This is a genomic window from Conexibacter arvalis, from assembly GCF_014199525.1.
GTDB classification, from domain to species: Bacteria; Actinomycetota; Thermoleophilia; order Solirubrobacterales; family Solirubrobacteraceae; genus Conexibacter; species Conexibacter arvalis.
Genome location: NZ_JACHNU010000007.1, coordinates 112,833 through 168,769 on the forward strand (window position 1 = coordinate 112,833; position 55,937 = coordinate 168,769).

52 protein-coding genes, 1 other RNA gene and 1 riboswitch (2 of these 54 cut by a window edge) are annotated in these 55,937 nt (G+C 73.9%); of the genes, 34 read left to right on the top strand and 19 right to left on the bottom strand.

Annotated features, from left to right (window positions below; translation table 11 throughout):
- The 6 genes from BDZ31_RS20045 to nadA all read left to right on the top strand — a co-directional run.
- Positions 1-175, top strand: partial view of a hypothetical protein gene (locus BDZ31_RS20045; protein WP_183344474.1) — the 3' portion only. Its footprint begins 455 nt before the window's first position; only the last 175 of its 630 coding nucleotides appear in the window; its start codon lies off the left edge, out of view; the stop codon is at positions 173-175.
- A 30-nt stretch (positions 176-205) separates the two neighbouring features.
- Positions 206-1,861, top strand: a complete 1,656-nt coding sequence (locus tag BDZ31_RS20050) for a sigma-70 family RNA polymerase sigma factor (protein WP_183344476.1) — start codon at positions 206-208, stop codon at positions 1,859-1,861.
- Positions 1,862-1,965: 104 nt separating this feature from the next.
- Positions 1,966-3,084 carry a peptide chain release factor 2 gene (gene prfB, locus BDZ31_RS20055; RefSeq protein ID WP_183344478.1) on the top strand — a complete coding sequence of 373 codons (1,119 nt, stop codon included), beginning with the start codon at positions 1,966-1,968 and terminating at the stop codon, positions 3,082-3,084.
- A 5-nt stretch (positions 3,085-3,089) separates the two neighbouring features.
- A complete protein-coding gene (locus BDZ31_RS20060) occupies positions 3,090-4,592 on the top strand; it encodes an aminotransferase class I/II-fold pyridoxal phosphate-dependent enzyme (RefSeq protein WP_183344481.1) in 1,503 nt (500 codons plus the stop codon).
- Complete coding sequence (gene nadC, locus BDZ31_RS20065; RefSeq protein WP_183344482.1) at positions 4,558-5,457, top strand: carboxylating nicotinate-nucleotide diphosphorylase; 900 nt, start codon at positions 4,558-4,560, stop codon at positions 5,455-5,457. The genes BDZ31_RS20060 and nadC overlap by 35 nt, the downstream gene beginning before the upstream one ends.
- 62 nt (positions 5,458-5,519) lie before the next feature.
- Complete coding sequence (nadA, locus tag BDZ31_RS20070; RefSeq protein WP_343075651.1) at positions 5,520-6,491, top strand: quinolinate synthase NadA; 972 nt, start codon at positions 5,520-5,522, stop codon at positions 6,489-6,491.
- A 71-nt stretch (positions 6,492-6,562) separates the two neighbouring features.
- Here nadA and BDZ31_RS20075 read toward each other — a convergent pair whose 3' ends face one another.
- The gene (locus tag BDZ31_RS20075; protein WP_183344484.1) at positions 6,563-7,027 is read right to left on the bottom strand and encodes a MarR family transcriptional regulator; all 465 of its coding nucleotides are present in this window, start codon (positions 7,025-7,027) and stop codon (positions 6,563-6,565) included.
- 104 nt (positions 7,028-7,131) lie between these two features.
- Here BDZ31_RS20075 and BDZ31_RS20080 point away from each other — a divergent pair, with 104 nt between their 5' ends.
- The 3 genes from BDZ31_RS20080 to BDZ31_RS20090 all read left to right on the top strand — a co-directional run bounded on the left by BDZ31_RS20080 (position 7,132) and on the right by BDZ31_RS20090 (position 12,871).
- Entirely contained in the window at positions 7,132-7,665 is a 534-nt protein-coding gene (locus BDZ31_RS20080; protein WP_183344485.1) for a nuclear transport factor 2 family protein, read from the top strand.
- 113 nt (positions 7,666-7,778) lie between these two features.
- Positions 7,779-10,112, top strand: a complete 2,334-nt coding sequence (locus BDZ31_RS20085) for a TolB-like translocation protein (RefSeq protein WP_183344486.1) — start codon at positions 7,779-7,781, stop codon at positions 10,110-10,112.
- Entirely contained in the window at positions 10,109-12,871 is a 2,763-nt protein-coding gene (locus BDZ31_RS20090) for a hypothetical protein (RefSeq protein WP_183344487.1), read from the top strand. Before BDZ31_RS20085 ends, BDZ31_RS20090 begins: the two co-directional genes overlap by 4 nt.
- Positions 12,872-12,881: 10 nt before the next feature.
- On the opposite strand, the gene BDZ31_RS20095 is transcribed toward BDZ31_RS20090, so the two are convergent.
- From BDZ31_RS20095 to BDZ31_RS20105, 3 genes are all read right to left on the bottom strand, one after another.
- A complete protein-coding gene (locus BDZ31_RS20095; protein ID WP_343075644.1) occupies positions 12,882-13,259 on the bottom strand; it encodes a hypothetical protein in 378 nt (125 codons plus the stop codon).
- Positions 13,260-13,301: 42 nt separating this feature from the next.
- Positions 13,302-14,198, bottom strand: coding sequence for a PD40 domain-containing protein (locus BDZ31_RS20100; RefSeq protein WP_183344488.1), 897 nt, complete (start codon positions 14,196-14,198; stop codon positions 13,302-13,304).
- Positions 14,199-14,289: 91 nt separating this feature from the next.
- A complete protein-coding gene (locus tag BDZ31_RS20105; protein WP_183344490.1) occupies positions 14,290-15,543 on the bottom strand; it encodes a M16 family metallopeptidase in 1,254 nt (417 codons plus the stop codon).
- A 123-nt stretch (positions 15,544-15,666) separates the two neighbouring features.
- Here BDZ31_RS20105 and ftsE point away from each other — a divergent pair, with 123 nt between their 5' ends.
- Positions 15,667-16,647, top strand: coding sequence for a cell division ATP-binding protein FtsE (ftsE, locus tag BDZ31_RS20110; protein ID WP_281381772.1), 981 nt, complete (start codon positions 15,667-15,669; stop codon positions 16,645-16,647).
- Positions 16,644-17,537 (top strand): permease-like cell division protein FtsX, encoded by an 894-nt coding sequence (gene ftsX, locus BDZ31_RS20115; protein WP_183344492.1) that lies wholly within the window; start codon positions 16,644-16,646, stop codon positions 17,535-17,537. The genes ftsE and ftsX overlap by 4 nt, the downstream gene beginning before the upstream one ends.
- Positions 17,538-17,634: 97 nt before the next feature.
- Here the strand turns inward: ftsX and BDZ31_RS20120 are convergent, their stop codons facing one another.
- Positions 17,635-18,465 carry a class I SAM-dependent methyltransferase gene (locus tag BDZ31_RS20120; RefSeq protein ID WP_183344494.1) on the bottom strand — a complete coding sequence of 277 codons (831 nt, stop codon included), beginning with the start codon at positions 18,463-18,465 and terminating at the stop codon, positions 17,635-17,637.
- A 58-nt stretch (positions 18,466-18,523) separates the two neighbouring features.
- Here BDZ31_RS20120 and BDZ31_RS20125 point away from each other — a divergent pair, with 58 nt between their 5' ends.
- Genes BDZ31_RS20125 through smpB form a run of 3 tightly spaced genes read left to right on the top strand, consistent with a single transcriptional unit; the run spans position 18,524 to position 22,177 of the window.
- Positions 18,524-19,726: a S41 family peptidase gene (locus BDZ31_RS20125; protein ID WP_183344496.1), complete on the top strand. Its 1,203-nt coding sequence runs from the start codon at positions 18,524-18,526 to the stop codon at positions 19,724-19,726.
- Complete coding sequence (locus tag BDZ31_RS20130) at positions 19,723-21,657, top strand: RNB domain-containing ribonuclease (RefSeq protein ID WP_183344498.1); 1,935 nt, start codon at positions 19,723-19,725, stop codon at positions 21,655-21,657. Before BDZ31_RS20125 ends, BDZ31_RS20130 begins: the two co-directional genes overlap by 4 nt.
- 34 nt (positions 21,658-21,691) lie before the next feature.
- Entirely contained in the window at positions 21,692-22,177 is a 486-nt protein-coding gene (gene smpB, locus BDZ31_RS20135) for an SsrA-binding protein SmpB (protein WP_183344500.1), read from the top strand.
- 36 nt (positions 22,178-22,213) lie between these two features.
- Here the strand turns inward: smpB and BDZ31_RS20140 are convergent, their stop codons facing one another.
- Both BDZ31_RS20140 and BDZ31_RS20145 read right to left on the bottom strand, forming a co-directional pair.
- Positions 22,214-22,642, bottom strand: coding sequence for a MarR family winged helix-turn-helix transcriptional regulator (locus tag BDZ31_RS20140; RefSeq protein WP_183344502.1), 429 nt, complete (start codon positions 22,640-22,642; stop codon positions 22,214-22,216).
- A 224-nt stretch (positions 22,643-22,866) separates the two neighbouring features.
- Entirely contained in the window at positions 22,867-23,820 is a 954-nt protein-coding gene (locus BDZ31_RS20145; RefSeq protein WP_183344504.1) for a site-2 protease family protein, read from the bottom strand.
- An 84-nt stretch (positions 23,821-23,904) separates the two neighbouring features.
- Between BDZ31_RS20145 and ssrA the strand changes: the two genes are divergently transcribed.
- Positions 23,905-24,271, top strand: a transfer-messenger RNA (tmRNA) gene (ssrA, locus tag BDZ31_RS20150).
- Positions 24,272-24,380: 109 nt separating this feature from the next.
- Here ssrA and BDZ31_RS20155 read toward each other — a convergent pair.
- The gene (locus BDZ31_RS20155) at positions 24,381-25,577 is read right to left on the bottom strand and encodes a M20 family metallopeptidase (RefSeq protein ID WP_183344506.1); all 1,197 of its coding nucleotides are present in this window, start codon (positions 25,575-25,577) and stop codon (positions 24,381-24,383) included.
- A 63-nt stretch (positions 25,578-25,640) separates the two neighbouring features.
- Here BDZ31_RS20155 and BDZ31_RS20160 point away from each other — a divergent pair, with 63 nt between their 5' ends.
- The 7 genes from BDZ31_RS20160 to BDZ31_RS20190 all read left to right on the top strand — a co-directional run bounded on the left by BDZ31_RS20160 (position 25,641) and on the right by BDZ31_RS20190 (position 33,548).
- A complete protein-coding gene (locus tag BDZ31_RS20160; protein ID WP_183344508.1) occupies positions 25,641-26,549 on the top strand; it encodes a MurR/RpiR family transcriptional regulator in 909 nt (302 codons plus the stop codon).
- Entirely contained in the window at positions 26,536-27,393 is an 858-nt protein-coding gene (locus BDZ31_RS20165) for an alpha/beta fold hydrolase (protein WP_183344510.1), read from the top strand. The genes BDZ31_RS20160 and BDZ31_RS20165 overlap by 14 nt, the downstream gene beginning before the upstream one ends.
- Positions 27,390-28,280: an NAD(P)-binding domain-containing protein gene (locus BDZ31_RS20170; RefSeq protein ID WP_221243209.1), complete on the top strand. Its 891-nt coding sequence runs from the start codon at positions 27,390-27,392 to the stop codon at positions 28,278-28,280. The genes BDZ31_RS20165 and BDZ31_RS20170 overlap by 4 nt, the downstream gene beginning before the upstream one ends.
- Complete coding sequence (locus BDZ31_RS20175) at positions 28,277-29,761, top strand: aldehyde dehydrogenase family protein (protein WP_183344512.1); 1,485 nt, start codon at positions 28,277-28,279, stop codon at positions 29,759-29,761. The genes BDZ31_RS20170 and BDZ31_RS20175 overlap by 4 nt, the downstream gene beginning before the upstream one ends.
- Before the next feature lie 137 nt (positions 29,762-29,898).
- Positions 29,899-30,975 carry a sugar ABC transporter substrate-binding protein gene (locus BDZ31_RS20180; RefSeq protein ID WP_183344514.1) on the top strand — a complete coding sequence of 359 codons (1,077 nt, stop codon included), beginning with the start codon at positions 29,899-29,901 and terminating at the stop codon, positions 30,973-30,975.
- A 12-nt stretch (positions 30,976-30,987) separates the two neighbouring features.
- Positions 30,988-32,496 (top strand): ATP-binding cassette domain-containing protein, encoded by a 1,509-nt coding sequence (locus BDZ31_RS20185; RefSeq protein ID WP_183344516.1) that lies wholly within the window; start codon positions 30,988-30,990, stop codon positions 32,494-32,496.
- Complete coding sequence (locus tag BDZ31_RS20190; RefSeq protein ID WP_183344517.1) at positions 32,493-33,548, top strand: ABC transporter permease; 1,056 nt, start codon at positions 32,493-32,495, stop codon at positions 33,546-33,548. Before BDZ31_RS20185 ends, BDZ31_RS20190 begins: the two co-directional genes overlap by 4 nt.
- Positions 33,549-33,557: 9 nt before the next feature.
- Here BDZ31_RS20190 and BDZ31_RS20195 read toward each other — a convergent pair whose 3' ends face one another.
- From BDZ31_RS20195 to BDZ31_RS24590, 4 genes are all read right to left on the bottom strand, one after another.
- Positions 33,558-34,622, bottom strand: coding sequence for a phosphotransferase family protein (locus BDZ31_RS20195; protein ID WP_425492747.1), 1,065 nt, complete (start codon positions 34,620-34,622; stop codon positions 33,558-33,560).
- A gap of 79 nt (positions 34,623-34,701) precedes the next feature.
- Complete coding sequence (locus tag BDZ31_RS20200; RefSeq protein ID WP_183344519.1) at positions 34,702-35,925, bottom strand: acyl-CoA dehydrogenase family protein; 1,224 nt, start codon at positions 35,923-35,925, stop codon at positions 34,702-34,704.
- A gap of 70 nt (positions 35,926-35,995) precedes the next feature.
- The gene (locus BDZ31_RS20205; protein ID WP_183344520.1) at positions 35,996-36,796 is read right to left on the bottom strand and encodes an SDR family NAD(P)-dependent oxidoreductase; all 801 of its coding nucleotides are present in this window, start codon (positions 36,794-36,796) and stop codon (positions 35,996-35,998) included.
- Positions 36,793-37,422, bottom strand: coding sequence for a TetR/AcrR family transcriptional regulator (locus tag BDZ31_RS24590; RefSeq protein ID WP_221243210.1), 630 nt, complete (start codon positions 37,420-37,422; stop codon positions 36,793-36,795). Before BDZ31_RS24590 ends, BDZ31_RS20205 begins: the two co-directional genes overlap by 4 nt.
- 35 nt (positions 37,423-37,457) lie before the next feature.
- On the opposite strand from BDZ31_RS24590, the gene BDZ31_RS20215 reads away from it, so the two are divergent.
- Positions 37,458-38,714 carry an NADH:flavin oxidoreductase/NADH oxidase family protein gene (locus tag BDZ31_RS20215; RefSeq protein WP_183344725.1) on the top strand — a complete coding sequence of 419 codons (1,257 nt, stop codon included), beginning with the start codon at positions 37,458-37,460 and terminating at the stop codon, positions 38,712-38,714.
- A gap of 398 nt (positions 38,715-39,112) precedes the next feature.
- Here BDZ31_RS20215 and BDZ31_RS20220 read toward each other — a convergent pair whose 3' ends face one another.
- Positions 39,113-39,598: a hypothetical protein gene (locus BDZ31_RS20220; RefSeq protein WP_183344521.1), complete on the bottom strand. Its 486-nt coding sequence runs from the start codon at positions 39,596-39,598 to the stop codon at positions 39,113-39,115.
- Positions 39,599-39,823: 225 nt separating this feature from the next.
- On the opposite strand from BDZ31_RS20220, the gene BDZ31_RS20225 reads away from it, so the two are divergent.
- The 3 genes from BDZ31_RS20225 to BDZ31_RS20235 all read left to right on the top strand — a co-directional run bounded on the left by BDZ31_RS20225 (position 39,824) and on the right by BDZ31_RS20235 (position 42,564).
- On the top strand, positions 39,824-41,029 hold the full coding sequence (locus tag BDZ31_RS20225; RefSeq protein WP_183344522.1) for a hypothetical protein: 1,206 nt from the start codon (positions 39,824-39,826) through the stop codon (positions 41,027-41,029).
- A 70-nt stretch (positions 41,030-41,099) separates the two neighbouring features.
- The gene (locus tag BDZ31_RS20230) at positions 41,100-41,315 is read left to right on the top strand and encodes a flagellar biosynthesis anti-sigma factor FlgM (RefSeq protein ID WP_183344524.1); all 216 of its coding nucleotides are present in this window, start codon (positions 41,100-41,102) and stop codon (positions 41,313-41,315) included.
- A gap of 163 nt (positions 41,316-41,478) precedes the next feature.
- Positions 41,479-42,564, top strand: coding sequence for a hypothetical protein (locus tag BDZ31_RS20235; protein WP_183344526.1), 1,086 nt, complete (start codon positions 41,479-41,481; stop codon positions 42,562-42,564).
- A gap of 63 nt (positions 42,565-42,627) precedes the next feature.
- Here the strand turns inward: BDZ31_RS20235 and BDZ31_RS20240 are convergent, their stop codons facing one another.
- Positions 42,628-44,451, bottom strand: coding sequence for a M3 family oligoendopeptidase (locus tag BDZ31_RS20240; protein ID WP_183344528.1), 1,824 nt, complete (start codon positions 44,449-44,451; stop codon positions 42,628-42,630).
- 89 nt (positions 44,452-44,540) lie between these two features.
- Positions 44,541-44,728, top strand: a riboswitch (cyclic di-AMP (ydaO/yuaA leader).
- Positions 44,729-44,739: 11 nt separating this feature from the next.
- Here BDZ31_RS20240 and BDZ31_RS20245 point away from each other — a divergent pair.
- Positions 44,740-45,423, top strand: a complete 684-nt coding sequence (locus BDZ31_RS20245) for a transglycosylase family protein (protein ID WP_183344530.1) — start codon at positions 44,740-44,742, stop codon at positions 45,421-45,423.
- Between the two features lie 10 nt (positions 45,424-45,433).
- Here the strand turns inward: BDZ31_RS20245 and BDZ31_RS20250 are convergent, their stop codons facing one another.
- Together BDZ31_RS20250 and BDZ31_RS20255 are read right to left on the bottom strand one after the other, a co-directional pair.
- Positions 45,434-46,150 (bottom strand): helix-turn-helix domain-containing protein, encoded by a 717-nt coding sequence (locus tag BDZ31_RS20250; protein ID WP_183344532.1) that lies wholly within the window; start codon positions 46,148-46,150, stop codon positions 45,434-45,436.
- Between the two features lie 83 nt (positions 46,151-46,233).
- Positions 46,234-47,133: an ATP-binding protein gene (locus tag BDZ31_RS20255; RefSeq protein WP_183344534.1), complete on the bottom strand. Its 900-nt coding sequence runs from the start codon at positions 47,131-47,133 to the stop codon at positions 46,234-46,236.
- A gap of 173 nt (positions 47,134-47,306) precedes the next feature.
- Between BDZ31_RS20255 and BDZ31_RS20260 the strand changes: the two genes are divergently transcribed.
- Complete coding sequence (locus BDZ31_RS20260; RefSeq protein WP_183344536.1) at positions 47,307-47,996, top strand: GNAT family N-acetyltransferase; 690 nt, start codon at positions 47,307-47,309, stop codon at positions 47,994-47,996.
- On the opposite strand, the gene BDZ31_RS20265 is transcribed toward BDZ31_RS20260, so the two are convergent.
- The 3 genes from BDZ31_RS20265 to BDZ31_RS20275 form a co-directional block, all read right to left on the bottom strand.
- Positions 47,915-48,541: a DUF4389 domain-containing protein gene (locus BDZ31_RS20265; protein ID WP_183344538.1), complete on the bottom strand. Its 627-nt coding sequence runs from the start codon at positions 48,539-48,541 to the stop codon at positions 47,915-47,917. The genes BDZ31_RS20260 and BDZ31_RS20265 overlap by 82 nt on opposite strands.
- A gap of 117 nt (positions 48,542-48,658) precedes the next feature.
- Positions 48,659-49,420, bottom strand: a complete 762-nt coding sequence (locus BDZ31_RS20270; protein WP_183344540.1) for an ABC transporter permease — start codon at positions 49,418-49,420, stop codon at positions 48,659-48,661.
- On the bottom strand, positions 49,420-50,277 hold the full coding sequence (locus tag BDZ31_RS20275) for an ATP-binding cassette domain-containing protein (protein WP_183344542.1): 858 nt from the start codon (positions 50,275-50,277) through the stop codon (positions 49,420-49,422). Before BDZ31_RS20275 ends, BDZ31_RS20270 begins: the two co-directional genes overlap by 1 nt.
- A 77-nt stretch (positions 50,278-50,354) precedes the next feature.
- Here BDZ31_RS20275 and BDZ31_RS20280 point away from each other — a divergent pair, with 77 nt between their 5' ends.
- The 6 genes from BDZ31_RS20280 to BDZ31_RS20305 form a co-directional block, all read left to right on the top strand.
- On the top strand, positions 50,355-51,248 hold the full coding sequence (locus tag BDZ31_RS20280) for a Ppx/GppA phosphatase family protein (protein WP_183344544.1): 894 nt from the start codon (positions 50,355-50,357) through the stop codon (positions 51,246-51,248).
- A gap of 157 nt (positions 51,249-51,405) precedes the next feature.
- Positions 51,406-52,692: a hypothetical protein gene (locus BDZ31_RS20285; RefSeq protein WP_183344546.1), complete on the top strand. Its 1,287-nt coding sequence runs from the start codon at positions 51,406-51,408 to the stop codon at positions 52,690-52,692.
- 47 nt (positions 52,693-52,739) lie between these two features.
- Positions 52,740-53,603, top strand: coding sequence for an HD domain-containing protein (locus BDZ31_RS20290; protein ID WP_183344547.1), 864 nt, complete (start codon positions 52,740-52,742; stop codon positions 53,601-53,603).
- A 110-nt stretch (positions 53,604-53,713) separates the two neighbouring features.
- Positions 53,714-54,748, top strand: a complete 1,035-nt coding sequence (locus tag BDZ31_RS20295) for an amidohydrolase family protein (RefSeq protein WP_183344549.1) — start codon at positions 53,714-53,716, stop codon at positions 54,746-54,748.
- Positions 54,745-55,440: an iron-sulfur cluster assembly protein gene (locus BDZ31_RS20300; RefSeq protein WP_183344551.1), complete on the top strand. Its 696-nt coding sequence runs from the start codon at positions 54,745-54,747 to the stop codon at positions 55,438-55,440. Before BDZ31_RS20295 ends, BDZ31_RS20300 begins: the two co-directional genes overlap by 4 nt.
- Positions 55,437-55,937, top strand: partial view of an alcohol dehydrogenase catalytic domain-containing protein gene (locus BDZ31_RS20305; protein ID WP_183344553.1) — the beginning only. It continues 540 nt past the right edge of the window; the window shows 501 of its 1,041 coding nt (coding positions 1-501); the start codon lies at positions 55,437-55,439; its stop codon lies off the right edge, out of view. Before BDZ31_RS20300 ends, BDZ31_RS20305 begins: the two co-directional genes overlap by 4 nt.

Sequence of the window (55,937 nt, forward strand, 5' to 3'; positions counted from 1 at the left end):
CCCGCATCGCCGCGGACCGGTCGGCGACCGTGACGGCGACGACGGCGGCCGCGGGCCGCACGGCGGCGATCGCGGCCGCGGACGCGGCGGCGAGGAGCGCGGCGCCGACCGTGGCCGGGGGCGCGGTGGTGACGGCGAGCGCGGCGGCCGCGGCCGTGGCGGCGACGACGACTGATCTCCACTCCGGCGGGCGGGAGTCGAGGCGGTGAAGCCGCGGCTCTCCGACGCGCTGCTGAGGACGCAGACCGACGAGCGGCTCGTCGCGCTGACGCGCGCCGGTCATGAGCGGGCGTTCGCGGCGATCGTCGATCGCTACCGCAGGCCGCTCGTCGCCTTCGCGCGCCGGATCGCGCCCGACAGCCGTGCCGAGGACGTCGTCCAGCAGGCGCTGACCAGCGCCTGGGCGGCGCTCGCCGCCGGCGCGGAGGTGTCGCACCTGCGCGGCTGGCTGCATCAGATCGTCCGCCACGAGGCGATCCGCGTCGCCAAGCAGGAGGGATTGGCCTACGCCGACCCGCTGGAGGAGGCCGCGATGCGTCGCCGCGCCGCGACGGGCTCCGCCGCGCTCGCGGGCCGGGACGCCGCGGCGGCCTCGGAGGAGCGCGAGCGGCTGCGCGCGGCGCTCTCCGGCATCGCGGAGCTGCCCGCGCATCAGCGCGACGCGCTCGTGCAGACGACGCTCGCCGGGCGCAGCCGCCGCGAGGTCGCCGCCGCGCTCGGCTTGAGCGAGGGGGCGGTCCGCCAGCTCGTCCACCGCGCCCGCACCGCGCTGCGAACGGCCGCGACGGCGCTCACGCCGCTGCCGCTCGCTTCGTGGGCTGCCGGTCTCGGCGGCGCGGCCGGCCCCGGAATCGCCGGGCTCGGCGGCGCCGCCGGTCCAGGGCTCGCCGACCTCGCCGTCGGTGCCGGCGGCGCTACGCTCGCAGGGACCGTGCTGAAGGCCGGTGCCGTCGTCGTCGCCGGCGGCGCGATCGCCGCCGGCGTGACCGCCGGCAGAGGGCGCCCCGACGATCCGGTGCCGGCGCCGGTGCGTCAGAGCGGGCTCGCCGGACCAGGGGCGAAGAGCGGCGGAGGAGGACCAGGAGCGGAGACCGGCCGCGGTGGAGCGCCCGCCGTGCCTGTCAGGGGGATCGCGCTCGGCGACCACGCGCGACGCGGCGGGCAGGAGCGCGACGGCCGTCGGCGCGACGACGCCGACCGACGCGGCCGCGGCGACGGCGACCGCCGGGACCGTCGCTCCGGAGACGGTCGCCCGCGCGGCGGAACCGGCCAGCGCGACGACGAGGGCCGCGGCGGTCGCGTCGAGGACCGTGGCGCCCATGGGCGCGGACGCGGCGGTGGGCGCGGCGGCACGGCACGCGGCGGGGAGCGCGGCAGCGAGGGACGCGGCGGGCAGGACGACGGCCGCGGCGATCCAGGGCGCGGCCGCGGCGCCGAAGGGGTCGGCAGGGCTGCTGATGGAAGCGGCGGTCGCGGGCGCGGCGGCGACGCCGCTGGCGGGCGCGGCCAGGGCCGCCGCGACGACTCCGGCGGCGGCGTCTCCAGCGCGAGCGGCCGCGCACAGGGGCGGGCCGGCGACGACGGCGCCGGCGGCTCCCCGGGCGCCGGCTCGCCGGGCGGCGCGGGCGGCAGCAGCTCGCACGGCCAGAGCGGAGACTCGTCCGGCGCGGGCGGCGGCGGCAGCTCGCACGGGCAACGCGGAGACTCGTCCGGCGCGGGCGGCAGCGGCGGCTCGCACGGCCAGAGCGGCGACTCGTCCGGCGCGGGCGGCAGTTCGGGCTCGTCGGGCCCGGTTGGCTCCTCGCGCGGCTCGGGCTCCTCCGGGCGTGGAGAAGGATCGGGGCGGCCGTCCGGCGACTGAGCGTGCCCGACGCGCGGACCGGTGCCTTCGGGCGGACGCGCGATGACGGCGCGGAGCCCGCCCGCGCCGCGCGGCCGGACCCCACTCGGCTAGCCTGGAGGGGTATGGCTGCCACGCCCCCCGCCGCATCCTCAGAGCCGATCCCGCAGCGTCTGGCGGCGATCCGCAGACAGCTGTCGCTGCTCGACGACTACATCGACCCGAAGAGCCTCGAGGCGCGGGTCGGCGAGCTCGAGCAGGAGATGGGCGAGCCCGGTTTCTGGGACAACCAGGAGAAGGCCGCGAAGACGAGCGCCGAGCACGCGCGCGCGGCGCGCAAGCTCGAGGCGTACACGACGCTGTCGACCGACGTCGAGGATCTCGAGCCGCTCGCCGAGATGGCGCAGGAGGATCCCGACCTCGAGCAGGAGCTGGCCGAGCAGATCGCCAGCGTCGAGCAGCGGCTCGCGCAGCTGGAGGAGGAGCGCCTCTTCTCCGGCAGATACGACGCCGGCGACGCGCTCGTCACCGTCAACGCCGGCGCCGGCGGCACCGACGCCCAGGACTGGGCGGAGATGGTGCTGCGGATGGAGATGCGCTGGGCCGAGAAGCGCGGCTTCGACGTCGAGCTGCTGGAGGCGAGCCCGGGGGAGGAGGCCGGCATCAAGTCGGCGACCTTCCTCGTCAGAGGCGAGAACGCCTACGGCCTCTACGGCGCCGAGAAGGGCGTCCACCGGCTCGTCCGCCTGAGTCCCTTCGACAGCCAGAACCGCCGCCAGACCTCGTTCGCGGGGCTCGAGGTCGCGCCGGTCGTCGAGGACGCCGCCGAGGTCGCGATCGACGACGACGACCTCCAGGTCGACACCTACCGCGCCTCCGGCGCCGGCGGCCAGCACGTCAACAAGACCGACTCGGCCGTCCGCATCACGCACAAGCCGACCGGCATCGTCGTGCAGTGCCAGAACGAGCGCTCGCAGTCGTCCAACCGCGCGACCGCGCTGGCGATGCTCCGCTCCAAGCTCGTCGAGCTGGAGGAGAGAAGACGCCAGGAGGAGATCGCGCGCGAGAAGGGCGAGGCGCAGGACGTCAACTTCGGCTCGCAGATCCGCTCCTACGTCCTGCACCCGTACTCGATGGTCAAGGACCACCGCACCGAGTTCGAGGTCGGCGACACCGGCCGCGTGCTCGACGGCGACCTCGACGGCTTCGTCCGCGCCTACCTGCTCCAGGCGGCGGCCAAGTAAGCGCGATGGCGCGGCCGGCTCCTGACGGACGTCAGCCGACCGCGCCATACCTCGACGCGCTCGTCGCGCACGGCTTCCGCGGCTCGACCCGCTTCCACGTCCCCGGCCACAAGGGCGGTGAGGGCGCCGATCCCGGCCTGCTGCACGCGATCGGCGAGAACGCGCTGCTGCTCGACCTGCCCCAGGACACCGAGGGGATCGACATCGGGCCCTCGCCGACGCCGTACGAGCTGGCCGAGCGGCTCGCCGCCGAGGCCCACGGCGCCCGCCGCACGTGGTTCCTCACCAACGGCGCGACGCAGGGCAATCACGCGCTCTGCCTCGCGCTGGCGCCGCTCGGCGCGCCGGTCGTGCTGCAGCGCAACGCGCACGCGTCGATGGTCGACGGGCTGGTCCTCTCGGGCGGGGTCCCCAGCTTCGTCGCACCCGAGTACGACGCCGAGCTGGGGATGGCCCACGGCGTCACGCCGGAGGCGCTCGCCGCGGCGCTGACGCGGACGCCCGGGGCGACGGCCGCCTTCATCGTCTCGCCGACGTACTACGGCCTTGCCGCCGACGTCGAGGGCTGCGCGAAGATCGCCCACGAGGCCGGCGCCGCGCTCGTCGTCGACCAGGCGTGGGGGCCGCACTTCGGCTTCCACCAGGAGCTGCCGGCCTCGGCGCTCGCGCTCGGCGCCGACGCCGTCATCACCTCGACCCACAAGATCGTCGGCAGCCTCACCCAGTCGGCGATGCTCCACCTCGCCCACGACGGCCGCGTCGAGGAGGCGCGGATGGCGCGGGCGGTGCGGCTGGTGCGCTCGACCAGCCCGAACGCGCTGCTGATCGCCTCGCTCGACGGCGCCCGCCGGCAGCTCGCCGTCCACGGCGAGGCGCTGCTGTCGCGGACGCTGCGCGCCGCCGAGCGCGCCCGCGCGGCGATCGACGCGACGCCCGGCTGCGCGGTCGTCGGCGACGGGCTGGTCGGCACGCCCGGCGTCGCCGGCTGGGACCCGCTGCGGATCGTGATCGACGTGCGCGGCAGCGGCCGCAGCGGCTACGAGGTCGCCGGGGCGCTGAGGGCCGCCTACGACGTCCACGTCGAGCTGGCGACCCACGCGACGCTCGTGCTCGTGCTCGGGCTCGACCAGCCGCCCGACGCGCTCGAGCGGTTCGCCCACGACTTCGCCGAGACGATCGCCCGCATCGCGCGTCCCGGCGGGGAGGCCGCGGCGCTGACGCGCCCGCCGGCGGCGCTCCAGCACGAGCTGGCGGCCTCTCCGCGCGAAGCCTTCCTCGGCGACTCGGAGGCGATCGCGGTCGACGACGCGATCGGGCGCGTCTCGTGCGAGGCGATCGCCGGATACCCTCCCGGCATCCCCGCCCTGCTGCCCGGCGAGCGCGTCACCGCCGAGGTCGTCGCCTATCTGCGCGAGCTCGTCACGGCCGGCGCGCGGCTGCACGGCGCCAGCGACCCCGCCTTCGAGACGATCCATGTCCTCCGAATCCACCCCGATCCAGCCGGCTGATCGCAAGGACCGCGACCGCCGCGCCCCCGCACTCGACCCCGCGCTGCTCGACGAGCTGGTGGCGCGCGCGCTGGCGGAGGACGTCGGCGACGGCGACGCGACCGCGGCCGTCACCGTCGACCCCGGCGCCCGCGCGCGGGCGCGGGTCCGCCAGAAGGCGCCGGGCGTCGTCTACGGCTTCGCGCTCGCCGAGCGTGCACTGCGCGCCTGCGATCCGGACGTGCGGATCGAGCGCAAGGTGGAGGAGGGGATCTGGCGCGAGGAGGGGCCGGTGCTGGAGGCGGAGGGCACCGCCCGCGCGCTGCTGACAGCCGAGCGCACGGCGCTCAACTTCCTCGGTCGACTGTCGGGCGTGGCGACGCTGACGGCCCGCTGCGTGCGGGCGTTGGAGGGGACCGGCGCGCGCGTGCTCGACACGCGCAAGACGACGCCGGGGCTGCGGATGGTCGAGAAGGCGGCCGTCCACGCCGGCGGCGGCGTCAACCACCGCATCGGCCTGTTCGACGAGATCCTCATCAAGGAGAACCACGCCGCCGCGGCCGGCGGCGTGGGGGAGGCGGTGCGGCGGGCGCGCGCGGCGCGGCCCGACCTGCCGATCGAGGTCGAGGTGACCGACCTCGCCGAGCTCGAGGAGGCGCTGGCCGCCGGGGCGCGGCGCGTGATGCTCGACAACATGGACCTCGCGACGATGCGCGAGGCGGTCGCGCGCACGGCCGGGCGCGCCTCGCTGGAGGCGAGCGGCGGCGTGACGCTCGACGGTTTGAGAGCGATCGGAGCGACCGGCGTAGACTTCATCTCAGTTGGGGCGTTGACGCACTCGGCCCCGGCACTCGATCTGTCCCTCCTCTTGGAGACCGTCACATGAGCCTCCCCATGGTGCAATCACCAAGTGCGAACAGCGGCGCCCAGGCCCCCGTCGCGCCGTTGATGCTGGAGAACATCCCCGCCTTGCAGGCAGAGGTGCGCGCGCTCGCCGACGAGCGCGGCGCCAAGATCCTCGCCCACAACTACCAGCTGCCGGAGATCCAGGACATCGCCGACTACGTCGGCGACTCGCTGGGCCTGTCGCAGTGGGCGGCCAGAACCGACGCCGAGACGATCGTCTTCTGCGGCGTCCACTTCATGGCCGAGACGGCGTCGATCCTCTCGCCCGAGAAGACCGTGCTGATCCCCGACGTCGACGCCGGCTGCTCGCTCGCCGACTCGATCACGGCCGACCAGCTGCGGGCGTGGAAGGCCAAGCATCCCGGCGCGATCGTCGTGATGTACGTCAACACGACCGCCGAGGTGAAGGCGGAGACCGACTACTGCGTGACCTCCTCCAACGCGGTCAGAGTGGTCGAGCACATCCTCGCGGAGCACGGCCCGGAGACGGAGATCCTCTTCGGCCCCGACATGTTCCTCGGCGCCTACGTCGAGAAGCGGATCGGCCGCAGGCTGCACGTCTGGGACGGCGAGTGCCATGTCCACGCCGGGATCCGACCGGACGACATCTCCGCGGTCCGCGCCGCCAACCCCGGCGCCGACTTCCTGATCCACCCCGAGTGCGGCTGCTCGACGAGCGTGATGGAGTATGTCGTCTCCGGGGACGTCGACGCCGCCGGCGTCCACATGCTGTCGACCGGCGGGATGCTCAGATACGCCGAGCAGCACCGGGGCTCCGACAAGCCGGTGATCGTCGCGACCGAGACGGGGATGCTGCACCCGCTGCGCGAGGCGGCGCCCGACCTCGACTTCATCGCGGCCAACGAGCGCGCCTCGTGCCGCTACATGAAGATGATCACGCTGCCGAAGCTGCGCGACGCGCTGCGCGAGAACCGCACCGAGGTGAAGGTGCCCGAGGCGATCGCCGAGCGCGCCCGCATCCCGATCGAGCGGATGGTCGCGATCAACGCGTAGGCCGAGTCGCGGCGGGCGGCGCCCGCGTGCGCCGCCCGTCAGCGTGCCGGCCGCAGGCGCCGGCCGGCACGTCAGCCGCGCGCCCGCCGCTCGTCGCGCCGCGCGACGACGCGCTCCAGCAGGCGCGTCAGCTCCTTCCGCTCCGTCGCGGTCAGCGGCGACAGCAGCTCCTCCTGCGCAGCGGCGATCCCGTCGTCCAGCTGCGCCAGGGTGCGCTCGCCGTCGGCGGTGATCGTGACGACGTTGCGGCGGCGGTCGCCGGCGTCTCGCCGACGCGCGACCGACCCGTCGCCCTCCAGCGCCGCGACGACGGCTGCCATGTCCTTGCGGTCGATCCCCAGCCTGCGGCCGAGCGCGGCCTGGCTCGCAGGGCCCGACTCCCGCAGCGCCAGCAGCACCGAGTAGTGATGCCGTCTGGCGCCGGCCCGCGCGAACGCGTCGGCGGTCAGCTCGTGGGCGGCCTGCGCGGCGCGGTTGAGCTGCCAGCTCGGCAGCGCCCTCAGCCGCTGCGGCGGGTCGTAGTCGCGCTCGTCCACGGGGCGGAGCGTAGCGAATTCGTTGGCGACTCCAACGCTCAAGTGCTATGTTGGTTGAACCAACGTTGGGTGTGCCAACAAATCACGGGAATGGAGCGTGTGCGATGACCACGACGGCGAACCGCGACGAGACCGGACCGGTCGAGGGGGCCGCTGCGGACCGGGTGGCTGCCAAGCTGGCGCTGCTGCGTGACCACGTCGAGATCGACCAGCTGATCTCGAAGTTGGGGCGATGGCTGGACGGAGGCGAGTTCGAACCGCCGCGCGACGTGATGGCGGAGGAGATCGCGATCGCGACCGAGGGCGGCGCGACGGCCGGCATCGAGCCGGTCGCAGCCCAGGCCGCGCGCAATCACGGCGCGTACCGCACCCAGCACGTGATCACCGACCGGCTGATCGCGATCGACGGCAGTCGCGCGACCGTGACCGCCAACTCGATCGTCCGATTCGACCCGGTCGCGGCGGACGCGGCCGCGCCATTCACGCTCGGCGGCCGCTACCGCTTCGAGGCCGTTCGCGGCGAGGCGGGGTGGCGGCTGACGCGGATCGAGATCGCGGCGCACTGGCGGGACCCGGCCGACGCGCTGGAGCGGGCGGCGGCCGCACGACAGTTGCGCGAAAGAAACACTGTTGTCTAAAGTGCCATCTGCGCCACTTGGTCGCAGGCAGCGAGGCGCGTGACGACTCCCCCGGACTGCTCGGCCGTCGCCGGTCGAGCGGCTGGTCGCTGCCTTGATGAGAGAGAGGTCGGATGCACTGTTCCTTCAGGCCCCGAAGGAGGGTCACGCCCGCGCTCGCGGCGGCGGCGGCGCTCGTCGGCGTCGTCGCGCACGCGGCGCCGGCCGTCGCCGTGCCGCCGCCGGCGCCCTGCCCCAACGACGCGGTCCGCGAGCAGCAGGGATCGACGCGGTTGCCCGACTGCCGCGCCTACGAGCAGGTCTCGCCGGTCGACAAGAACGGCGGCACGATCGCGGCCGGGCTGACGGCCCGCGCCCAACCTGGCGCGGTCGCCTTCTGGTCGACCGGCGCCTTCGCCGGAGCTGCGAGCAACATGTCGGCGAACTACCGCGCGATCCGCGGCGAGGACGGCTGGGTCACGAGCCCGCTCAACCCGCCGACTCCGGGTCGCAACCCGGTCCTGATGGACCAGCCGTACCTCGTCGCGCTGTCGGGCGACTTCTCGCGCGCGCTGATCGCGACCCGCTACCCGGTCGGCCCCGACGACCAGGGGACCGGCGCCGGGGCGAACGCCGGCTACGGCGACGTGCTGCGCACCACCGGCGACGGCCGCTTCGAATGGCTGACCCAACCGCCGACGCTGCCCGACACCGCGAACAAGGACGCCGACTTCGGCGCCGCGACCGACGACCTCGGCGTCGTCGCCTTCAACAGCTTCAAGCACCTGACCGTCCCGTTCCCGAAGCCCGACGACGCGACCCAGCAGGTCTACGTGCGCGCCGGCGACACGACGCGCCTCGTCAGCGTCGCACCGGACGGGACGCTCGGGCCCGACGACCAGCCGCTGCCGGCGGGCAGCCCGCTGCCCGGCGGCGCGACCGTCGGCAGCGGCGCCAACACGTCGACCTCGGGTTCGACCGTCGGCGGCGGCAGCCGCAACGAGCTCTCCGACGACGGCTCGACGGTCTGGTTCACGTCGTACAGAACGACCTCCAACCCGCAGCTGTACGTGCGCGTCGACGCGCTCGGCCCCGACGCCGAGACGCGGCGGGTCTCGCGCTCCCGCGTGACCGGCGCCGCGGCCGGCGACGGCTGCACCGCGACGGTGACCTTCCTCGCCGCGACGGCCGACGGCTCGCGCGCGTGGTTCGCCTGCCCGACGAGACTGACCGACGACGCGGCCTCCGACGGCGGCGTCTACGTCTACGACCGCGACGGCGACGAGCTGCGCTTCATCGCGTCGACCGCCGGCGCCGGCCTGTTGCCGTCGCCGATCGTCGCCGACGACGCCGTCGACCACCTGTGGTTCAGCTCGCGTACGAAGCTGACCGACGACGCCGTCGCCGGCGGGGTCAACGTCTATGTGCTGACCGGCGACGACGTCCGGCACGTCGCGACCGTCAGAGACGCGACGCTGCAGCCGCAGATGCTCGCGCTCTCGCCCGACGGGACGCGCCTCGCCTTCGAGTCGCGCGGCGCCCTCGACCCGCGGGCCGGCAGCCATCCGCAGGTCTACAGCCTCGACTTCGGCGCCCCGGAGGACGGCGTCGTCTGCGTCTCCTGCCGTCCCGACGGCAGCGACTCGGAGGCGCTCGCCGACCTCCACAACGCCGGGCTGTCGGCGTTCGTCCCGCCGAACCGGGTCCCGCCGTCGGGCGCGATCGACGACGACGGCCGCGTCTTCTTCACCAGCGCCGACAAGCTCCTCCCCGAGGACGAGAACGGCACCGCCGACGTCTACCAGTACCGCGACGGCGAGCTCACGCTGATCTCGTCCGGCAAGGACCCCGGCGGAGCCGTCTTCGCCGGCGCCTCCGCCGACGGCACCGACGTCTTCCTGATCACCGGCGAGCGGCTGGCGCCGCAGGACACCGACAACGGGGTCGCCGACATCTACACCGCGCGCGTCGGCGGCGGCTTCCTCGCGCCGACGCAGCCGCCGGTCTGCGGCGAGGACTGCCAGGGCCCGCCGCCGCCCGGATTCCTCGCGCCCGAGCCCGAGAGCGGACGCTTCACCGGGCCCGGCGATCTCGACGACCCGGTGCCGCCGCGGGCGCCGACCTTCGCGGTCGGTGCGATCGGCAAGCGGCAGCGCGCCGCGTGGGCGAGACGGGGTCGCACGACGCTGGTCGTGCGCGCCTCCCACGCCGGCAGGGTGCGGGCGACGGTCGGCGGCCGGATCGGCCGCCGCACGGTCCGCGTCGCGGCGGCCTCGCGGCAGCTCGCGAGAGGCGGCCGCGTGAGGCTGACGCTGCGCCTCTCCAAGCGCGCCCGCGCCCACCTGGCGCGCCACCGGGCGCTGCGCGTGACCGTGACCGTGCGGCACTCGCGCGTCAGGGGCGCGAAGCGCACGACCGTGACGTTGCGCAAGCCCGCTCCGAAGACGACGAAGGGAGGCCAGCGGTGAAGCCGTTCCTGACACTCCTGCTCGCGGCGCTGGCCGCATGCGCGCTGGCGAGCCCCGCGAGCGCGAAGTTCGGGATCGCCCCGGGCTTCTCGGCGACGATGCACGATGCGAGCGGCGACGACGTGACGCAGGCGGGCGCGCACCCGAACGCGACGGTTCACTTCATGCTGAGAACCGCGCTCGACGCGGACGGCAAGACCGTCCCGGACGAGTCGCTCAAGGACGTCACGGTCGAGCTGCCGCGCGGCGTCATCGGCAACCCGATGGCGACCCCGCGCTGCCGCCACCAGGAGTTCAAGGCGATGAGATGCGGGCCGGAGTCGATCGTCGGGGTCGAGACGCTGCACTTCGCACCGATCCCGGGGGTCCCGAGACCGATCGACGCGGCGGTGCCGGTCTACAACCTCGTGCCGCCGGAGGGCGTCGCCGCGCGCTTCGCCTTCCAGGTCACGTCGGTCGTCGTGATGATCGACGCGCGGGTGCGCAGCGACGGCGACTACCACCTCGTCACCGACCTGCGCGACATCTCGACGGCCCTGCAGGTCTACGGCTCGACGCTCACGCTGTGGGGCGTGCCGGCCGACATGAACGGCCCCGGGCCGTTGCGCTTCTACGGCGGCTCGCTCACCTACGGCGGCCCCGGGAGCGGTCCGCGCAGAGCGTTCCTGAGCAACCCGACCGAGTGCGGGGCGCCGCCGGTCACGCGGATCCGCGTGAGATCGTGGCAGAACCCGCTGCGCAGCACCGGCGCGCTGTTCGAGGCGGCCGACGGCGTCGACGGCTGCGAGCGGCTGTCGTTCTCCCCGTCGCTCGACCTGCGGCCCGAGAGCCCGCGCGCGGGCGTCGGCTCGCCCTACGGCGTGACGATCGAGGTGCCGCAGTCCGACGACCCCGACGGCCTGGCGACGCCGGCCGTCCGCGACGTGTCGGTGACGCTGCCCAAGGGCGTCGCGGTCTCGCCCTCCTCGGCGCATGGCCTGGTCGGCTGCACCGACGCGCAGGCGGCTCTCGGCAGCCTCGCGCAGCCCGCATGCCCGGCCGCGTCGAAGATCGGCACGGTCTCGATCGAGACGCCGCTGCTGGAGGGGCCGCTGACCGGCGCGATCCACCTCGGGCAGCCGAAGTCGATGGACGCGCAGACCGGCGAGATGCTGCGGACGCTGCTGATCGCCAGCGGCTACGGGGTGACCGTGAAGCTGGAAGGCAAGATCACGCCCGACCCGGTCACCGGTCGGCTGAGAGCGGTCTTCGCCGACAACCCGCAGCTGCCGTTCTCGAAGCTGCGGCTGCGCTTCCAGGGCGGTGACCGCGCGCCGCTGACCAACCCGCAGACGTGCGGGACCCACACCACGAGCGCGACGATCACGTCGTGGGGCGGCCAGAGCGTCACCTCCGACAGCTCGTTCGAGATCACGCAGGACGCGAACGGCGATCCCTGCGCGCCGCTCGGGTTCGCCCCGTCGTTCAGCGCCGGGACGGCCAGCGCGCAGGCGGGCGCCTTCACGCCCTTCACGCTCACGTTCGGCCGCGACGACGCCCAGCAGGATCTCGGCGACCTGACGGTGCAGCTGCCGCCGGGTTTCACCGGCATGCTGGCGAGCGCCGAGCTGTGCGCCGAGGCGCAGGCCGCCGCCGGCACCTGCGGCGAGGCGTCGCGGATCGGCAGCGCGAGCGTGACCGCCGGAGCGGGCGCGAGCCCCTACCAGCTGTCGGGCCGCGTCTACATCACCGGGCCGTACAGGGGCGCGCCGTTCGGGATGTCGATCGTCGTGCCGGCACAGGCGGGCCCGTTCGACCTCGGGACCGTCGTCGTCCGCGCCGCGATCGCGGTCGACCGCACGACGGCGGCGCTGCGCGTCACCTCCGACCCGATGCCGACGATCCTGCAGGGCATCCCGCTGCGGGTGCGGACGGTCTCGATCGCGATCGACCGGCCCGGCTTCATGCTCAACCCGACGTCGTGCTCGGAGAAGCGCGTCGAGGCGACGATCCGCTCGGCGCAGGGCGCGGCGGCGAGCGTCGGCTCGCGCTTCCAGGTCGGCGGCTGCCGCGCGCTTCCCTTCAAGCCGAAGCTCGGGCTGCGGATCGGTGCGAGAGGCCGCACGCGCGGCGGGATCACGACGCCGTTCGCCGCGCGGCTGACGACGCGCCCCGGCGACGGCAACCTGAGAGCGGTCACGGTGAAGCTGCCGCGGACGCTCAACGCGCGGCTGAACGTCGTCAACGACGCCTGCACGCTCGAGCAGTTCCGTGCGGGCGAGTGCACGAAGCGGGTCGGCACGGGGACGGCGGTGACGCCCCTGCTGAGAGCGCCGCTGAGCGGACCGGCCTACTTCGTCAGAAACCCGGAGCGCAGAATCCCCGACCTGATGGTCGCGCTGCGCGGCGAGGTCGAGATCGACCTCACGGGCAGGGTGACGATCCCGCGCGACCTGACGATCAAGACGGCGTTCGACACGATCCCCGACGTCCCGATCACGTCGTTCGCGCTGAGACTGGTCGCCGGCAGACGCGGCCCGCTGTCGACGATCCCGAACATGTGCACGGTCAGATCGAGACGGGCCTCGCTCGCGACGGTCGACTACCGCGCGCAGAGCGGCAGGTTGATCCGCCGCAGACAGCGGATCGCGGTCGACGGCTGCCCCAAGGCGACGGCGAAGGGCAAGCGGGACGCCAAGGCGAAGGGCAAGCGGGACGCCAACGCGAAGGGCAGGCGGGACGCCAAGGCGAAGGGCAGGCGCGACGCCAAGGGCCGGTAGCCCGCGCGGCTCAGTCGCCCGGCGCCTGGCCGGCGGCGAACAGGTCGATGCCGCGCTCGGCGGCGTCGCGGACGGGGCGCAGCGCCTCGCGCTTGCGCTCGAACTCGGCCGGCGTGTACGCGTGCACGTCGGCCGCCGCGCCCATCTCGGAGGCGTCCCACAGCGAGCCCGCCTGGTACACGCGCTCCAGCCACGGCACGCCGTCGAAGAAGCTGGAGATCAGCACGACGACCCACTCCGGGCCGCGCTCGCGCTGCGGCAGCGCGCCGTGCGCGTCGTCGACGCGGGCGCCGCCGATCAGCGCGTGCTCGACCGGCCAGCGGTCGCTGACGCGCTGCACGTAGCGGCGCAGCTCGGGCAGGTTGAGGCCGGGATCCTCCGCTTCCACGCTGACGATTGTGGCGCTTCGTGCGGCGCGAGCGCAATCTCCTCAGCGCAACGGCTGCCAGTCGACGCCGCGCGCCGCGTAGTTGTACGTCGCTCCGACGGCGTCCTGGACGATCAGGCGAGCCCCGCTTCCGTCGCGGTTCGCGATCTCGATCCCGGCCTCGGAGCGCTCGACCAGCAGCCGCCGGCCGTCGGGCGACCAGCGCACCTGCTCGACGCCGCGCAGCGCCCGCAGCGCTCGCAGCCCGCCGCCGTCCGCGTTCATCACGTTGACCGTCCCCCGACGCAGGAACGCGATCCTGCTGCCATGCGGCGACCACGCCGGCCGCAGCCCGCCTCGGCGCGTCAGCTGCCGCAGGCCGCGACCGTCGGGACGGACGGTCCAGACCTGTCCGCCGCGGACGAAGGCGATCGCGCCTCGTTCCGACCAGCTCGGGGAGGCGGCGTTCGCCGCGAGCCGGCGCGCACGGTGGCCGTAGACGTCGCTCGTCCACAGCTCGCGCGCGCCGTCTGCGCCCCGCGCGGTCGAGACGGCGAGCCGCGAGCCGCCGGGGGAGAAGACCGGCTCGCCGTCGTCCTCGCCGCGCGGCGGCAGCAGCCGCAGCGCGCCGCCGTCGCCGTCGAGCAGCGCGAGCGCTCGGCCGGCGTCGAAGACGATCCGCGTCCCGTCCGGCGACCACGAGGGATCGGCGTACTGCGACGGGGCGCAGTCGCCGGCGTCGGGCAGCCCGGGCGATCTGACGCACTGGCGCAGCGTCCGCGCCGCGCCGCCGCCCGGCTTGAGCGCGCGGATCCCGTCGCTGTATCTGAACGGGCCCAGCTCCGGCTCGTCGAGCGTCGTCCAGCCGTAGGCGATCAGGCCGTTCCGCCCGGGAAAGGCGCCGGCCGCCGGGGCTGTCGCAAGCAGCACGAGGAGGACGATCGCGACGGTCCTGCCCATGCTGCTGAGACGGCGGGCGCGGCGGGAAGTCGCGCTCCGGCGGCCGACCGGGCGCAGCGGCGGTCGCGGCGGCCCGGCGGAGCCCTCCGGGTCAGGCGAAGTCGGCGGCGGAGTGGGGGCCGACGACCGCGATCGCCAGCTCGTCGGCGATCTCGCGCGCGACCTGCGCGACCTCGTCGTAGGTGACGGCGTCGAGCGCCGCGATCGCCGCGTCGGGGTCGACCGGCTCGCCGAAGACGATCGTCTGGGTCGCGCCGTAGCGGGCGACCGCGTTGGTGTTCTCGAACGCCAGCACCCGCGCGCCGGCGGCGTAGGAGCGGGCGCGCGCCACCTCCTCCTGCGTCGGCCCCTCGTCCCGCAGCTCGGTGACGATCTCGCGCATCCGCGCGTAGGCCTCGACCGCCTTGCCCGACTCGAGGCCGGCGGAGAGCTGGAGGATCGGCACGTCGGCGAAGGCGTGCGACAGCGCGTAGACCGAGTAGGCGAGCCCGCGCTGCTCGCGGATCTCGTCGAACAGGCGCGAGCCCATCGAGCCGCCGAGCAGCGTCGAGTAGATCGCCAGCGCCGCGCGCGCTCTGCGGTCGCCGACGTCGATCTTCGGCCGGTAGCTCATCCGCAGGTGCGACTGGTTGGAGTCGCGCTCCTCGACCAGCGTGCGCGGCGCGAACGGCTGGACCGGCTCGTAGCTGCCGTTGGCCGCGATCGTCGGGAAGCGGTCGAACAGCCGCTCCAGCGTCCCGTCGTCGGGCAGGTGGGCGAGATTGCCGACGAGGAAGGCGCCGCCGCGGGCACCGGCCCACTGGCGCTCGCGGAAGGCAACGATCGCCTCGCGCGTGAAGGTGTCGCGCAGGTGCTCCGCGGGGCCGAGCACCGGCCGGCCGAGCGGGTGGTCGCCGAAGGCCGCTCTGTCGATCAGGTGCTCGGCGACCGTCGACGGCTGGTCGTTGGCGCGCGCGATCTCCTGGATCACGACGCCGCGCTCGCGGTCGAGCTCCTCGGCGTCGAGCCGCGGCCGGCCGACGAAGTCGGTCAGCAGGTCGATCGCCTCCAGCGCCGTCTCGGCGCGCGTCGTGATGTGGAAGGCGACGAGGTCGTGGGAGGTGTAGGCGTTGAGCTGCGCGCCGAGGTTCTCGGCCGTCTCGTTGACGTCTCTGTAGGTGACGTACTTCTCGCCGCCCTTGAAGACGAGATGCTCGAGGAAGTGCGCCATCCCGTTCTCCTCCGGGCGCTCGGTGCGCGCGCCCGCGTCGAACGCGACGAGGACCGTGACGGCGCGCGTGCCGTCGAGCTGGACGCGGTGGATCGGGAGCCCGTTGGGGGCCGTCGAGGAGGAGATCGCGGTCATGTGTCGACGATAGCGGGGCGCCGCGGTCGCGCCGCGCGCGTGGCGTTTTCCCTGCAAATCCCGTTGCAGGCGGCGCGCCAGGTTGACGGGTTCGGGGCCGCGCCCGCTACCCTCGAACGACTCATGGCCCTCCCTGCCCGCAAGAACAGCGCCCGCCGTCGCGCGACGGCAGCGCACCCGCCCAAGCACGCCGAGGCCGCCGCGAGCACGCCCGCGCCGTCGCGGCGCAGCACGCCGGTGATCGACTTCAAGGCGGTCGAGAAGCGCTACGACGTCGGCGCGATCGGCCTCGACCAGGCTTCCTTCTCGGTCCAGCGCGGCGAGTTCGTCTTCCTCGTCGGCTCGACCGGCTCGGGCAAGTCGACGATCATGCGCCTGCTGATCAAGGAGCTGGAGCCGACCGGCGGCTCGATAGCGGTCGCCGGCCGCGACCTGGAGGAGATCACCCGCCGGCGCGTGCCGTACTACCGCCGCAACATCGGCGTCGTCTTCCAGGACTTCAAGCTGCTGCCCAACCGCACCGTCTACGACAACGTCGCCTACGCGCTGCAGGTGACGGGCGGCTCGCGCAAGGACATCCGCGCCAAGGTGCCGGACATCCTGCGCCTCACCGGCCTCTCGACGAAGCTGCACAACTACCCCGACCAGCTCTCCGGCGGCGAGCAGCAGCGCGTCGCGATCGCGCGGGCGTTCGTCAACCACCCGCCGCTGCTGCTGGCCGACGAGCCGACCGGCAACCTCGACCCCGAGACGTCGATCGGCATCATGCAGCTGCTCTACCGCATCAACAAGACCGGCACGACCGTGCTCGTCGCCACCCACGACCATCAGATGGTCAACAAGATGCGCCGCCGCGTGATCGAGCTCTCGAGAGGGCGGATCGTGCGCGACGAGGCGACCGGCCTCTACGCCCGCGACGAGTCGACGCGCGAGTTCGCCGCGCGCCTGCGCAACGATCCGCCGCAGACGCCCGACGTCGTCGGCACCCCCGACGCGATCAGAGCGGCCGCCGCGCGCGAGCGCCGGATCGACGGCGACGGCGCCGTCGGCGGCGAGCGCCGACCGGTGCAGGCGGCGACGACCACGACGCCCGCAGACGCATGAAGCTCGGGTTCTTCACACGTGAGGCCCTGCGCTCGCTGGGCCGCAACGCCGCGCCGAGCTTCGCCGCGCTGGCGACGATCCTGCTGACGATGCTCGTCGTCGGCGTCTTCATCCCGATCGTCCAGGCGACGACCGGCGCCGCCAACGACGTGCGCAAGCGCGTGCTCGTCGACGTCTACCTGAGAAGAGACGCGTCGCAGAGAGACATCCAGCGCGTCAGAGCGATGCTCGTCGACACGCCGAACGTCAAGCGCGTCGAGTACATCTCCAAGCAGCAGGCGTACGAGAAGCAGAAGCAGAAGGACCCGGAGGCGTTCGCGCTGCTCGGCTCCAATCCGCTGCCCGACACCTTCCGCATCACGCCGGAGAACCCCGACGCCGTGCTGTCGATCAAGTCGGAGCTGGCGCCGGCCGCCGCCGGCGGCGCGCGCACCCCGATCGACCGCTCGATCGACGAGGTCCGCGACCGCCGCGAGGACACGACGAAGATCCTCCAGGTGACGAGATTCGTGAAGCTGATGGCCGGCACGCTCGCCGCGCTGCTGATCGCCGCCTCGGTCTTCCTGATCGCGAACACGATCCGCCTCTCGCTCTACGCCCGCCGGCGGGAGGTCGAGGTGATGAAGCTGGTCGGCGCGACCGACTGGTTCATCCGCTGGCCGTTCGTGATCGAGGGCGTGATCGTCGGGGCGCTCGGGACGCTGCTCGCGATCCTGCTGCTCGCGGTCGGCAAGATCGCGATCATCGACCCGCTCGCGAACGACTTCGCGCTGATTGCCGCGCCGGAGACGATCGGATTCGGCCTGCTCGTCGCGATCATGATGGGCGCCGGGATCGCGATCTCCGCGATCGGCTCGGGCCTCTCGCTGCGCCGCTTCCTGAAGGTCTAGGGAGCGGTCGCCACGGCGGGCGCCGCGTGGGGCGCCCGCCGTATTCCCGCGCCGCGGGCGGCGCCGGCGTCGCCGCGGCCGACGCGCCGCCGCCGCGCTACGCCCGCCCGACCGCCAGCAGGTGGGCGCTGGCGCCGAGCACGCTCGGCTCGCGCTCGACGCGGCGGACCGCCTCCAGCAGCCGCTCGCGGCGCTCGGGGTCGTCGAGCCACCAGCCCTCGTCGCGCACGAACGACGCCGGGCCCTCGATCGCGATCACGCCGTCGACCTCGAAGCCGGCGACGGCGACCTCGTCCCACAGCTCGTCGGGATGGTGGAAGTGGGCGGTCGTGAACCATTCGGCCCGGCCGTCGAGGTTGCGGTGCTCGCCGGTCGCGACCGTGTGCGCGCACATCCCGGCGAAGACCGGGTCGGCGAGCGCCCGCGCGTGGATCCCGTCGAGCGTCGAGGCGAAGCGCGAGACCGCCGCCGCCAGCAGCACCCCGCGCGGTCTCAGGACGCGGCGGGCCTCCGCCAGCGCCGCCGCGCGACCGTCGCCGTCGAGGTGGTAGAGCGGCCCGAGCAGCAGGACGGCGTCGGCGGAGCCGTCCTCCCACGGAAGCGCCCGCGCGTCGCCGGCCCGCGCGCTCGCCAGGCCGTCGTCGCCGTCGGCCTCCTGCGCCGCGGAGGCCGCGCGCGCCTGCTCGACGTGCAGCGGGACGGCGTCCAGCAGATGGACCTCGTAGCCGTCGCGTGCGAGCGGCAGCGCGTGGACGCCGGCGCCCCCGCCGACGTCGAGCACGACGGCCGGCGGCGCGGGCAGCAGCCGCTGCAGCAGCTCGCGGGTGCGCACGCCTTCGATGCGGCTGACCGTCTCCAGCCGGGCGTGCTCCAGGCCGAGCTCGTAGTGGGTGAGGATCTCGGGGTCCAGCTGGTGGGCGTCGCTCATTCAGCCAACGCTAGCGATCCCCTTATCGCCCGCATATGACGATCGATACGCTCCACCTGTGCATCGACGCGCCCCTCGCATCCAACTCCTGCTCGGCGGGGCGCTGATCGCGCTCGTCGCCCTCGCGATCGGGATCTTCCTCGGCGGCCACGCCAACCTCCTGCCCGACCCGGTCCGCAGCGCCCTGGTGCGCGACGACGAGGGCCAGCTGGTCCAGCGCGCGATCGACACGATCGAGGACAACTACTACCGCCCGATCGAGCGCGGCCAGCTCGTCGACCAGTCGATCGAGGGCGCGGTCGACAGCCTCGACGACCAGTTCTCCCACTACTTCGATCCGGCGACCTACAGAAGGTTCCAGCAGTCGACGAACCCGCGCTTCAGCGGCATCGGCGTGACCGTCCAGCCGCACGAGAGAGGGCTCGTGATCGCGCACGTGATCCCCGACACGCCGGCGGCGAAGGCGGGGCTGCGCCCCGGCGACAAGATCGTCGCCGTCGGCAGGAACACGCTCGCCGGTCATCCGTCGAGCTACGCGATCGGCCTCATCAAGGGCGAGCCCGGCACGGACGTGACGATCACGACCGAGCGCGACGGCGTGCGCAGATCCCAGACGATCGAGCGAGCCGAGATCGTCGAGCCGGTCGTCGAGGCGAGATTGGTCTCCACCAGAGCGGGAAAGTACGGCCACGTCGTGTTCACGAGCTTCACCTCCGATTCGAGCGAGCAGGTGCGCGGGGCGGTCGACCGCATGCTCGACAGAGGCGCGAGAGGGATCGTGCTCGACCTGCGCGGCAACGGCGGCGGCCTGCTGAGCGAGGCGGTCGAGACCGCCTCGATCTTCATCCCCGACGGGACGATCGTCTCGACCGACGGCCGCAATCGCGAGCGCCACGTCTACACCGCCACCGGCGGCGCGATCAGAGAGGACGTGCCGGTCGTCGTGCTGGTCGACCGCAACAGCGCCTCCGCGTCGGAGATCGTCACCGGCGCGCTGCAGGACCGCAGACGGGCCGAGGTCGTCGGCACGCGGACCTACGGCAAGGGCGTCTTCCAGGAGGTGCGCGAGCTGCCCAACGGCGGCGCGCTCGACATCACCGTCGGCCAGTACTTCCTGCCCAGCGGCAAGAACATCGGCGGCAGAGGCGTGAGTGAGGGGGCGGGGATCCAGCCGAACGTGCGGGCGAGAGACGACCCCGACACCGCCAGGGACGAAGCGCTCGCCACGGCCGTGAGAACGCTGTCGTCCGGAGCGCGGTGAGCCGGCGCGGCGACCGTCGACGCGCCGCCCGCGGCGCCGGCAAGGGCGGCCGCGGCAAGGGCGCGCGCGGCGCCGGCGGCGGCGCCGGACGCGACGCGCGCCGCTCGACCCGCGGCGGCCGCACGCGACCCGAGGCCGGACCGCCGGCCCGGCGCGGCCGCGCCGATCGCGACGCCGACGAGGAGCGCGGCCTGCGCTCGCGCGACCGCGAGCGGCCGCAGCCGCGCAGCCACGTCGTCGCGGTCCTCGAGCAGCGCGGACGCCACCTCGTCGGCGTCCCGTTCCTCCAGCCCGGTCCCCGCCCGATCGTCGAGCGCGACCGCGACAGCGCCGTCGGCGACCTGGTCCTGCTGCGCCTCTCCAGCCGCGGCGGCAAGGGCCACGCGAAGGTCGAGCGGCGCCTCGGCCGCCCCGACGTCGCGCGCGACGTGCTGGAGGCGCTGATGCTCGACCGCGGCCTCAGACGCCGCTTCGACCCGGCCGTCGACCGGGCCGCGCGCGACCCCGAGCCGGTCGACGTGCCCGGCCGCCGCGACCTGCGCGACCTGACGACCTTCACGATCGACCCCGCGACCGCCAAGGACTTCGACGACGCCCTCTCGGCCGAGCGGCTCGGCGAGCGGAGATGGCGGATCTGGGTTCACATCGCGGACGTGTCGGCGTACGTGCGGCCCGGCGACCTCGTCGACCGCGAGGCCCACCGCCGCGGCACCAGCGTCTACGTCCCCGGCAAGGTCGAGCCGATGCTGCCGGAGGGCCTGTCGAACGTCGCCTGCTCGCTGCGGCCCGGCGTCGATCGGCTCGCCGTCACCGCGGAGCTGGAGCTGGACGGGCCGAGCGTGGTGCGCTCGAGCTTCTACCGCTCGACGATCCGCTCCGACGAGCGGCTCGACTACGACCGCGTCGACCGGATCTTCGCCGGCGAGGAGGAGGCGCGCGAGCCGTGGGCGGAGCCGCTCGCGGCGGCGCGCGAGGCGTCGGCGGCGCTCGCCGCGCGGCGCGAGGCGCAGGGCGCGCTCGCGATCGAGAGCGTCGAGCCGGAGTTCGCCTTCGACCGCGAGGGCCACGTGACCGCTGCGGCCGGCGTCGTGCAGACCGAGTCGCACCGCCTGATCGAGCACCTGATGATCCTCGCCAACGAGCAGGTCGCGAGACTGCTCGCCGGCCGCGGAGCGCCGGCCGTCTACCGCGTCCACGAGCGGCCCGACGGCAGCGCGGCGCAGCGGCTCGTCGCGCAGCTCGCCTCGCTCGGGGTCCCGACCCCGCCGCTGCCCGAGCATCCGACGCCGCAGCAGGCGGCCGAGGCGATCGCCGCCGCGTCCCATCTCGTCGAGCAGCACGTGAGACGGACGGGGAGAGGGGCGATCGGGCTCAACTCGCTCGTGCTGCGCTCGCTCACACAGGCGCGCTACGACCCGCGCAACCTCGGCCACACCGGACTCGGCCTCAGCCACTACTGCCACTTCACCTCGCCGATCCGCCGCTACCCCGACCTCGTCTGCCACCGGGCGCTGCTGGCCGCGATCGGCGCCGGCGAGTCGTTCCCGGAGGCGTCGCGGCTGCCGGGCGTCGCCGAGTGGGCCTCCGCGCGCGAGCGCGACGCGATGCAGATCGAGCGCGCCGCCGACGACGTCGCCCGCTGCTTCCTGCTGGAGAGAGAGCTGTTCGAGCGCGGCTTCGAGCGGGAGTTCGAGGGCGAGGTGACCGGCGTGATCGGCGCCGGCGCCTTCGTCGCCTTCGGCGACGGCTACGAGGGGATGCTGCCGGTCCGCAAGCTCCACGGCGACTGGTGGGAGCTGAACGAGGAGGGCACGATCCTGCACGGCTCGCGCTCGGGCAAGACGATCCGGATCGGCGATCGCGTGGTCGTCCAGGTCGACCGCGTCGACGCGCCACGCGGCCGCGTCGACCTGGTCCCACTGGAGCTGTGAGCGTGCTCCGCCCCTTTGTGCCACGCTAGAAGCGATGGCCAAGGGCAAGGGAAAGAAGAAGTTCGCCCCCGGCGACGTCGCGACCAACCGCCAGGCGCGGTTCCGCTTCAGACTGCTCGACACCTTCGAGGCCGGCATGGTCCTGACCGGCACCGAGGTGAAGTCGCTGCGCGAGGGCGGGGCGCAGATGAAGGACGCCTACGCGCTCGTCAGAGGCGGCGAGGTGTGGCTCGTCAACCTGCACATCCCGCCGTACGCCTCCGCCTACCGCGACAACCACCTGCCCGAGCGCGACCGCAAGCTGCTGCTGCACAAGCGCGAGATCGAGCGGCTCGTCGGCAAGACGAGAGAGAGAGGCCTCACGCTCGTGCCGACGCGGATCTACTTCAGAGGCCCGCGCGCGAAGTGCGAGCTGGCGCTCGCGCAGGGCAAGGACCAGTTCGACAAGCGCGAGACGATCAAGGCGCGCGAGCAGGATCGCGAGATGCGCCGCGCGATCCGCGACGCCGAGCGGTACTGACCTCCACCGGCACGCCTCGCCGGTGAGCGCCGCTGGTCAGTCGTTCAGCAGCTCCGCGAGCAGCTGGCGCTGCGTCGGCCGCGCAGCTTCGTAGCGCTCGCGGCCGGCCGGGGTGAGGCAGGCGAAGATGCCGCGGCGGTCGTCGCTGCACATCGAGCGGGAGACGAGGCCGTCGGCCTCGAGGCGCCCGATCAGGCGCGACAGCGCGCTCTGGCTGAGGTGGACGGTGTCGGCGAGCGCCTGCATGCGGTTCTGCTCCCTGTCGCAGCCGGCGAGGCGCTCGAGCACCTCGAACTCGCTGACGCCGAGCTGGTGGCGCTCCTGCAGGACCTTCTCGAGGGCGCCCGTCGTGCGGGCGTGACGGTCGAGCAGCTCCCGCCAGCGGGCGACGAGCGCGTCGTCGTCGCGGCCGTCGAGGCAGGGACCGGACGGGGCCGTGGCATCGACGGACTGGGAGGCGGACATCACCGGCGATCGTACCAAACAGTCGCAATATTTGAATCCGCACATTCTGCATGCACAAAGGTTGCGCATGCATGTAGTGTCTGTGTCGGTCCCGCCGCGTCGCGCTCTCGGGCGCGCTCGCGCGGATGGCACTCGGCCGCCGTCCGCGCCTCCGGCGCTCGACCGCGATCGCACGTTCCGTCGCCGCGCCGGACAACCCCGCCCGGCGCGGCGACGGCGTGCGCTCAGACGTCCTCGAAGGTGCGCGTCAGGTGGGTCGCGTCCATCCCGACCACGAGCCCCACGATCAGACCGAGGTAGACGGCGACGACCGCCAGCCGCTGGGCCGGGCGGACTCTGTAGTAGCTGGCCGCCCGCTCGCCGCCGGCTCTCAGCGCCTTCCACCGCCGCCACGTCTCGAAGGCGGCGAAGAGCGCGATCAGGATGATGATCGGGTTGGGGAAGGCGAACGCGACGCCGACCATCGCGCCGAGGCCGACGAACCACATCCACGGCGTCATCGCCGCCATCGCGCGACCGCCGTCGAGCGGCACGACCGGCAGCAGGTTGAAGAGGTTGAGGAAGAAGCCGGTGAACGCCAGCGCCTGCCAGAACTCGTTGCCCGTCAGCAGCCAGACGGGGATCAGCAGCGCGGCGGCGAACGAGCCAAGGATCGGTCCGGCGAGCCCGACGCGCGCCTCTGCCGCGGCGTCGTCGCCGAGCGACTTCGCCGACACGACCGCGCCGAGGAAGGGGATGAACATCGGCGCGCTCGCCTCGATCCCCTCGCGGCGCAGCTGGATCACGTGGCCGAGCTCGTGGACGAGCAGCAGCAGCACGAAGCCGAGCGCGAACTTCCAGCCCCAGATGAGGCTGTAGGCGGCGACGGAGACGAGCATCGAGCCCGACGTCGTCAGCAGCTTCAGCTTCGGCAGGGCCAGCAGCAGCCCCTTCAACGGGCCGAGGAACTTGACGATCAGCGCGCCGGCGACGAACAGCGGGCCGAACAGCCGGCGCAGCTGCGAGCGCTGCGGCCGCGGAGGCGGCGGCGCACCCCATGCCGGGTCCGGGCCCCCGGCCGGCGCCGGCTCGCCCCATGCGGGCTGCGGCCCGGCGGGCGCCTGCTCGCTCCACGCGTCGTCGCGCCGGGCGGCGGGCGTGGGGGAGACGGGCGGAAGCCACTCGGCGCGGTTGTCCATCACTCGATTGTGGCAGGCGGGGTCGCGCCGGCCGGCCGTGTCGAGCCGGCCCGGTCGGCTAGACTGAAGGGGCTGTGCATCCCCGGGGACGACAGGCTTCGACGTGGTCGATTCGTGGGGATGGTTGCGAGCCGAGGTTCCGGTTGGCCTCGTTAAACCACCGGAAAAACCATACGTGCGGACTCTCACGAGTACGCCCTCGCCGCCTAGCACCTAGCTAGCGCCGTGAGGTTTCGGCCCTCGCCAGCCTGCCGCGGGGATCGCCGGAATCAGATGCAGGCTCACCTGGGGAGGTCCGCCTCTGCCGAACCGGGGACACCTTCAGGAGGCTGGTCCCCCGCAACCCGGCCGGCGAGGCGAGCGGGGGACGAGAACAGAGCGCCGGCTACGCTCGTAGACGCCATCTCTTGCGCGACTGCGGACCCGGGTTCAATTCCCGGCGTCTCCACTCCTCGAAGACCCCGCCCCGGCGGGGTCTTCGCGGTTGGAGGGGCTGGCGCGACGGCGGCGGTCGGAGGGCGCCGCGCCGGGCGGGCGACGGCGATCGCCGCGCCGAGCGCTCAACCGCGGTCGAAGGTCTCGTCGAGCGCGCGCGAGAGCGCGACGGCCGTGTCGAGGAGGTCGGCGACCGGGACGCGCTCGTCCGCGCAGTGGCAGTGCTCGATCCGCCCGGGGCCGAACGTGACCGCCTCGATCCCCGCCTCGACGAGGTGGCCCACGTCGCTGGCGAACGGCGTGCCGTACGCCGGCGGCTGCGGCCCCGGCTCGGCGCGGACGGTCGCCGCGGCGGCGCGCAGGCGCGCCGCGAACGGCGCGTCGACGGCGATCTCCGCCGGCGGGAAGGCGCCCGGCAGCAGCTGGGCCTCGACCGCCCAGCCGGGGTCGCCCGCGCCGGCCGCGGCGAGGTGCGCGCGCAGCTCCTCGAGCGCGCCGGCCGGCGTCTCGCCCGGCAGCAGCCGGCGGTCGAGCGTCAGCTCCAGCGCGTCGGCGACGGCGTTCGCCTTCACGCCCGCGCGCACGACCGTCGGCTCGCAGCTCGGCGCCGGCAGCAGCGGGTGGCCGCGCTCGGCGAGCGCGGCGCGATGGGCCGCGACCGCCTCCAGCACCGCCGGGAGTCGCCAGATCGGGTTGTCGCCCGCGCCCGCGGTGCTCGCGTGGACCGAGCGGCCGGCGATCCGCACCCGCAGGTGGCAGAGGCCGCGCGCGGCGGTCGCGACGCGGCAGCTGGTCGGCTCGAGCACGACGCCGACGTCGCCGCCGAAGCCGGCCTCCAGCAGCGAGCGGGTGCCCGGCTCGCCGCATTCCTCCCCGACGGCGAAGTGGCCGATCAGCGTCCCGCGCATCCGCTCGCGGCGCGCCGCCGCACGTCGCAGCAGCGCGATCTGCACCGCAAGCCCGGCCTTCATGTCGCAGGCGCCGCGTCCGTAGACGTGGCCGTCGCGCAGCTCGCCCGCGAACGGCGGGACGCTCCAGCCGGCCGGATCGTCGACCGGGACGGTGTCGAGGTGGCCGTTGAGGATCACCCGCGGCCCGGCGAACGCGCCCGCCGCGGTCCCTGCGACGACCGCCGCGAGCGAGTCGCGCTCGGGCAGCGTCTCGACGCGCGCCAGCGCGATCCCCTCGACGCCGCGCAGCTGCGCCTCGACGGCGTCTGCCATCGCCGCCTCCTGCGTCCCCGGGTTGGTCGACTCGACGGCGACGAGCTGGCGCAGCAGGGCGGTGAGCGCGAGCCCGTCGAGCGATCTGTGCGCACCCATCACGCAAAGTGGTTTGCAGAATTGGTCATGCTGCAGTATCTTTGCAGACGTAGGGTTCGCATCATGAGCAACGACTCCCACACCCCCGACCCCTCAGGCCTCCCCGACGGCGCCGGCTCACCCGAGTGGCTGCGCGAGCGCGTCGCGGAGGTGAAGCTGACGCCGAAGGGCGAGCTGGTCGCGCGCTTCCTCGCGGCCAATCCGCGCGCGGGGTCGGTCGAGTCGGCCTCGGAGCTGGCCGAGCGGATCGGCGTCAACGTCGCGACGGTCGTCCGCTTCGCGCAGACGCTCGGCTTCTCGGGGTGGCCCGAGTTCCAGCTCCACTTCCGCCATCGCTACCTCGGCAGCCTGCTGCCGACCGACGTGCTGCGCTCGCACAGGCAGGGCGAGGGGACGAGCCATCTGGAGGCGGCGATCCGCCGCGACACCGAGAACCTCCAGGCCGCGCTGACCTCCGTCAGCCCCGAGACCGTCGAGCAGGCCGCGCGCACGATCTACGACGCGCGCCGCACCGTCGTCGTCGCCAGCGGCAGCTTCGCCGCCGTCGGACAGGTGCTCGCCCACCTCTCCGCCGTGATGGGCCTGCCGGTCACGCTGGAGACGCGCGGCGGCGTCTCGACGGTCGCCACCTGCGCCGCGCTCGAAGCCGGCGACTGCCTCGTCGCGATCAGCTTCTGGCGCCAGATGCGCGACGTCAGCCGCGCCGCGCGCGACGCCAGAGAGCGGGGCGCGACGGTCGTCGCGATCACCGACTCGGTCTTCTCCCCGCTCGCCGAGATCGCCGACACGACGCTGATGGTGCCGACCGAGAGCGCCTCGTTCTTCCAGTCGCTCACCGCGCCCCTGTCCGTCGTCTACGCGCTGCTCGCGCAGCTCGAGGAGCTCGGCGGCGACGAGGCGGAGAACACGATCGCCCGGGTGCAGCGCGTCTGGGCGGACCTCGACCTCTTCCACCCATATGACACCACTTGACGGACCCGTCGGCACGCTCACGCCGATCGCGGGCCATGGCACCTTCCACGTGACGATCGGCGCCGGCCGCCCCGTGCTCGTGCTGCACGGCGGCCTCGGCCTCGACCACACCTACCTGCGGCCATGGCTCGACCCGCTCGCCGACGTCGCCGAGCTGACCTTCTACGACCTCGCCGGCAATGGCCGCTCCGAGCGGATCGACCTGTCGGAGGCGACGCACGACCTCTGGCTCGACGAGATCGACGCGATGCGCGCCCACCTCGGCCACGACAGGGTCGTCCTGCTCGGCCACTCCTACGGCGGCTACCTCGCGCAGGAGTACGCGATCCGCCATCCGGAGCGGCTCGACGGCGTGATCCTCTGCTGCACCGCGCCGGCGCTCGACCACCTCGCCGGAGCGGCCGACGTCGCCGCCGCGCGCGGGACGGCGGAGCAGGCGCGCGTCGTGCGCGAGGAGCTGTTCCACCCGATGCCCGACGATGCCACCTGGCGGCGCGTCTGGCAGGCGGTGATGCCGCTCTACTTCAAGCGCTACGACTCGGAGCTCGGCGCGCGGATCGACGCGGCGATGAGCTACAGCGCCGCCGCCTTCAACACCGGCTTCAGCCGCAACCTGCAGCATTTCGACGTGCGCGGCGAGCTGCCGGGTGTGCAGCTGCCGGCGCTCGTCCTGGGCGGCGCCGACGACTGGATCCTGCCCGTCGAGCACGGCGCCGGCGTGATCGCCGAGCTGATGCCGCAGGCGCGGCTGGAGGTCTTCGAGGAGAGCGGCCACATGCCGTTCGTCGAGGAGCCCGAGCGATTCGTCGAGGTCGTCGCGGCCTGGCTGGAGGAGCTGGCGTGAGGGCGATCGAGACGGTCGCCTTCATCGGCCTGGGCACGATGGGCGGCCCGATGGCGGCGACGCTGGCGCGCGCCGGCTTCACGGTCCGCGGCGTCGACGCCAGCGCCGAGCGCCGCGCCGCGGCCGGCCCCGGGGTCGAGCCGTTCGAGACGGTCGCCGAGGCATGCGCGGGCGCCGACGCCGTGCTGCTGTCGCTGCCCGGCTCCCCGCAGGTCGAGCAGGTGCTGCTCGGCGATCCCGCCTTCCTCGCGGCCGTGCCGGCGGGCGCGCTCGTGATCGACACGACGACCGGCGACCCCGCGATCACCCGCCGGATCGGCGAGCGCCTGCGCGAGCGCGGGCATGCGCTGCTCGACGCGCCGGTCAGCGGCGGCGCGGCCGGCGCGGCCACCGGCGCGTTGACGTTGATGGTCGGCGGCGACCAGGCCGCGTTCGAGCGCGCCGAGCCGCTGCTGCACGCGCTCTCCGGCGGCCGCCACCAGCGCGTCGGCGGCCAGGGCGCGGGCCACCTCGTGAAGCTGCTCAACAACCTGCTCTGCGCCGTCCACCTGCTGACCGCCTCGGAGGCGGCGCGGATCGCGGCGGCCGGCGGGATCGATCCGGCGCGCTTCGTCGCCGCGATCAACGGCGGCTCGGGCCGCAGCGGCGTCACCGAGGTCAACTATCCGCGCTGGATCGAGCCGGGCACCTTCGACTCCGGCTTCACGATGGGGCTGATGCGCCGCGACGTCGGCCTCGCGCTCCAGGTCGCCGGTCGGCTCGGCGCCGACACCGACGTGCTGCGCGCCGCCGGCGAGGTGTGGGACGCCAGCCGCGCCCAGCTCGGGGACGCAGAGGACTTCAATCGCATCGTGGAGCTCGACCGCTCCGGGGAGGAGGCGCGATGACGCCGGACGTGACGGACCTGCTGGCCCCCTGGTTCGGGGCCGACGAGATCGGCAGCTTCGTCGGCGGCGAGCTCGTCGCCGGCAACGGCGACGAGGTCGCGCTGGTGGCGCCCGCCGAGGAGCGCGTCGTCGCCGGGTATCGCGACGCCGGCGCGGCGGTCGCGGGGCAGGCGGTCGAGGCCGCCGCCGAGGGCCAGGCCGCCTGGGCGGCGCTGACGGCGAGCGAGCGCGGCCGCGTCCTGACGGCGATCGGCGCGGGCGTGCGCGACCACGCCGAGCCGCTGGCGCGGCTGGAGTCGCTGACGGTCGGCAAGCCGGTCGCCGGGGCGCGCCTGGAGGTGCTGCGCGTCGCCGAGATGTTCGAGTACTACGCCGGCTGGTGCGACAAGCACCACGGCGAGGTGATCCCCGTGCCGAGCGGCCACCTCAACTACACGCGTCCGGAGCCCTACGGCGTCGTCGCGCAGATCACGCCCTGGAACGCGCCGATCTTCACGGCCGGCTGGCAGGTCGCGCCGGCGCTCTGCACCGGCAACGCCGTCGTGCTGAAGCCGTCGGAGTTCACGCCGCTGACCTCGCTGGCGCTCGCGCGGATCGCCCTGGAAGCCGGCCTGCCGGCGGGCGCCTTCAACGTCCTCGCCGGCCTCGGCGCGACGACCGGCGCGGCCGTCGTCGCCGACGCGCGCGTCGGCAAGGTCGTCTTCATCGGCTCGGTCGAGACCGGCCGGCGGATCGCCCGCGGCGCCGCCGACACGCTCGCCTCGTGCCTGCTGGAGCTGGGCGGCAAGTCGGCCAACATCGTCTTCGCCGACGCCGATCTCGACCGCGCCGCCGACGGCGCGATCGCCGGGATCTTCTCCGGCTCGGGTCAGAGCTGCGTCGCCGGCTCGCGGATCTTCGCGCAGGCGTCGATCTACGACGACTTCCTCGCGACGCTCAGCGAGCGGGCCGCCGCCCTGCGCGTCGGCGACCCGCTGGAGGAGACGACGCAGATCGGGCCGATCGCGAACGCCCCGCAGCATGCGCGCGTGCGCGCGATGCTGGCCGACGCCGTCGCCGCCGGCGCCCGCGTCGCGACCGGCGGCGACCGGCCCGACGGGCTCGATCGCGGCTACTACCTCGCCCCGACGCTGCTGACAGGCGTCGACAACCGCGCCGAGATCGCGCAGGAGGAGATCTTCGGCCCGGTCGGCTGCGTGATCCCGTTCGCCGACGAGGCGGAGGCGATCGCGCTCGCGAACCACAGCCGCTTCGGGCTGGCTGGCGCGGTCTGGACGCGCGACGTCGGCCGCGCCCATCGCGTCGCCGCGGCGGTCCGCGCCGGCACCTTCTGGATCAACGACTACAAGACGATCAACGTGATGACACCGTTCGGCGGATTCGGTGAGAGCGGCTACGGCCGCTCCAGCGGGCGCCAGGCGCTCGCCGAGTACACCCAGCCCAAGAGCGTCTGGGTGGAGGTCGGCGCGGCCGCGAGCTAGCCGCGCCGGATCGCCGCGGGCGCCGCAGGGCGCCCGCGGCAGGCAGTACGCAGCACCGCACAGGAGTCAGGTTCATTCGCGCCGGGACAGCCCCTCGCAGAGGGGACGGGTCGCCCGCGCTCGGAGAGAGAGGCAGCATGGGAGCAGGTGAGCAGGATCGGCAGAGCGGGGGCACGACCCGCGAGGCACGGCTGACGCGACGGGGGCTGATCGCGGTCGGCGGGCGCGGCGCGCTGGGAGCGACCCTGATGGGCGGCGTGCTGCTCGGCGCGACCGGCTGCAGCCGCTCGAGCAGCGCCGGCGGATCGGGCGGCGGCGCCGACGGGGCGATCTCGTCGATCGGGTTCGACCACCCGAACAACCAGATCCCCCTGTGGGAGGACATCATGCGCTGGTCGCGCGTCGCCGCCAGAGAGCGCGACGTGAAGCTGCTGACGACCGCCGACGAGGGCAAGCTCGACCGCCAGGTCGCGAACCTCAACACGTGGATCGCCCAGAGAGTCCCGGCGATCATCTCCTATCCGCTCGAGCCGAGCGCAATCGAGAAGATCGCCGAGCGCGCGCGGGCGAGAGGGATCATCTGGGTCACGTACGCGGCCAACCTGCAGAACCAGGACGGCGCCGTGCTGCTGAACAACGTCCGCTCCGGCGAGCTGCTCGGCGAGGCGGCGGCGAGATTCGTCAACGAGAGACTCGGCGGGAGAGGCAAGGTGCTGCACCTGACCTTCCCGGACGGCGGGCAGATCGGCCGCGAGCGCGACAAGGGCGTCGTCGACGCGCTCAAGCGGCACGCGCCGGGCGCCGAGATCGTCGCCTCCCAGAAGGCGGTCGACCAGGCGACCGGCCTGTCGGTGACCAGCTCGGTGCTGAGCGCCCACCCCGACCTCAACGTCGTCGTCGGCATGAACGACGACGGCGCCATCGGCGCCTACCGCGCCTTCCTCGACCGCGGCCGCAAGCCGAACGACCCGAAGGTCTTCATCGGCGGCCAGGACGGAGCGAAGCCGGCGCTGGAGCTGATCAAGAGAGGGACGATCTACCGCGCGACCTCGGCGCTCAGCATCAAGGAGCTCGGCGAGGTCTGCATCACCTTCCCGCTCGACATCGCCTCCGGCAGAGTCAGAAGAGGCGCGACGATCGACGTGCCCGTCCACCTGCTGACGGCCGACGACGGCGCGAAGGTCGACCAGCTCCTGTCCGAGCTCTCTGCGTAGGAGGCGGACGGCGTGTTCCAAGTCCGCGGACTGAGCAAGCGATACGGCGGTGCCGTCGCGCTCGACGACGTCGACCTGACGGTCGAGGCGGGGGAGATCCATGCCCTGCTCGGGCCCAACGGCGCGGGCAAGAGCACGTTGATCCGTTGCATCACCGGCGGCGTGGCGCCGGACGAGGGCGAGATCGTCATCGACGATCTGCGCTTCTCGGCGCTCACGCCGCGGGAGGCTCGCAGAGCCGGCGTCGGGACGGTCCACCAGCACCTGAGCCTGATCGACACGCTCGACGTGACCGACAACATCTTCCTCGGCTGCGAGCTGCGGCGCGGCCCACTGCGGCGTCGCGCCGCGCAGCGCCGCGCGGCCGGGGAGGCGCTCGAGCTGGTCGGCGCGCGCGAGGAGATCGCCGTCGATGCGCAGATCGGCGACCTGTCGGTGCCGCAGCGCCAGCTGGTCGAGATCGCGAAGGTGCTGCGGCGCGGCGGCATCCGCGTGCTGATCCTCGACGAGCCGACGGCGGCGTTGACCGACGTCGAGGCGCAGGGGCTCGCCGAGCGGTTGCGCGCGCTGCGCGCCCAGGGGCTCCACATCATCTACACGACCCACTTCATCGACGAGGTGTTCGCGTTGGCCGACCGGCTGACGGTGCTGCGCGACGGCCGCGCGATCGTGCGCGACACCGCCGTCGCCGACACGACGCCGTCGGCCGTGATCGATGCGATCGCCGGCGAGCGGGGGCAGAGCGCGGTCGCGCGCCCCCGCATGCGCGCGCGCATGAGCGAAGCGCCGATGCTGGAGCTGGAGGAGCTGAGCGGGCCGCGCTTCGGGCCGATCTCGCTCGAGGTCCGGCCGGGCGAGATCGTCGGCCTCTTCGGTCTGCTCGGCTCGGGCCGCACCGAGCTGCTCGAGACGATCTTCGGCGCGCGCAGACCGACCGCCGGCGCGATGCGGTTCGACGGCAGAGCGCTGCCGGCCGCCGGCCCGGCGCGCGCGATCGAACGAGGGCTGGCGCTCGTGCCGGGCGACCGCCTCCGCCAGGGCATCTTCGCGTCGCTGTCGGCGCGCGACAACGTCGTGCTGCCGAGCGTCGGCGGCTTCGCGCGCGGCGGGCTGCGCGACGTCGCGCGCGAGCGGAGCGTCTTCGACGCGATGGCGCGGGGCTACCGGCTGCGGCCGCCGCGTGGCGATGCGCTCGCGCGCGAGCTCTCCGGCGGCAACGCCCAGAAGCTGGTCGTCGGCCGCTGGCTGGCGGCGCTCGACCGCACGCGGCTCGTCCTGCTCGACGAGCCGACCCAGGGCATCGACATCGGTGCCCGTCACGACATCTACGAGATCCTGCGCGCGACCGCGGCCGAGGGGAAGGGCGTGATCTTCACCTCCTCGGACCCCGACGAGGTCGTCGCCGCCGCCGACCGTGCGCTCGTGCTGCGGCGCGGGCGCGTCGTCGCCGAGCTGAGCGGCCGCGACCTCAGCGAGAGCGCGCTGCTGGACATCTCCCAGACCGCGGAGGTCGCTGCATGACGACGATCGAGAAGGCCGGGGAGGCACGCGGCACGGCCGCGGCTCCCGGCCGCTTCCGAGCCGGATTCGGCCGGCTGCTGACCGAGAGCCCGCTGCTGGTCGGGCTGCTGCTGCTCGTGGCGCTCTTCACCGCGCTCTCGGCCGACTTCCTGACGCTCGACAACATGCGCGTGGTCGGGCTGCAGAGCGCCCAGCTGGGCATCGTCGCCGTCGGCGTCGCGCTGCTCGTGCTGTGCGGCCACGTCGACCTGTCGGTCGGCTCGACGATGGGGCTCTGCGGCGTGCTCGCCGGCTACCTGATGAGCAACGCCGACGTCAGCCCGCTGCTGGCGGCGCTGGTCGCACTCGGCGCCGGCGCGACCGTCGGGGCGCTCAACGGCTTCATGTGCGCCTACCTCGGCTTCTCGCCGATCGTCGTGACGCTCGGCATGCTGACCGCCGTCCACGGCGTCACCTTCCTGATCACGTCGGGCACCGTCTTCGGCTTCGGCGACGGCTTCGGCACGCTCGGCAACGGGTCGGTAGCGGGGATCCCCGTGCCGGTCCTGATCGCGGCGGCGGTGTTCGCGCTCGGGGCGATCTTCCTCACGCTCGCCCCGGGCGGGCGCCACGTCTACGCGATCGGCGTCAACAGAGAGGCGGCCTATCTGGCCGGGATCCCGGTCCGGCGGCTGCCGTTCGTGCTGTTCGTGCTGACCGGTCTGCTGGCCGCGCTCGCCGGCCTGATCGAGACGGCGCGGCTCGACAGCGCTCCGGCCAGCTCGCTCGGCGTCGGCTTCGAGCTGAACGTGCTGACCGCCGTGCTGCTCGGCGGCATCGCCTTCAACGGCGGTCGCGGCAACCTGCTCGGCGTGCTCGCGGGCGTGCTCTTCCTCGGCGTGCTGCAGAACGGCCTGGCGATCATGAACGTTCCGTTCGCCTGGCAGGCGATCGCCAGCGGCCTGGCGCTCGTGCTCTCGATCGGCCTCGACAGCATCACGACGAAGCTGTCCGATCGCTGGCGGGCGAAGCGCCGGCGGGCCGCCGAGGCGATCGAGGCGGCGGGGGCATGAGCCCCCGCCTCAGCCGGCCGCGCGCATCGCCCGCCGGCAGCCCCGCTCGAGCACGTGGGCGGCGAGCCAGAAGCGCTTGAAGGCCGGGTTCGTCGTCTGGCCTCTCGCGTAGCGGTAGTAGATCTGCTGCGCGATCCCCGCGAGGCGGAACATCCCGTAGACCTCGTAGAACGGCCAGTCGCCGGGGTCGAGTCCGGTCGCGGCGCAGTAGCGCTCGACGATCTGCCGCCGCGTCGGCATCCCCGGCAGGTGCGACGGCTGGCGGCGGAACCACTGCGCGCCGCGGCCGTCGCCCGGCTCGATCCAGTACGAGAGCGAGGCGCCGAGATCCATCAGCGGATCGCCGAGCGTCGCCAGCTCCCAGTCGAGCACGGCCCGCACGCGGGTCGGCTCGGCGGCGTCGAGCACGAGGTTGTCGAGGCGGAAGTCGTTGTGGATCACGCAGGTGCGCACGTCGGCCGGCTGGCGCTCGTCGAGCCACCGCATCACGGCTCTGAACGACGGCACGTTCCACGTCTTCGCGCGGGTGTAGCGCTCCGACCAGCCGGCGATCTGCCGCGCGACGTAGCCGCTGCCGCGCCCGAGGTCGCCGAGGCCGGCGGCGGCCGGGTCGATTCCGTGCAGCTCGACGAGCAGGTCGACGAACCGCTCGCCGATCGCCGCCATCCGCGCCGGGTCGGTGCCGACCTCGGGCGGCATCGAGCGGCGCGGGATCACGCCCGGCACCCGCTCCATCAGGTAGAAGTCGCTGCCGAGCACCGCGTGGTCGGTGCAGAGCGCGACCATCTCCGGGACGTAGGGGAAGACCGGCTTCAACGCCAGCTGGATGCGGTGCTCGCGCGCCATGTCGTGGGCCGAGGAGGCCTTCGTGCCGGCCGGCGGGCGGCGCAGGATCAGGTCGCGGTCGTCGTAGCGCAGCAGGTAGGTGAGGTTCGACGCGCCGCCGGCGAACTGCCGCACGTGCGGCGGCCCGTCGGGCAGCGACGCGCCGCCGGGCGTCCCGCGCAGCCAGGCGTCGACCGCCGCGACGTCGAAGGCGTCCTCCTCGCGGACGGCGCGATCGTCGCTCACGATCGTCCTCCCCACGCCGCGCGAAGGAGGCCCTGCCGAGTTCGCGCGACCGAACGCGAGCCCTCGGGCGAGCGTTCGGCGCTCACAGGAGCGGCTCCTCGTCGCCGCGCTGCCGGCGCAGCTCGCGCCGCGCGATCGACAGCTTGTGGACCTCGTCGGGGCCGTCGGCCAGCCGCAGCGTCCGCATGTGCGCGTACATCCAGGCCAGCGGCGTGTCGTCGGAGACGCCTGCGCCGCCGTGGACCTGGATCGCGCGGTCGATGATCTTCAGCGCGACGTTCGGCGCCGCGACCTTGATCGCCGCGACCTCGATCCGCGCGTTCTTGCCGCCGACGCGGTCGACCAGCCACGCCGTCTTCAGCACGAGCAGCCGCAGCATCTCCAGCTCGATGCGCGCCTCGGCGATCCAGTCGCGGATGTTGGAGCGGGTCGAGACCGGCTTGCCGAAGGTCTCGCGCGCGTCGGCGCGGGCGCACATCAGCTCCAGCGCCCGCTCGGCGGCGCCGATCGCGCGCATGCAGTGGTGGATCCGACCCGGGCCGAGGCGCGCCTGCGCGATCAGGAAGCCGGCGCCCGGCTGGGCGATCACGTTCTCGGCCGGGACGCGCACGTCGGTGAACTGCAGCTCGGCGTGGCCCTCGGGGTCGTGGTAGCCGAAGACCGGCAGCGAGCGGACGACCTCCAGCCCCGGCGTGTCGAGCGGCACCAGCACCATCGACTGCTGCGCGTAGACGTGGGCGTCGGGATCGGTCTTGCCCATCACGATGAGGACTCTGCATCTGGGGTGCAGGACCCCGGTCGTCCACCACTTGCGGCCGTTGAGGACGAGCTCGTCGCCGTCGCGGACCATGCTCATCTGCACGTTGGTCGCGTCGGAGGAGGCGACGTCGGGCTCGGTCATCGCGAAGCCCGAGCGGATCTCGCCGTCGAGCAGCGGCTGCAGCCAGCGGGCCTTCTGCTCGTCGGTGCCGAACTGGTGCAGCACCTCCATGTTGCCGGTGTCGGGCGCGGCGCAGTTGGTCGCCTCGGCGGCGATCATCGTGCGGCCCATCAGCTCGGCGAGCGGCGCGTACTCGAGGTAGGTCAGGCCCGGCCCGTGCGCCGGATCCGGAAGGAACAGGTTCCACAGGCCGCGGCGGCGCGCCTCCTCCTTCAGCTCCTCCATGATCGGCGGGTGGACGTGCGGCGTGTCGCCGCCGCGCACCTGCTCGACGTAGAGCTGCTCCGCCGGGTAGACGCGTTCGTCCATGAATGCCTGGAGCCGCTGCTGGAAGTCCTTGGCGCGCTCGCTCAGCTCGAAGTCCATGCGTTCCTCTCTCGCTCCGTCTCCGCTTCAGGCAGGTCGCGCGTCCGGCGCGACCTGCCGCTCTCGATCGTCATCGGGCCTGCCGCTCCTCGTCCGGCGCCGGCCGCGGGCCGGGCAGGTTGCGGAACTGGAACGGCGCCGGCGAACGCCCGATCTGGCAGAACCAGCACTCGCCGGTCATCTCGCCGGCGAAGAGCCGCAGCGCGGTGTCGGCGACGATCTGCGGGTCGAGCAGCTCGAAGCCCGCGGCGCGCAGGCCGTCTCTGACGTGGGCGATCAGCGGCGTCTCGGCGAAGGTCGGGCAGACCGCGTTGAAGCGGATCCCGTCGCCGGCCAGGAGCGGGCCGAGGGAGCGCGTCAGCCCGACGACCGCGTGCTTGTTGGCGGCGTAGATCGGGTCGGCCGGGACGGCGGTCAGGCCGGCGAGCGAGGCGGTCACGACGATCGACCCGCCGCCGCGCGCCTTCAGCGCCGGCAGCGCCGCCTGGGTCCCGAAGACGACGCCGCCGAGGTTGGCGCCCATCGCGCGCCGGTAGCGCGCGAGGTCGAACTGGTCGCCGACGATCGTGTCGCTCGTGACGCCGGCGTTGAGCAGCACGAGGTCGAGCCCGCCGGCGTGCTCCTGCGCGTAGGCGACGGCGGCGTGGTTGGCGTCGAGGTCGCTGACGTCGAGCGCGACCGCGTGACCGCCGACCTGCGCGGCGACCTCGCGCGCGCCGGCCTCGTCGATGTCGGCGACGACGACCTCGGCGCCGGCGTCCGCGAGCGACAGCGCGGCCAGACGGCCGATGCCGCTGGCGCCGCCGGTGACGAGCGCGACCTTGTCGCGCAGCGCCTCCCGCTCGGCCGTGGTGGGGGAGGTGTCGGTCACCTGCGCTCCTCCTCGATCGGCCGCCCCGGCACGACCAGCACGGAGCGGATCAGGGTCGCGGCCGGCTCGCGCAGCTCCGCGAGCTCGCCCGCGCGGCCGTGCTCGGCGGCGCCGAGCACGAGTTCGTTGATGCCGCCGACGACGGCCGTCGCGAGCGCGCGCGAGACTGGGCGCAGGGCCGGCTCCTCCCGCCGCAGCTCGTCGCAGAACGCGACCATCTGGTCGGCGAACCGCTCCATCGTCTCGCGCCGGCGGGCGAGCGCCCGCGGCCCTGCGCCAAGGATCTCGACGAGGAAGGTGCGCGTCAGCTCCGGCCGCGCCGCCATCGCGCGCAGGTAGGCGCCGACGACCTGCTCGACGCGCTGCTGCCACGGCTCTCCGGCGGCCGCCGACGCGGCGGCGGCCGCCTCCATCGCGCCGAGCACGTGGTCGGCGGCGGCGTCGTAGGCCGCGAGGAAGCACGCCTGCTTGTCGTCGAACTGCTCGTAGAAGGTCCGCTTCGAGACGCGCGCGTGGCGGACGACGTCGGCGATCGTCGTCGGGCCGTAGCCCTTCTCGGCGACGGCGGCGTTCATGCCGCAGACGAGCCGCTCCCTCGCTCCCTCGATGGCAACCGGCGTGGCCATTGGTACCGGACGGTACCATCGCCGCCGTGGAGACGATGACGATTGCCGCGCCGCTGACGCTCCCATGCGGTGCGGTGCTGCCCAACCGGCTCGCGAAGGCGGCGATGAGCGAGCAGCTCGGCGACCGCGCCAACCGCCCGACGGAGCGGCTCGACCGCCTCTACGAGCGCTGGGGCGCAGGCGGCTGCGGCCTCGTGATCACCGGCAACGTGATCGTCGACCGGCGCCACGTCGGCGAACCGCGCAACGTCGTGATCGAGGACGAGCGCGACCTGCCCGCGCTGCGCCGCTGGGCCGCCGCCGGCAAGCGCGGCGGGGCGGCGCTGTGGGCGCAGGTCAACCACCCCGGCCGGCAGGCGCTGCGGATCGCCGGCTCGCAGCCGGTCGCACCGAGCGCGATCGCCGCGAAGATCCCGGGCGCCGTCACGCCGCATGCGCTGACCGGCGCCGAGATCGAGCAGGTCGTCGCGCGTTTCGCGCGGACGGCCGCGATCGTCAAGGCGGCCGGCTTCGACGGCGTCCAGCTCCACGGCGCCCACGGCTATCTGATCTCCCAGTTCCTGTCCCCGCGTGCCAATCGCCGCGACGACGACTGGGGCGGCGACGCCGAGCGCCGGCGCCGCTTCGTGCTCGAGGTGGTGCGCGCGACGCGCGCGGCCGTCGGGCCGGAGTTCCCGGTCGCGATCAAGCTCAACTCGGCCGACTTCCAGCGCGGCGGCTTCAGCGAGGAGGAGTCGGCGGCGGTCGTCGTCGCGCTCGCGGAGGCCGGGATCGACCTCGTCGAGATCAGCGGCGGCACCTACGAGGCGCCGGTGATGATGGGCGCAGAAGGCGACGGCGCGCGCACGGGCGCGCACGCGCGGGAGCGCGCGAGCACGCGCGCGAGCACGCGCGCCCGCGAGGCCTATTTCCTCGACTACGCGGAGCGCATCCGCGCCCAGGTCCCCGGCCTGCCGCTGATGGTGACCGGCGGCTTCCGCTCGACCGCGGCGATGGACGCCGCGCTTGCGGGAGGTGCCTGCGACGTGATCGGCGTCGGCCGGCCGCTCGCGCTCCACCCCGACGCGGCCGCGGAGCTGCTCGACGGCCGGCGGACGCGGGTCGACGCCGGCGACAAGCGGATCGGCGTCCGCCTGCTCGACAGCGTCGTCGACCTCTTCTGGCACACCCGCCAGATGCACCGCATCGGCCGCGGCCGCGAGCCGTGGGCCGGCGAGCACGCGCTCCACACGCTCACGGCGTTCGTGCTGATGAACGGCTGGGGCTCGCTGCGCCGCAAGCGCGGCGGTTGAACGTCACGCGCTTCGGTCCGGTGCATCGTTCTGCGGTCTGGAGGTTGGTCGGAGGCGGAGGGATGCGCGCTTCCGGTGTATCGAGACTGGAAGGAGGGGCGATGAAACTCCAGTCGAAAGGGTTTCGTCACCTGAATTGCGGTGATCGTTGCAGTGTCGATCTGTAAATCGTTCCTCTCGACCTGAGGCTGCGCGGGAAGTTGGCGCGTGCGAACTCGCTTTGCCGTTCTTCGGCAGGTTGCTCGACGAAACGCGGCGAAAACGGTCGGCGGGGCCCTTTCGGGCGAGCGCCGATGCGCGATAATGGACGAAGGTGTCATCGGTCAGACCGAGGAGGCGCGACGGCGGCCATTTCGCCGCTCGGCTCTAAAGGTCCCCGGTGGAATGCCGAGGTACCCCTAAGGCCACCGCTGCGCTTTGCCATGGACGAACGCCTGATCACCGCCCAGCCGCATCCGACCGGCATTCGCCGCCGGATTCGCGGCGCGGTGATCGCGCTGACGGCCGCCGCCGCGATCGTCGCGGCCCCGGCCGGCGCGCTCGCCGCCGGCGGCAACGAGGGCGTCGCCGAGGCCATCGCAGCGCGCGCCGCCGCACAGGCCGCCGCGCCCGCCAACGCAGCCCCGCAGGCCGCCCAGATTCCCGTCGCCAAGGCGCCCGAGCAGGCACCTCCGGCTGCCGCGCCGCAGGCCGCCGCGCCCCAGTCCGACACGTCCGCGCCCGCCGCCGCTGCTGTTTCGCCGGTCGAGGCGTCCGCGCCCGCCGCTGCGGCCCCGCAGCAGGCTGGCGTGCCGGCTGCGAACGCGGCGCCGCAGGCGCATGCGAACGCTGCGGCCCCGCAGCAGGCTGGCGTGCCGGCTGCGAACGCGGCGCCGCAGGCGCATGCGAACGCTGCGGCCCCGCAGCAGGCTGGCGCACCGTCGCCGAACGCCGCTCCGCCGGCGCACGAGAACGCGGCCGCGAAGGCGCCCGAGCAGGCTTCCGCTCCCGCGCACACGCCCTCCGCGCCCGCCGCCGCTCCGCAGCAGCACGGCGCGGGTGCCGGTGTCCCGTCGGCGAATGCGGCGCCGCAGGCGCATGCGAATGCCGCGGCTCCGCAGCATGCCGGCGTGCCGTCGCCGAATGCCGCGCCGCAGGCGCATGAGAACGCGGCTGCGAAGTTCCGTGAGTCGGTTCCGCAGGATCCCACGCCCGCCGACACGACCCCTGAGCCGCCCGCGACCGATCCCGGCACGACTGACCCGGGCACGACCGATCCGGGCACCACTGACCCCGGCACGGCCGATCCGGGCACGACTGACCCGGGCACGACCGATCCGGGCACGACCGATCCCGGCACGGCCGATCCGGGCACGACTGACCCGGGCACGACCGATCCGGGCACGACCGATCCCGGCACGACCGATCCGGGCACCACTGACCCCGGCACGACCGATCCGGGCACCACTGACCCCGGCACGACCGACCCGGGCACGACCGACCCCGGCACGACCGACCCGGGCACCACCGACCCCGGCACGACCGACCCGGAGCCGAGCACGCCCGTCGAGCGCCCGACGCCCAGAGAGCCGACGCGTCCGGGCGGCGGCGAGCCGACGCATCCGAAGCCGCCGACCGGCAACGGCGTGCTGCGCCCGACGCCTCCGCCGCCGGCCCCCAGCGGGCCGGTCGACCCGACTCCAAGCGTCGCTCCGCCGTCGGCTCCGAGCGTCTCGGCGCCGGTCGTCACGGAGCCGTTCGTCGCGCCCCCGGCCGCGAGTGTCGACACCGGTCGCCGCGACACGGGCGGCGCCGGGGCGGGCCTCGATCGCGCGGCCGAGGAAGCGGCGGCGCGCGACGCCGAGACGCGCCGCATCGTCCGCAAAGGCTTCGCGGGCTTCGGGCTGACGTCGCTGCAGGAGGACGAGCCGGCCACAGAGAGCGCCGTCGCGGCCGCCGTGAAGGCGGCGGCGGAGCTCGGGCCGCTCTGCCCCGCGGTCATCCACGGGCCCGCCACGACCAGCCGCGTGCCGATGGCGACGACGCCGCTCGACCCCGAGCGGGTCGTCGAGCGCAAGCCGCGTCAGATCGACGAGCCGAGCACCGTCCGCGGTCCCCCGGCTCCCTCCGACGCGCCCTCCTCGCCGCTGACCGCGAGCGCCGCCGCCGCCGGTGCCGGCGCGGGCTCCGCGGGCATCTTCTTCTTCGCGATCCTCGTCGACTCCGTCAGCGCGCAGCTCGCGCAGGCCGAGTCGGTCGCGCCGCCGTGCTCCTTCGAGAGCAACCTGGCGACGCAGACCTCCGACGACGCGGCGCGCGCTCCACCAGTCGCCTGAGTCCACCCCAGCGAGCCGTCCCGCGCGGGACCGGCTCACCGTGAACTCAGACACTGGAAGGAGATCCAGCATGGTCGCCACGAACGACCGACTCCACCGTCTCACCACCGCCCGCCGGGATCGCATCACGCGCTCCTCGCGCGTGAAGCTGCTCGCGAAGCAGGTCGCCGCGGGCGAGTACAAGGTCGACCCCGACAAGCTCGCCGAGGTGCTCGTCGAGCGGGCGAACTTCCATCGCCAGGTCAAGGCCGACCTGCTGTCGCAGCGTTCCCCGACGGAGCTGTGATCGCGCCTGACACCGGCGACCGCTGACCCACCTGCGGCCGCGCGGCCTGCAGGGCAGGGCAGGCCGGGCGGTCGCCGGCACGGCTCGCGCCTGCGCGAGCCGAGGAACGACAGATGAACGACGACGCGGAGGAGCCCCGTCAGCGCTCCTCTACGATGACCCGATGAAGAGAGCGCTCGTCGGCGCGCTCGCCGTCGCGCTGCTGCTCGGCGTCGCGGCCGCCGCTCCCGCAGCGGCCGGGACCTTCCAGGGCAGCATCGCGATCAGCTCGATCGGGACGCAGGGCGATCCGAGCGATCCGATCGCGATCGGCGCCGTGGCGACCGTGGTCCAGCAGTGCGATCCGGGCACCCCGTGCGCATGGCTGCCGTTCGTCACGACCGTGCCCGCCGCTCGGCAGTGCAGCCCGGCGGTCACCGCCTCGACCTGGGTCGGCGACGCCTACGGGCAGACAGCCGGCCAGCAGCCGCAGACCTTCTCGCCGACGTGGCGCGAGCGGCCGTCGCAGGCCGCCGGCGCACGCCGCGCCTGCCTCTACGTCCGCACCGCAGGCGGCGATTCACTCGTCGCGGAGAGCGCATTCACCGTGCCCCCTGCGATCGTGCTGCCGCCCGGCGCGGGCGTGCCGCGCGCGCCGATCCCGCGCGCGATCGGCGTCCGGCGCGGCTTCGGCTACCGCCTGAGCCTCGCGTCGATCCCGCGCGGCGTCGACCGCACGCGTTTCAGCCTGCTGGCGCGCGCCGCCGCCAAGCGGTGGGGGCTGCGGCTCGCCGGGCGCACGAACCGCGTCGTGCGCAGCGGCGACCGCGTCGACTCGGTCGGCTTCGCGCCGGGCGTGCCGAGCTATGCGCTCGGCGTCACGACGATCCGCTCAGTGCGGTGGTTTCGCCGCGTCGACGGGCGTCCGCGGGTCGTGAGACAGCAGGTCGTCGAGCGCGACACCCGCCTCGCGGTCGGCGCGCCGTGGCATGCCGGCCCCGGCCGGACGCCGCCCGACCGGATCGACCTGCAGACGGTGATCATCCACGAGCTCGGCCACTACGCCGGCAACGACCACGTCCGCAACTGCACCAACAGCCCGATGTGGGTCGCGTTGCGGCCCGGCGAGTGGTGGCACGACCGCCGCAACTGGTTCCAGCACGGTTGCGGCAGCCAGGCCCGCGCCGCCCGCGGAAACGGGTCGGCCGCGGCGGGCAGAGCGCGGCCGATGCTCCACGAGCACGTCTACCGCGACGTCCTCCTCGACTGAGGCGCCGAGCGGCGCACGTCCGCCCGCAGGCCGGAGCGCGCGCCGTCCGGCACCCCGGGCCGGCTACACCCGGCCGGCGTCGGCGGCCGCCTGCTCGGCCGCCGTCAGCTGCTCCTCGACGAGCGCGAGGCCCGCGTCCCAGAAGCCGGGGTCGGTGAGGTCGAGGCCGACCAGCTCGCCGAGCGCCTCGGGCGCCAGCGAGCCGCCGGCCGACAGCATCCGCAGGTAGTCGGGCACGAAGCTCGCGCCGTCCTGCTCGTAGCGCCGGTAGACCGACAGCGCCAGGAGCTGCCCGTAGGCATACGCGTACACGTAGCCGGGCGTGTTGACGAAGTGGGGGATGTACGACCACCACGTGCGGTAGCCCTCGGTCACCTCGACGGCGTCGCCGAACAGCTCCTCCTGCGTCTTCGCCCACAGCTCGCCGAACCGCTCGACGCCGAGCTCGCCCTGCTCGCGGCGGGCGGTGTGGATCTCCTGCTCGAACAGGTGCATCGCGGTCTGGCGGAAGACGGTCGCGATCGCGCCCTCGATCGACTCCGACAGCAGCGACAGGCGCGACGCCGGCGTCGCCGCCGCGTCGAGCAGCCGCCCGAAGACGAGCGTCTCGCCGAAGACCGACGCGGTCTCCGCGAGCGTCAGCGGCGTGCTCTGGTGGAAGACGCCCTGCGGCGCCGCCAGCGCCGCGTGGACGCCGTGGCCGAGCTCGTGCGCGAGCGTCAGCACGTCGCGGCGACGCGACGTGTAGTTGAGCATCACGTACGGATGCGCGGACGGGACGGTGTAGGAGCAGAACGCGCCGCCGCGCTTGCCGGGCCGCACCGGCGCGTCGATCCAGCGCTCGTCGAAGAAGCGGCGCGCCAGCGCGCCGAGGTCGGGCGTGAAGCTGTCGTAGGCGTCGAGCACCAGCTCGCGCGCCTCGCGCCACGTGAAGCGCTCGTCCACGTCGGCGACGGTCGCGGCGCGGTCGTAGTCGGCCAGCCGGTCGACGCCGAGCAGTCTCGCCTTCAGCCGGTACCAGCGCTGCGGCACGTCGTAGCGGTTGCGGACCGCGGTCACGAGCGCCTGCACCGACTCGTCGCTCGCCTCGTTGGCGAGGTTGCGGGCGGTCAGCCAGTTCGGATAGCTGCGGAGTCGGTCGTCGACGGCCTTGTCGTGCAGCAGCGTGTTGAAGATGAAGGCGCGCGTGCGCAGGCCGGGCTCGAGCGCGGTGGTGACCGCCTCGGCGGCGGCGCGCCGCTCGTCGCGGTCGGGACCGGAGAGCAGCGCGAGCGCCTGCTCGAGCGAGACCGGCTCGGGCGCGTCGGGCAATCTCACCTCGACCGCCGACATCAGCTCGGCGAACAGCCGCGTCCAGGCGCCGGCGCCGCTGACGCCCTTCTCGGCGAGGATCCGCTCCTCGGGCTCGCTCAGCAGGTACGGGCGGTAGCGCCGCTCGGTCCGCAGGTAGTGGGCGAACGACTCGCTGCCCTCGCCGGCGAGCAGCTCCTCGGCGCGCTCGTCGTCGAGCGCCGCCCACTCCAGCTCGAAGAAGAGCAGTCTCGTCTGGATCGCGGTCGCCTGCTCCTGGACGTGCTGGAGCAGCGCCCCGATCCGCTCGTCGGCGGTGTCGACGGCGAAGCGCAGCGACGCGAACGAGCCGGCGCGGCCGACCAGCTCGTGCAGGTCGGCGAGCTGTCTCATCGCCTCGCGCAGCCCGTCGGGATCGAGCTCGGCGAGTCTGCCGGCATAGGCGGCGGCGAACGCGTCGGCGCGCTCGGCGGCCTGCGCGAGCAGCGCGCGGACGCCGTCCTCGCCCCTGCCGTCGACGAGCGGGTCGAGGTCCCAAGCGACGCCGGCGACCTCGTCGTCCGCGGGCTCCTGGTTGGTGGCGGGGAGGGTCGTCATGCCGTCACTCTAGAGGCTGGCTCGCGTGCGCCGAAGAGGCCGCGCGGAGGCGTCTTCTCCCGCGATCTGCGACCATCTGACGTCCGACAGACGCATAGGTGCCGAATCACAGTCGTCCTGGACGACTTGGAGCGGGGGACCCAACCGAGCCGGATCCGTCCGGCTCACGGGGCGAATCGCCGCCAGCCACTCCGCCATCGGAGGGCTCCGGAGGCGTAGCGCACTCTTTCAGCGCGAGCCCGTCAGCTCACCTCGTAGGCCGCGAAAGAGAAGCCATATGGAGGTTCCATGCCTGCGACCTGTCCTGACGCGGACGCTGACGATCTCGTTCATCCCGAACGCTGGGAGCGCTCCCGCGAGCGCTCGCACGCCCGCCGTCTCCTCGCCCTGCGCCGTCGCCGCCGCAAGCGCGGCTCGCGCAGCCTCGCGGCCATCCTCGCCGCCGCGCTGACGCTCGGCGCCGGCGGCGCCTTCGCGGCGTCGACCGGCGACGCCTCGACCGTCTTGAAGAAGGGCAGTCGCGGCGCCGTCGTCGTCCAGCTGCAGCAGAAGCTCGACATTCCCGCCGACGGCGTCTTCGGCCCGCAGACCGCGAAGGCGGTGCGCCGCTACCAGCGCAGCAAGGGCCTGGCGGTCGACGGCGTCGTCGGCCCGCAGACCGCCAGCGCGCTCGGCATCAGCCTCGCGAAGGCGAAGGCCGACTCGCTCCGCAGCAGCCGCGGCAGCGGCAGCGGCGGCAAGGTCCGCTTGCCGGCGGTCCTCCACTCGATCGCGCAATGCGAGTCGGGTGGCAACCCGCGCGCGATCTCGCCCGGCGGCACCTACCGCGGCAAGTACCAGTTCGACCGCGCGACGTGGGCCGCCTACGGCCCGGCCGGCGACCCCGCCCGCGCCTCGGAGGCCGAGCAGGACCGCCGCGCGCTGAAGCTCTACAAGGCCCGCGGCACCCAGCCGTGGCCGAACTGCGCCTAGCGCGGTCGCGTCACATCCCCTCGGGGGCGGCGCCCGGCGGCTCGCCCCTGAGGATCCACGCGCCGTCCTCGCGCCGCTCGACCACTCTGCGCCGCGTCAGGTCCGACAGCGCGGTCGTGACCGACGGGCGCTGAGCGCCGACCAGCCTGCCGAGCACCTGGTGGGTCAGCGGCAGCTCCAGCACGACGCCGTCCGGGCCGACGCGGCCCCAGCGGTCGGCGAGCCCCCAGAACAGCAGCTCCAGGCGGGCGTCGACGCGGGTCAGATGGCTGGTCGCCTGCGTCGTCGCCAGCTCGGAGGCGCGCCTGATCGCGCGCGCCGCGACGGCGCTGACCAGCTCCGGCCAGCGGCCGATGATCGCGGTGATGCGGCGGTCGAGGATCGCGAGGCGGACCGGCTGCAACGCCGTCCAGACGACCTGCGGCCGCACGGTGACGACCTCGTCGTCCCAGTCCCACGGCCGCAGCAGGTCGCCGCGACCGAGCAGCTCGGTGCAGGCGGCGCGCGCGAACGTGACGTCGCGCATCAGCAGCCCGTCGAGCACCAGCACGCCGAGATGGCCGCTGCCGCCGTCGGCCGGCCGCGTCGGCTCCCACACGCCCGGGGCGATCACCTCGACGGCGGCGATCGCGTGACGGGTGGCGAGCTGGAGGCTGGTCTCGTCCAGCCCGGCTGCGAGTTCGGGGTCCTCCTCGAGGACCCGCACGAAGGCGTTCCCGCTCGACATCGGGAAACAGCGTATTGGCGCGCGCACGGCACCGCCACAAGCAACTGTTGCGATTGCGCGTTCGACGGGCTGTCGAGCGGCGCTCAGGCGCGCGTGGAGAGCCGCGCGCGAAGCAGCTCGCCGCCTTCGGGCGCCGGCACCACGTCGAGCGCGTCGGCGAGGCGCTCCAGCAGGCAGCCGAGGCCGGGCAGCTCGGTGTCGCGCACGAGCCGCTGGGCGCCGCCCTCGACGAGCGGGCCGATCACGAGGTCGAAGCCGCCGTCGCGCTCCTCGATCTCGATCCGCGTCGTGCCGCTGCCGTCGCGCGCGTGCGGCCCGGCGGCGCCCGCGATCGCGTCGCTGACGATCTGCGCGTCGGAGAGCCGATCGATCGAGAAGTCGGCGCGGGCGGCGACGAGCGAGACGACGCGACCGAGGACCGCCGCGGCGTGGTCGCCCGCGGCGAGCGCGAGCGCGACCGCGTCGTCGGGCGGCGCCGGGTCGTGCGAGAGCTGGACCAGCAGCGGCGGCGCCTCCTCGGCGTCGTCGAGGTCGAATGCGATCCGCACCTCCGTGCCGTGGCGCCCGCCGGCGATCCCGAACTCGTCCGACAGCGAGGCGATCAGCGCGAGGCCGAAGCCGAGCGGCGGGCCGTCGCCCTCGGAGGGCAGCGGGCGCAGGCCGTGACCGCGATCGCGGACCGTCAGCACGAGCCGGTCGTGGTCGACGCCCATCGTCACCTCGAGCGGCCCGTCGTGGTTCTCGTAGGCGTGGACGACGGCGTTGGTGCACGCCTCGGTGACGGCGATCTTCATGTCGGCGGCGCGCGCCGGGGCGACGCCGAGGCTGTCGGCGAGGCCGGCGAGCGCCTGGCGAACGAGCGCGACGTTCGCGGGCAGCGCCTGGAGCGTGAAGCGAACGTCGGGGACGCCCGCGGCGCCGTTTCGGCGCGCGGGGGTCGGCATGCTGCCGGCAGGCGTCGAGGTGCTCGGGCCGTCGCTCACGTCAACCCCCGTATGTGCGCTGGAGGGCTTCGCCAAACCTGCATGCGACCGGTGGCTGTCGGATTCCCAACCGATCACGCAGTTCTGCCGCGAGCATCGACACGGCGGCGCAGTCTAGTGATCCGCGCGCCGCGACCCTGACACCGCGCCGCGATGCCGTAGCATCGCCCGCCGTGGAAGTCGCCGGACCGACCCTCACATTGCGCTATGCGACCGCCGACGACGCCGATGCGCTGTTCGCGCTCGCGAGCGATCCCGAGGTCACCCGCTTCTTCTCCTGGGGGCCGTACCGCGACCGCGGCGAGCCGCGCGCGTACATCGAGCGTCTGGCCGGCGAACGCGCGCGCGGCGACCAGCTCGACCTGCTGATCGTCCACCGCGTCGACGGCCCGATCGGCGTCACCGGCCTGTCGGAGCTGTCGCGGCGCGACCGGCGGGCGGTCGTCGGCACCTGGCTCGGCAGACGGTGGTGGGGGAGCGGCGCCAACCGCGAGTCGAAGGCGCTGGTCGCCCGGCTCGGCTTCGAGCGGCTCGGACTGGAGCGGATCGGCGCCTACGCCGACGTCGAGAACGGGCGGTCGCAGCGCGCGCTGGAGCGGATCGGATTCGTGCGGGAGGGGACCCTGCGCCGCTGGCACCGCCACGGCGACGCGGTCCACGACGTCGTGCTGTTCAGCCTGCTGCGCGCCGAGTTCGCCGGCTCGCCGCTGGCGGCGTTGCCCGCGCAGGTGCGCGGGGAGCCGCCGGAGGCGTTCGTCGTCGCGCCGGCGGCCCTCCCGGGTCAGGCGAGCGGGGGCGAGGCCGGCGGCGGGGTGACCGGTGCCGGCTCGGCGCCGTCGTCCTCGGGCGTGATCGGCGGGTAGGTCTCGGTCACGAGCAGGTGGTAGGCGTTCGCCAGTGAGATGTAGGCGACGCCCATCTTCTGCACGTCCCACAGGCCCTTCGGGAACTTGCCGGTGAAGACGATCACGAACCAGGCGAGGATCCCGACCAGCTCGATCAATATGTTGAACAGCCAGACGAGGATCAGCACCGGGATCAGCAGGACGATCCGCAGCAGCGTCTTCCAGCGCGTGTAGGGGTTCAGCGGCTGCGGGACCGCGAGCCGGATCGGGTACTCCGGGTGCTCGTTGCCGTCGAACGGCGGGAACTCGTCGGTCAGCAGCCAGACCCAGGCGGTGACGCGCGTGTAGAAGCGCAGGTACTTCGACGTCCAGTCGTAGGCGAACGCCGGATAGCTGCCGGTGAAGACGATCGCGAACCAGCCGCAGACGACGCCGACGAGGGCGAGCAGCCCCCATATGATCGAGACGAGCAGCCACGGGATCGCCAGCAGCAGGCGGAAGAACGTGACGAGCCGGCTCTGCCGCTCTCTGTAGTCGGCCTGGAAGGCCACGGGGTAGGCCACGACGCGGGTACCTCCTCCTGGTCCGGTGCGGATCTCGGCACATCGAACCAGCCGCCGCGGCGGAACGTGTGAAGAACGCTACAAGTGGGCGCGTTCGGCCCGGCACCGCCCCGCCCGCTACGAGCGGCGCGCCTCCCAGCTGAAGCCGCGGATCGCGAGCGCGACGCCGAGGATCGTCCAGGCGACGATCACGCCGATCGACGACAGCTGGTCGCCGATTCCCGAGCCGGTCACCATCGCGGCCGAGAGCCCGTCGATCAGGTGCGTCAGCGGCAGGGCCTCGGCGACGCCGGCGAGGAACGACGGGACGTCCGCGGCGTCGTAGAAGACGCCGGAGACGATGATCAGCGGCAGGAAGATCGCGTTGACGTACGCCGGCGCCGACTCGTTGTTGGGGATCACGTGCGACAGCGCGACGCCGAGCGACGAGAAGCAGACGACGCCGAGCACGACGAAGACCACCATCTCGCCGACGTCGGAGGGCCAGTCGACGCCGAAGAAGAGCTTGCCGGCGACGGTGATCAGGACCATCTGCATCGCCGTGTTCGTGATCGCGTGGCCGGCGATGCCGAGCAGGAAGGCGCCGCTCGGGATCGGCGTGCCGCGCATCCGCTTCAGCACCCCCAGCTCGCGCATCGCGGTGACGTTGTAGGCGAGCGCGCTGAAGGTCGTCGAGACGACGCTCATGCCGGCGATGCCCGGCACGATCACGTCGAGGTCCTCCTGGTTGCCGCTGAAGACCGCGCCGAACAGCGCGAGCAGGACCAGCGGCAGCATGAAGTTGAAGAAGGCCGCGCTGGGGTTGCGCCAGAACATGCGGCGCTCCAGGCGGTACTGGCGCCAGGTCAGGCTGGCGAAGCTCGGCTGGGCGGCGTCCATCAGGCGGTCAGCTCCAGGTAGACGTCCTCGAGCGTCGGGCGCGAGACGCTGAGGCTGTCGAGCTTCTCTCCTCTCGCCAGCGCGGCGGAGGTCAGCTCGTGCAGGAAGGTGGTCGGGTCGTCGGTCTCCTGCTGGTTGAGCAGGCCGCTGCCGTTGCGCCACGCGACGCGGTAGCGGACCGAGCCGCTGCCGACGCCGAGCTCGCCCGGCGCCCCCTCGACGAGGATGCGGCCGTCCTTGATGATCGCGACGCGGTCGGCGAGCACCTGCGCCTCGTCGAGGTAGTGGGTCGTCAGCAGGACGGTCTTGCCGAGCGCCTTCAGCGAGCGGATCGTGTCCCACGCGCCGCGGCGCGCCGCGGGATCGAAGCCGGTCGTCGGCTCGTCGAGGAAGATCAGCTCGGGATCGCCGATCAGCGCGAGCGCGAAGTCGAGCCGGCGCAGCTGGCCGCCGGAGAGCGTGCGCGTGCGGGCCTGCTCCTTGCCGCGCAGGCCGGCCAGCTCGATCACCTCGTCGACCTCGCGCGGGTCGGGGTAGAGGCCGGCGAAGTGCTCCAGCACCTCCCGGACCTTGACGTGCCGGTAGATGCCGCTGCTCTGGAGCACGATCCCGACGCGGCTGCGCAGCTCGCGGTCGCGCAGCTGCGGGTCGTAGCCGAGCACGGCGACCTCGCCGGCCGTCCGCTCGCGGTATCCCTCGAGGATCTCCACGGTGGTCGTCTTGCCGGCGCCGTTGGGGCCGAGGAGGCCGTAGACCTCACCGCGGCGCACCGAGAAGTCGAGCCCCCGGACCGCCTCAAGATCGCCGTAGCTCTTGCGGAGTCCGCGAACCTCGATCGCAAATTCGCTGCTGCTCACGAACGACCATGATGCCTCAAAGCGCCCGGACAGCAGCCCGTCGTCCCATCTGCGTGGACGGCTAGCCTCAGTCGACCGTGCGCTGCGCCTGCATCGACATCGGGTCCAACACGACCCGCCTGCTCGTCGCCGACCGCGCCGGAGATGCGCTGACGCCGGTCCTCCAGCTGCGCGCCTTCACGCGCCTCGGGCGCGTCTGCCGCGCCGGCGAGCCGGTTCCGCCCGCCGCCGTCGCGGCGCTGACGACCGTCGTCGCCGAGCAGGCGAGGGCGGCGCGGGAAGCCGGCGCGCGGGCGCTGCGCGCGGTCGCGACGGCGGCGCTGCGGCGCACCGCCGACGGCGAGGAGGTGTGCGCGGCCGTCGGTCGGGCCGCCGGCGTCGCCGTCGAGCTGCTCGGCTCCAAGGAGGAGGCGCGGCTCGCCTTCGCCGGCGCGACCGCCGCGCTCGCGGACGCGTCGGGCGACGAGCCGATCGCCGTCGCCGACATCGGCGGCGGCTCGAGCGAGCTGATCGTCGGCACGCGCGCCGGCGGCGTCACCTGGTCGCGCTCGCTGCCGATCGGCTCAGGCGACCTGGCGGAGCGGCATCTGCGCAGCGACCCGCCGCTGCCCGCCGAGCTGGGCGCGATCGCCTCGGCGGCCGAGGCGGCCCTCGCCGGCGTGTCGGTCCCGCCGGTCGCGCGCGCCGTCGCCGTCGGCGGCAGCGCCACCTCGCTGCGCCGGCTCGTCGGGCCGACGCTCGATCCGGAGGCGCTCGTGCGGGCGGTCGCGACGCTCGCGTCGGCGCCGGCGGCCGAGATCGCCGCGGCGCACGAGCTCGACCCGGTCCGCGTCCACCTGCTGCCCGCCGGCATCCTCCTGCTCGCGGCGGTCGCCGCGCGCGTCGGCCCCCTGACCGTCGCCGAGGGCGGTCTCCGCGAGGGCCTGCTGCTCGAGCTGAGCGCCGCCGACGCGGCCGACGCCGCCGGCTGAGCCTGCCCGAGCGGTCGCCGGCCGCGCACCGGGCCGCGTGCGTCGCACGCGGCGATCCGCACGCCTTCGCGACGGTCGCGCACCGCCCTCCGCAGCGCCCGTGCCGATCGTCCCGCGCCGGCCCCGGCGGCTGGCACGCGTGCGCCAAGCTCGCCCGATGCGGCACCGGAGCGGGGGCGAGGAGGGACAGGCGGCGAACGAGTACGTCGCGCTGCTGGCGATCGTCGCCAGCGTGCTGGTCGCGCTCGTCGCGCTCTCCTCGGGCGGCGTCGGCAGCCACGTGCTCGCCGGGATCCAGCGAGGGCTCTGCGCGATCGCCGGCAGCGCCTGTCCCCGCGCTGTCGTCGAGCGCGACAGACTGGCCGCCTGCCCGATCGAGCGGCGCGTCAGCGAGGAGCGGCTGAGTGAGACGATCGCGTCGGTCAAGCTCGGGTCGACCGGCACGCTGACCGCCGTGCGCGGCTCCGACGGCCGCGTGACCGTGACGCTCTCCGACGGCAGCGCCGCCGGGATCGAGGGCGGCGCCGGCGCCTGGGTCGCGCTCGGCCGGCGCGTCGGCGAGGAGGCGAAGGCGGGCGCTGCGCTCGTGTGGGGGTCGGGGCGCTCGTGGACCTTCCCCGACGCGGCCGCCGCCGAGCGCTTCGTCGCGCGCTACGGCAACAAGGCGACGATGCGCGGCAAGCTGCTCGACGAGGTCCGCGCCGCCTGCTCGATCCTCTGCGACGCGCTCGGCTGGCGACCGCATCCGCAGCTGCCGGAGCCGGACGAGGTCCATGCCGAGGGCGGCGCGATGGCGACGCTCTCCGGCGCCTTCGGGATCGGCGGCGGCGGCGACGCGAGCGCCGTCGTCGGCCGGCGCGTCCGCCGCGACGGCGAGACGACGTGGTACCTGCGGCTGAGCGGCAAGGCGACCGCCGAGCTCGGCCTGCCGGGCGCCGAGGCCGTCACGGCCGCCGGCGGGCAGGCGCTGCTCTCCTACCGCCTCGACGCCGCCGGCAGGCCGCTCGCGCTCGGCGTCACCGTCGCCGGCGAGGCGGCGGGCCGCGGCGCGCTCGGCGGCGAGGGGAGACGGCGCGCCGTGAGAGGCGGCGGGAAGGCGAGCTCCAACCGCGGCGGCATCGTCGAGCTGGAGGCGTCGCTCGACCTCGGCGATCCCGACGACCGCGCCGCCGCCGCGGCGCTGCTCGACGCGCTGCGCTCCAAGCCGACGGCGCTGCCCCGTCGCGCCGCCGCGCTCGGCGCGCGGATCGTCCAGCGCGGCCAGATCGACCTGCGGCGCTACGCGGTCACGACCGACGGGACCAGGTTCGGCGGGGAGCTCGCGCTCGGCGTCAAGGTCGGCGGCTCCTTCGAGCGCAGCACGAAGGGGCTGACGCTGCTCGGCGCGGCGACGCGGCTGCCGGGACTCCCGTTCCTGGCGCGCGACGACTGCCGCGTCGCCTGAAGCCGCTAGCCTCCCGGCTCGATGGAGCCGTCAACCCCCACAGGCCGGTGAGCAGAGAGGCCGCCGTGCCCGAGCCCGCCGACCTGCACGCGCAGGTCGACCCCTCCGAGCGCCCGCCGCGCGAGGCGATCGCCGACGTGCGGATCCGCGTGCCGACGCGCGGCAACCGCAGACTGGAGCGGCTGCTGGCGGCCGTCAACGCCGACCAGCAGGTGAAGGCGTGGTGGCATGTCGCCGCGGTCAACGCGACCCGCCGGCTGGGGATGTCGGACCACTCGTGGATCCACATCCAGATCGTGCTCAACAGCGCGCTGCGGCTGGCGCGGCTGCTGTTCCGCCGGGGCGTCGTGCCGGGCATGGTCGCCGACTACGGCATGACGACCAGAGACGCCGAGGTCGTGATCGCGGCCGCCGCGCTCTTCCACGACTCCGGCATGACCGTCCACCGCGCCGACCACGAGGCCTACAGCCTCTTCCTCACCGCCGACAAGCTGCCGTCGCTGCTGCTCGACGCCTACGAGGAGCCGGAGCGCTCGATCGTCGTCGCCGAGGCGATGCACGCGATCATCGGCCACCGCCGCCGCGGCAACCCGTTCACGATCGAGGCCGGGATCGTGCGCGTCGCCGACGCGCTCGACATGGCCCGCGGCCGCTCGCGCGTCCCGTTCGAGGCCGGCCACCAGAACATCCACTCGCTGTCGGCCTACGCGATCGAGGAGGTCAAGATCCTCGCGGGCCGCGACCGCGCCGTCCGCGTCGAGATCGCGATGTCCAACAGCGCCGGCATCTTCCAGGTCGACGAGCTGCTCGCGACCAAGCTGCGCGGATCGGGCTTGGAGGAGCACGTCGAGGTGATCGCGCGGATCGACGCCGAGCACGAGAGACGGCTCGTGCCGGTCTTCAGGATCTGAGCGCGCCAGCCTGACGTCTCCTGGCACGCCGGCGCGCCCGCGCGTTCGCCGCGGCCGCTCCTCGGTGATGGACTGAGATGGGGTCGGGGAGACCAGGAGAGGAGCGACCCATGTACGAGAAGGACGGCGAGCGCTACTTCGTCGTCGACGGCCACGTCCACTTCTGGGACGCCAGCCCCGAGAACCAGGCGAACGAGTTCGGCGCCGGCTTCATCAACTGCTTCTACGACTACCACCGCAACCTCAGCCCGCCGGAGGAGGTCTGGTCGCTGGAGAGATTCCAGCGCTACAGCGAGCAGGACCTGATGCACGACCTGTTCGAGGTCGGCTACGTCGACGTCGCGATCTTCCTGCCGACCTACCTGACCGACTTCTACCGCAGAGGCTTCAACACGACCGAGCAGAACGCGGCCGTCGCCGACCGCCATCCCGGCCGCTTCATCGTCGACGGGTCGTGGGATCCGCGCGACGGCGACGCCGGGCTCGCCGCGCTCGAGGAGCTGGCCGAGCGCTTCCAGCTGAGAGGCGTGAAGCTGTACACCGCCGAGTGGCGGGGCGACTCGCGCGGGTGGAGACTCGACACGCCCGAGGCGGCGCGCTACCTGGCGAAGTCGCAGGAGCTGGGGATCCGCAACATCCACGTCCACAAGGGGCCGACGATCTGGCCGCTGGACCGCGACGCCTTCGACGTCTCCGACGTCGACCACGTCGCGACCGACTTCCCCGACCTCAACTTCATCGTCGAGCACGTCGGCCTGCCGCGGCTGGAGGACTTCTGCTGGATCGCGACGCAGGAGCCCAACGTCTACGGCGGCCTCGCGGTCGCGATGCCGTTCATCCACACGCGTCCGCGCTACTTCGCGCAGGTGCTCGGCGAGCTGCTCTACTGGATCGGCGAGGACCGGATCCTGTTCGCCAGCGACTACGCGATCTGGCGGCCGCAGTGGCTGGTCGAGCGCTTCGTCGACTTCGAGATCCCGGCCGACATGACCGAGTACCCGGAGCTGACGACGACGGTCAAGCGCAAGATCCTTGGCCTCAACGCCGCCGGCCTGTACGACATCGACGTCCCGCACGACCTGCGCGTCGGGCTCGCCCCGGAGGAGACGACGGCGATCGGCTCGGAGCCCGCGAGGCCGGCATGACGACCCGTGCGGCGGTGCTCGACGCGCTCGCCGGCGTGCGCGACCCGGAGCTCGACGAGCCGCTGACCGAGCTCGGCTTCGTCAGCGGCGTCTCGCTCGACGACGGCGAGGTCGCCGTCCGGCTGCGGCTGCCGACCTACTTCTGCTCGCCGAGCTTCGTCTACCTGATGGCCGCCGACGCGCACGCGGCGGTCGCGGCGCTACCGGGGGTGGGCGCCGTCAGGGTCGAGGTCGACGACCACTTCGCCGGCACGGCGATCGGAGACGCGACCGCGTCGGAGGAGGGCTTCGGCGCCGCCTTCCCGGGCGAGAGCGCCGGCGAGCCCGACGCCCTGCGGGAGCGCTTCCGGCGCAAGGCGCTCGCCGCGCGCCAGGCGCGGATCGCCGAACGGATGCTCGCCGCCGGCCGCACGCCGGCGCAGCTCGCCGCCGCGACGCTCGCCGACCTGCCGCCCGAGCCGGACCGCGAGCGCTGCCGCGCGCTGCGGAGCGAGCTGGGGGTCGACGCCGCGCCGGCGGCGCCGGCGTTCGTGCGCCCGGACGGCGCGCCGCTCGCCAGCGCCGAGGAGCTGACGCGGTTCCTGCGGGTCGCGCGGCTGGTGCGCGTCAGCCTCGAGGGCAACGGCGAGCTCTGCCGCGGGCTGCTGAGGACGCGCTACGGCGAGCCCGCGCCCGAGGAGGCGATCGCGTGAGAGGCGCGCGCCTGCACCGCTACCGCGAACCGCTGCGCCTCGACGAGCTGCCCGAGCCGGCGGTGCTGGCGCCGAACGACGTGATCGTGCGCGTCGGCGGCGCCGGGCTGTGCCGCACCGACCTCCACATCCAGGAGGGCCAGTGGGCGGAGAAGTCGGGCGTCGAGCTGCCGTACGTGCTCGGGCACGAGAACGCGGGCTGGGTCGAGGAGGTCGGCGCGGCCGTCGACAACGTCGCGGTCGGCGACGCGGTGATCGTCCACCCGCTCGTCACGTGCGGGCTCTGCCGCGCCTGCCGCATCGGCGACGACGTCCATTGCGAGAACAGCAGCTTCCCCGGCATCACGGTCGACGGCGGCTTCGCGGAGCTGCTGCGCACGACCGCCCGCTCGCTCGTCAAGCTCGACGCGGGCCTCGACCCCAAGGACGTCGCGGCGCTCGCCGACGCCGGGCTGACCGCCTACCACGTCGTCGCGAAGGCGGCGCGGATCGTGCGC

What these genes read in the sequence shown, in the direction of transcription:
- prfB (WP_183344478.1), top strand. Translation starts at nt 1,966, where the DNA reads ATGGCTGCCACGCCCCCCGCCGCATCCTCAGAGCCGATCCCGCAGCGT.
- BDZ31_RS20060 (WP_183344481.1), top strand. Translation starts at nt 3,090, where the DNA reads ATGGCGCGGCCGGCTCCTGACGGACGTCAGCCGACCGCGCCATACCTC.
- nadC (WP_183344482.1), top strand. Translation starts at nt 4,558, where the DNA reads ATGTCCTCCGAATCCACCCCGATCCAGCCGGCTGATCGCAAGGACCGC.
- nadA (WP_343075651.1), top strand. Translation starts at nt 5,520, where the DNA reads ATGCTGGAGAACATCCCCGCCTTGCAGGCAGAGGTGCGCGCGCTCGCC.
- BDZ31_RS20080 (WP_183344485.1), top strand. Translation starts at nt 7,132, where the DNA reads ATGACCACGACGGCGAACCGCGACGAGACCGGACCGGTCGAGGGGGCC.
- BDZ31_RS20085 (WP_183344486.1), top strand. Translation starts at nt 7,779, where the DNA reads ATGCACTGTTCCTTCAGGCCCCGAAGGAGGGTCACGCCCGCGCTCGCG.
- BDZ31_RS20100 (WP_183344488.1), bottom strand. Translation starts at nt 14,198, where the DNA reads ATGGGCAGGACCGTCGCGATCGTCCTCCTCGTGCTGCTTGCGACAGCC.
- BDZ31_RS20105 (WP_183344490.1), bottom strand. Translation starts at nt 15,543, where the DNA reads ATGACCGCGATCTCCTCCTCGACGGCCCCCAACGGGCTCCCGATCCAC.
- ftsE (WP_281381772.1), top strand. Translation starts at nt 15,667, where the DNA reads ATGGCCCTCCCTGCCCGCAAGAACAGCGCCCGCCGTCGCGCGACGGCA.
- ftsX (WP_183344492.1), top strand. Translation starts at nt 16,644, where the DNA reads ATGAAGCTCGGGTTCTTCACACGTGAGGCCCTGCGCTCGCTGGGCCGC.
- BDZ31_RS20120 (WP_183344494.1), bottom strand. Translation starts at nt 18,465, where the DNA reads ATGAGCGACGCCCACCAGCTGGACCCCGAGATCCTCACCCACTACGAG.
- smpB (WP_183344500.1), top strand. Translation starts at nt 21,692, where the DNA reads ATGGCCAAGGGCAAGGGAAAGAAGAAGTTCGCCCCCGGCGACGTCGCG.
- BDZ31_RS20140 (WP_183344502.1), bottom strand. Translation starts at nt 22,642, where the DNA reads ATGTCCGCCTCCCAGTCCGTCGATGCCACGGCCCCGTCCGGTCCCTGC.
- BDZ31_RS20145 (WP_183344504.1), bottom strand. Translation starts at nt 23,820, where the DNA reads ATGGACAACCGCGCCGAGTGGCTTCCGCCCGTCTCCCCCACGCCCGCC.
- BDZ31_RS20155 (WP_183344506.1), bottom strand. Translation starts at nt 25,577, where the DNA reads ATGGGTGCGCACAGATCGCTCGACGGGCTCGCGCTCACCGCCCTGCTG.
- BDZ31_RS20160 (WP_183344508.1), top strand. Translation starts at nt 25,641, where the DNA reads ATGAGCAACGACTCCCACACCCCCGACCCCTCAGGCCTCCCCGACGGC.
- BDZ31_RS20165 (WP_183344510.1), top strand. Translation starts at nt 26,536, where the DNA reads ATGACACCACTTGACGGACCCGTCGGCACGCTCACGCCGATCGCGGGC.
- BDZ31_RS20175 (WP_183344512.1), top strand. Translation starts at nt 28,277, where the DNA reads ATGACGCCGGACGTGACGGACCTGCTGGCCCCCTGGTTCGGGGCCGAC.
- BDZ31_RS20180 (WP_183344514.1), top strand. Translation starts at nt 29,899, where the DNA reads ATGGGAGCAGGTGAGCAGGATCGGCAGAGCGGGGGCACGACCCGCGAG.
- BDZ31_RS20190 (WP_183344517.1), top strand. Translation starts at nt 32,493, where the DNA reads ATGACGACGATCGAGAAGGCCGGGGAGGCACGCGGCACGGCCGCGGCT.
- BDZ31_RS20200 (WP_183344519.1), bottom strand. Translation starts at nt 35,925, where the DNA reads ATGGACTTCGAGCTGAGCGAGCGCGCCAAGGACTTCCAGCAGCGGCTC.
- BDZ31_RS24590 (WP_221243210.1), bottom strand. Translation starts at nt 37,422, where the DNA reads ATGGCCACGCCGGTTGCCATCGAGGGAGCGAGGGAGCGGCTCGTCTGC.
- BDZ31_RS20215 (WP_183344725.1), top strand. Translation starts at nt 37,458, where the DNA reads ATGACGATTGCCGCGCCGCTGACGCTCCCATGCGGTGCGGTGCTGCCC.
- BDZ31_RS20220 (WP_183344521.1), bottom strand. Translation starts at nt 39,598, where the DNA reads ATGCGCCTGCGGCGCCGCGTTCGCAGCCGGCACGCCAGCCTGCTGCGG.
- BDZ31_RS20230 (WP_183344524.1), top strand. Translation starts at nt 41,100, where the DNA reads ATGGTCGCCACGAACGACCGACTCCACCGTCTCACCACCGCCCGCCGG.
- BDZ31_RS20235 (WP_183344526.1), top strand. Translation starts at nt 41,479, where the DNA reads ATGAAGAGAGCGCTCGTCGGCGCGCTCGCCGTCGCGCTGCTGCTCGGC.
- BDZ31_RS20240 (WP_183344528.1), bottom strand. Translation starts at nt 44,451, where the DNA reads ATGACGACCCTCCCCGCCACCAACCAGGAGCCCGCGGACGACGAGGTC.
- BDZ31_RS20245 (WP_183344530.1), top strand. Translation starts at nt 44,740, where the DNA reads ATGCCTGCGACCTGTCCTGACGCGGACGCTGACGATCTCGTTCATCCC.
- BDZ31_RS20250 (WP_183344532.1), bottom strand. Translation starts at nt 46,150, where the DNA reads ATGTCGAGCGGGAACGCCTTCGTGCGGGTCCTCGAGGAGGACCCCGAA.
- BDZ31_RS20270 (WP_183344540.1), bottom strand. Translation starts at nt 49,420, where the DNA reads ATGGACGCCGCCCAGCCGAGCTTCGCCAGCCTGACCTGGCGCCAGTAC.
- BDZ31_RS20285 (WP_183344546.1), top strand. Translation starts at nt 51,406, where the DNA reads ATGCGGCACCGGAGCGGGGGCGAGGAGGGACAGGCGGCGAACGAGTAC.
- BDZ31_RS20295 (WP_183344549.1), top strand. Translation starts at nt 53,714, where the DNA reads ATGTACGAGAAGGACGGCGAGCGCTACTTCGTCGTCGACGGCCACGTC.
- BDZ31_RS20300 (WP_183344551.1), top strand. Translation starts at nt 54,745, where the DNA reads ATGACGACCCGTGCGGCGGTGCTCGACGCGCTCGCCGGCGTGCGCGAC.